Annotated in this window: 49 protein-coding genes and 4 tRNA genes (2 of these 53 running past the window's edge); 7 read left to right on the top strand and 46 right to left on the bottom strand. The window is 66.9% G+C overall.

Annotated features, from left to right (window positions below; all coding sequences use genetic code 11):
• From bamA to rpsB, 9 genes are all read right to left on the bottom strand, one after another.
• A protein-coding gene (gene bamA / locus AC30PD_RS13020; protein WP_489536075.1) for an outer membrane protein assembly factor BamA crosses the window boundary here: on the bottom strand, positions 1–2102 show its 5' portion. The gene continues 205 nt to the left of window position 1, outside the view; only the first 2102 of its 2307 coding nucleotides appear in the window; the start codon lies at positions 2100–2102; its stop codon lies beyond the left edge, outside the window.
• Positions 2103–2110: 8 nt separating this feature from the next.
• On the bottom strand, positions 2111–3481 hold the full coding sequence (rseP, locus tag AC30PD_RS13015) for an RIP metalloprotease RseP (protein WP_489536074.1): 1371 nt from the start codon (positions 3479–3481) through the stop codon (positions 2111–2113).
• A complete protein-coding gene (gene ispC / locus AC30PD_RS13010; RefSeq protein ID WP_489536073.1) occupies positions 3478–4683 on the bottom strand; it encodes a 1-deoxy-D-xylulose-5-phosphate reductoisomerase in 1206 nt (401 codons plus the stop codon). Before ispC ends, rseP begins: the two co-directional genes overlap by 4 nt.
• Positions 4680–5516 (bottom strand): phosphatidate cytidylyltransferase, encoded by an 837-nt coding sequence (locus AC30PD_RS13005; RefSeq protein ID WP_489536072.1) that lies wholly within the window; start codon positions 5514–5516, stop codon positions 4680–4682. Before AC30PD_RS13005 ends, ispC begins: the two co-directional genes overlap by 4 nt.
• A gap of 2 nt (positions 5517–5518) precedes the next feature.
• The gene (uppS, locus tag AC30PD_RS13000) at positions 5519–6289 is read right to left on the bottom strand and encodes a polyprenyl diphosphate synthase (protein WP_489536071.1); all 771 of its coding nucleotides are present in this window, start codon (positions 6287–6289) and stop codon (positions 5519–5521) included.
• 13 nt (positions 6290–6302) lie between these two features.
• On the bottom strand, positions 6303–6863 hold the full coding sequence (gene frr / locus AC30PD_RS12995) for a ribosome recycling factor (protein ID WP_489536070.1): 561 nt from the start codon (positions 6861–6863) through the stop codon (positions 6303–6305).
• 12 nt (positions 6864–6875) lie between these two features.
• The gene (pyrH, locus tag AC30PD_RS12990) at positions 6876–7586 is read right to left on the bottom strand and encodes a UMP kinase (protein ID WP_489536069.1); all 711 of its coding nucleotides are present in this window, start codon (positions 7584–7586) and stop codon (positions 6876–6878) included.
• A 97-nt stretch (positions 7587–7683) separates the two neighbouring features.
• Positions 7684–8601: a translation elongation factor Ts gene (gene tsf / locus AC30PD_RS12985; protein ID WP_489536068.1), complete on the bottom strand. Its 918-nt coding sequence runs from the start codon at positions 8599–8601 to the stop codon at positions 7684–7686.
• 133 nt (positions 8602–8734) lie between these two features.
• Positions 8735–9481 (bottom strand): 30S ribosomal protein S2, encoded by a 747-nt coding sequence (gene rpsB / locus AC30PD_RS12980; RefSeq protein WP_489536067.1) that lies wholly within the window; start codon positions 9479–9481, stop codon positions 8735–8737.
• Between the two features lie 144 nt (positions 9482–9625).
• On the opposite strand from rpsB, the gene AC30PD_RS12975 reads away from it, so the two are divergent.
• From AC30PD_RS12975 to AC30PD_RS12965, 3 genes are read left to right on the top strand one after another with little or no spacing between them, the layout of a single operon-like run.
• Positions 9626–10981, top strand: a complete 1356-nt coding sequence (locus AC30PD_RS12975; protein WP_489536066.1) for an amidase — start codon at positions 9626–9628, stop codon at positions 10979–10981.
• Positions 10982–10987: 6 nt separating this feature from the next.
• On the top strand, positions 10988–12328 hold the full coding sequence (locus AC30PD_RS12970) for an FAD-dependent oxidoreductase (RefSeq protein ID WP_489536065.1): 1341 nt from the start codon (positions 10988–10990) through the stop codon (positions 12326–12328).
• A gap of 2 nt (positions 12329–12330) precedes the next feature.
• The gene (locus AC30PD_RS12965) at positions 12331–13845 is read left to right on the top strand and encodes an NAD(P)H-hydrate dehydratase (protein WP_489536064.1); all 1515 of its coding nucleotides are present in this window, start codon (positions 12331–12333) and stop codon (positions 13843–13845) included.
• A gap of 10 nt (positions 13846–13855) precedes the next feature.
• Here AC30PD_RS12965 and AC30PD_RS12960 read toward each other — a convergent pair whose 3' ends face one another.
• Entirely contained in the window at positions 13856–14764 is a 909-nt protein-coding gene (locus AC30PD_RS12960) for an SDR family NAD(P)-dependent oxidoreductase (RefSeq protein ID WP_489536063.1), read from the bottom strand.
• A 35-nt stretch (positions 14765–14799) separates the two neighbouring features.
• Positions 14800–17070 (bottom strand): ribonuclease R, encoded by a 2271-nt coding sequence (gene rnr, locus AC30PD_RS12955; protein ID WP_489536339.1) that lies wholly within the window; start codon positions 17068–17070, stop codon positions 14800–14802.
• A gap of 22 nt (positions 17071–17092) precedes the next feature.
• On the opposite strand from rnr, the gene AC30PD_RS12950 reads away from it, so the two are divergent.
• Positions 17093–17177 (top strand) — tRNA-Leu (locus AC30PD_RS12950).
• Between the two features lie 124 nt (positions 17178–17301).
• Here the strand turns inward: AC30PD_RS12950 and AC30PD_RS12945 are convergent.
• From AC30PD_RS12945 to AC30PD_RS12850, 20 genes are all read right to left on the bottom strand, one after another.
• Positions 17302–17823 carry a phosphoribosyltransferase gene (locus tag AC30PD_RS12945; RefSeq protein ID WP_489536062.1) on the bottom strand — a complete coding sequence of 174 codons (522 nt, stop codon included), beginning with the start codon at positions 17821–17823 and terminating at the stop codon, positions 17302–17304.
• A gap of 49 nt (positions 17824–17872) precedes the next feature.
• Positions 17873–19216, bottom strand: a complete 1344-nt coding sequence (locus AC30PD_RS12940) for an adenylosuccinate synthase (RefSeq protein WP_489536061.1) — start codon at positions 19214–19216, stop codon at positions 17873–17875.
• Positions 19217–19268: 52 nt separating this feature from the next.
• Complete coding sequence (locus tag AC30PD_RS12935; RefSeq protein WP_489536060.1) at positions 19269–20432, bottom strand: ATP phosphoribosyltransferase regulatory subunit; 1164 nt, start codon at positions 20430–20432, stop codon at positions 19269–19271.
• A 76-nt stretch (positions 20433–20508) separates the two neighbouring features.
• Positions 20509–20712, bottom strand: coding sequence for a DUF2065 domain-containing protein (locus AC30PD_RS12930; protein ID WP_489536059.1), 204 nt, complete (start codon positions 20710–20712; stop codon positions 20509–20511).
• A gap of 3 nt (positions 20713–20715) precedes the next feature.
• Positions 20716–21618: a protease modulator HflC gene (gene hflC / locus AC30PD_RS12925; RefSeq protein ID WP_489536058.1), complete on the bottom strand. Its 903-nt coding sequence runs from the start codon at positions 21616–21618 to the stop codon at positions 20716–20718.
• A gap of 20 nt (positions 21619–21638) precedes the next feature.
• Positions 21639–22922 (bottom strand): FtsH protease activity modulator HflK, encoded by a 1284-nt coding sequence (hflK, locus tag AC30PD_RS12920; RefSeq protein WP_489536057.1) that lies wholly within the window; start codon positions 22920–22922, stop codon positions 21639–21641.
• A 2-nt stretch (positions 22923–22924) separates the two neighbouring features.
• Positions 22925–24208 (bottom strand): GTPase HflX, encoded by a 1284-nt coding sequence (hflX, locus tag AC30PD_RS12915; RefSeq protein WP_489536056.1) that lies wholly within the window; start codon positions 24206–24208, stop codon positions 22925–22927.
• Positions 24209–24243: 35 nt separating this feature from the next.
• Positions 24244–24486, bottom strand: coding sequence for an RNA chaperone Hfq (hfq, locus tag AC30PD_RS12910; RefSeq protein WP_489536055.1), 243 nt, complete (start codon positions 24484–24486; stop codon positions 24244–24246).
• Between the two features lie 98 nt (positions 24487–24584).
• Positions 24585–25919 carry a ribosome biogenesis GTPase Der gene (gene der / locus AC30PD_RS12905; protein ID WP_489536054.1) on the bottom strand — a complete coding sequence of 445 codons (1335 nt, stop codon included), beginning with the start codon at positions 25917–25919 and terminating at the stop codon, positions 24585–24587.
• 9 nt (positions 25920–25928) lie between these two features.
• On the bottom strand, positions 25929–27041 hold the full coding sequence (gene bamB / locus AC30PD_RS12900; RefSeq protein ID WP_489536053.1) for an outer membrane protein assembly factor BamB: 1113 nt from the start codon (positions 27039–27041) through the stop codon (positions 25929–25931).
• An 11-nt stretch (positions 27042–27052) separates the two neighbouring features.
• Positions 27053–27709: a YfgM family protein gene (locus tag AC30PD_RS12895; protein WP_489536052.1), complete on the bottom strand. Its 657-nt coding sequence runs from the start codon at positions 27707–27709 to the stop codon at positions 27053–27055.
• A gap of 38 nt (positions 27710–27747) precedes the next feature.
• Positions 27748–29064 (bottom strand): histidine--tRNA ligase, encoded by a 1317-nt coding sequence (gene hisS, locus AC30PD_RS12890; RefSeq protein ID WP_489536051.1) that lies wholly within the window; start codon positions 29062–29064, stop codon positions 27748–27750.
• 70 nt (positions 29065–29134) lie between these two features.
• Positions 29135–30445 carry a flavodoxin-dependent (E)-4-hydroxy-3-methylbut-2-enyl-diphosphate synthase gene (ispG, locus tag AC30PD_RS12885; protein WP_489536050.1) on the bottom strand — a complete coding sequence of 437 codons (1311 nt, stop codon included), beginning with the start codon at positions 30443–30445 and terminating at the stop codon, positions 29135–29137.
• Positions 30446–30459: 14 nt separating this feature from the next.
• The gene (locus AC30PD_RS12880; RefSeq protein WP_489536049.1) at positions 30460–31341 is read right to left on the bottom strand and encodes a RodZ domain-containing protein; all 882 of its coding nucleotides are present in this window, start codon (positions 31339–31341) and stop codon (positions 30460–30462) included.
• Positions 31334–32176 (bottom strand): type IV pilus biogenesis/stability protein PilW, encoded by an 843-nt coding sequence (gene pilW, locus AC30PD_RS12875; protein WP_489536048.1) that lies wholly within the window; start codon positions 32174–32176, stop codon positions 31334–31336. Before pilW ends, AC30PD_RS12880 begins: the two co-directional genes overlap by 8 nt.
• On the bottom strand, positions 32173–33375 hold the full coding sequence (rlmN, locus tag AC30PD_RS12870; protein ID WP_489536047.1) for a dual-specificity RNA methyltransferase RlmN: 1203 nt from the start codon (positions 33373–33375) through the stop codon (positions 32173–32175). Before rlmN ends, pilW begins: the two co-directional genes overlap by 4 nt.
• Before the next feature lie 11 nt (positions 33376–33386).
• Positions 33387–33812: a nucleoside-diphosphate kinase gene (gene ndk, locus AC30PD_RS12865; RefSeq protein ID WP_489536046.1), complete on the bottom strand. Its 426-nt coding sequence runs from the start codon at positions 33810–33812 to the stop codon at positions 33387–33389.
• Between the two features lie 92 nt (positions 33813–33904).
• Complete coding sequence (locus AC30PD_RS12860) at positions 33905–35884, bottom strand: pseudouridine synthase (RefSeq protein WP_489536045.1); 1980 nt, start codon at positions 35882–35884, stop codon at positions 33905–33907.
• Positions 35881–36630: an SMC-Scp complex subunit ScpB gene (gene scpB / locus AC30PD_RS12855; RefSeq protein WP_489536044.1), complete on the bottom strand. Its 750-nt coding sequence runs from the start codon at positions 36628–36630 to the stop codon at positions 35881–35883. Before scpB ends, AC30PD_RS12860 begins: the two co-directional genes overlap by 4 nt.
• Before the next feature lie 296 nt (positions 36631–36926).
• Entirely contained in the window at positions 36927–37928 is a 1002-nt protein-coding gene (locus tag AC30PD_RS12850) for an RluA family pseudouridine synthase (RefSeq protein ID WP_489536043.1), read from the bottom strand.
• Positions 37929–37999: 71 nt separating this feature from the next.
• Between AC30PD_RS12850 and AC30PD_RS12845 the strand changes: the two genes are divergently transcribed.
• Positions 38000–38797 carry an outer membrane protein assembly factor BamD gene (locus AC30PD_RS12845; RefSeq protein ID WP_489536338.1) on the top strand — a complete coding sequence of 266 codons (798 nt, stop codon included), beginning with the start codon at positions 38000–38002 and terminating at the stop codon, positions 38795–38797.
• Between the two features lie 15 nt (positions 38798–38812).
• Here the strand turns inward: AC30PD_RS12845 and yoaA are convergent, their stop codons facing one another.
• Entirely contained in the window at positions 38813–40789 is a 1977-nt protein-coding gene (yoaA, locus tag AC30PD_RS12840) for a DNA repair helicase YoaA (RefSeq protein ID WP_489536042.1), read from the bottom strand.
• Entirely contained in the window at positions 40786–40989 is a 204-nt protein-coding gene (locus AC30PD_RS12835; RefSeq protein ID WP_489536041.1) for a YdcH family protein, read from the bottom strand. The genes yoaA and AC30PD_RS12835 overlap by 4 nt, the downstream gene beginning before the upstream one ends.
• A 66-nt stretch (positions 40990–41055) precedes the next feature.
• Here AC30PD_RS12835 and AC30PD_RS12830 point away from each other — a divergent pair, with 66 nt between their 5' ends.
• Positions 41056–41823 (top strand): PP2C family protein-serine/threonine phosphatase, encoded by a 768-nt coding sequence (locus AC30PD_RS12830; RefSeq protein ID WP_489536040.1) that lies wholly within the window; start codon positions 41056–41058, stop codon positions 41821–41823.
• Positions 41824–41845: 22 nt separating this feature from the next.
• On the opposite strand, the gene AC30PD_RS12825 is transcribed toward AC30PD_RS12830, so the two are convergent.
• The 9 genes from AC30PD_RS12825 to AC30PD_RS12785 form a co-directional block, all read right to left on the bottom strand.
• Entirely contained in the window at positions 41846–42406 is a 561-nt protein-coding gene (locus AC30PD_RS12825; protein ID WP_489536039.1) for a hypothetical protein, read from the bottom strand.
• A 26-nt stretch (positions 42407–42432) separates the two neighbouring features.
• Positions 42433–43530: a cell division protein ZapE gene (gene zapE, locus AC30PD_RS12820; protein WP_489536038.1), complete on the bottom strand. Its 1098-nt coding sequence runs from the start codon at positions 43528–43530 to the stop codon at positions 42433–42435.
• 19 nt (positions 43531–43549) lie between these two features.
• Positions 43550–44977: a dihydrolipoyl dehydrogenase gene (lpdA, locus tag AC30PD_RS12815; RefSeq protein ID WP_489536037.1), complete on the bottom strand. Its 1428-nt coding sequence runs from the start codon at positions 44975–44977 to the stop codon at positions 43550–43552.
• Positions 44978–44987: 10 nt separating this feature from the next.
• Positions 44988–46259 carry a 2-oxoglutarate dehydrogenase complex dihydrolipoyllysine-residue succinyltransferase gene (odhB, locus tag AC30PD_RS12810; protein ID WP_489536036.1) on the bottom strand — a complete coding sequence of 424 codons (1272 nt, stop codon included), beginning with the start codon at positions 46257–46259 and terminating at the stop codon, positions 44988–44990.
• A gap of 42 nt (positions 46260–46301) precedes the next feature.
• Entirely contained in the window at positions 46302–49160 is a 2859-nt protein-coding gene (locus AC30PD_RS12805; protein WP_489536035.1) for a 2-oxoglutarate dehydrogenase E1 component, read from the bottom strand.
• Between the two features lie 214 nt (positions 49161–49374).
• A complete protein-coding gene (locus tag AC30PD_RS12800) occupies positions 49375–50328 on the bottom strand; it encodes an NAD(P)H-dependent flavin oxidoreductase (RefSeq protein WP_489536034.1) in 954 nt (317 codons plus the stop codon).
• A 55-nt stretch (positions 50329–50383) separates the two neighbouring features.
• A complete protein-coding gene (locus AC30PD_RS12795) occupies positions 50384–52177 on the bottom strand; it encodes an acyl-CoA dehydrogenase (protein ID WP_489536033.1) in 1794 nt (597 codons plus the stop codon).
• A gap of 77 nt (positions 52178–52254) precedes the next feature.
• Positions 52255–53190 (bottom strand): electron transfer flavoprotein subunit alpha/FixB family protein, encoded by a 936-nt coding sequence (locus AC30PD_RS12790; RefSeq protein WP_489536032.1) that lies wholly within the window; start codon positions 53188–53190, stop codon positions 52255–52257.
• A 1-nt stretch (position 53191) separates the two neighbouring features.
• Positions 53192–53941, bottom strand: a complete 750-nt coding sequence (locus AC30PD_RS12785) for an electron transfer flavoprotein subunit beta/FixA family protein (RefSeq protein WP_489536031.1) — start codon at positions 53939–53941, stop codon at positions 53192–53194.
• A gap of 185 nt (positions 53942–54126) precedes the next feature.
• Between AC30PD_RS12785 and murI the strand changes: the two genes are divergently transcribed.
• Positions 54127–54954, top strand: a complete 828-nt coding sequence (gene murI, locus AC30PD_RS12780) for a glutamate racemase (protein WP_489536030.1) — start codon at positions 54127–54129, stop codon at positions 54952–54954.
• 16 nt (positions 54955–54970) lie between these two features.
• Here murI and AC30PD_RS12775 read toward each other — a convergent pair.
• The 4 genes from AC30PD_RS12775 to lon form a co-directional block, all read right to left on the bottom strand.
• Positions 54971–55062 (bottom strand) — tRNA-Leu (locus tag AC30PD_RS12775).
• A 70-nt stretch (positions 55063–55132) separates the two neighbouring features.
• Positions 55133–55206 (bottom strand) — tRNA-Cys (locus AC30PD_RS12770).
• A gap of 74 nt (positions 55207–55280) precedes the next feature.
• Positions 55281–55356, bottom strand: a tRNA-Gly gene (locus AC30PD_RS12765).
• 75 nt (positions 55357–55431) lie between these two features.
• Positions 55432–57671, bottom strand: the 3' portion of a protein-coding gene (lon, locus tag AC30PD_RS12760; RefSeq protein WP_489536029.1) for an endopeptidase La. It continues 184 nt past the right edge of the window; 2240 of the gene's 2424 nt are visible here — the last part of the coding sequence; its start codon lies off the right edge, out of view; the stop codon is at positions 55432–55434.

The raw sequence follows: 57671 nt of genomic DNA, 5'->3' as shown, positions 1-57671 counted from the left end.
AGCGTACGGTCGTTGCCGGTTCCCGGCACCGGCAGGTACAGCTCGGCGTTGACGTTGACGCGCCGGTTGCCGCCGATGAAGGCGCCGGTCACGTCGACCGGCCCGAGCGAGTTCTGCTCGAAGCCGCGCACCGTGCCGCCACCCAGACCGCCGCCGTAGAAGTTCTTGAAGATCGGGTAGGGCCGACCACTCAGGCCCTTGCCCCAACCCAGCTCGGCGTTCACACCGAAGGTGTATTTCTTCGAGAGCGGAAAGTACTGCTGGAACTGCGTATTGGTGCGCAGGTAACGCGAATCGCCGGCCACGCCCCAGTCGAGATTGAAACGCAACAGGCGGCCGTCGTTGGGCACCAGCGCGCTGTCGCGGCTGTCGCGCGCCCAGCCGACGGTGATGGGCACGGAATTGCTGACGTTGCCGAACTGCTCGGTGTACAGAAAATAGTTGTTCGGCAGCGCCGTTCCCTTGATCTCGGTGCGCTCGAAGCCGATGCCGAAGAACACGGTGTCGTATTCGCTGAAGGGCACACCGAAGCGGATCGTCGCGCTTGGCGTGACGAGCTTGTATTCCTCGCCCTGGCTGTTGAGCGGTCGCTGGGTGCGGTAGGCGATGTCGATCGCGCGCGAGATACCGTCGATCGTGAAGTAAGGGTCGACGGTGCTCAGCACCAGCGTGCGGCTGTACTTGCTGGTGTTGAGCTCGATGCCGAGGTAGTTGCCCGAGCCGAACACGTTGTCCTGCTTGATCGAGGCATTCAGCGAGAGCTTTTCGGCCGACGAGAAACCGGCGCCGAGCAGCAGGTTGCCGGTCTGCTTTTCCTTCACGGCGATGGTCAGGTCGACCTGGTCTTGCGTGCCGGGCACCTCGTTGCTGTCGACCGTGACTTCGCTGAAGTAGCCCAGGCGGTCGACGCGGTCGCGCGAGAGCTTGATCTTGCGCCCGTCGTACCACGACGACTCGAACTGGCGGAACTCGCGCCGCACCACTTCGTCACGCGTGCGGGTGTTGCCCGAGACGTTGATGCGGCGCACGTACACACGCCGCTGCGGTTCGGCCACGATCGTGAGAACCACCTGGCCACGCGCACGGTCGATGTCGGGGCGGGCTTCGATCTTGGCGAAGGCATAACCGAAGGTGCCGAACCGATCGGTCATGGCCCGCGTGGTTTGCGTCACCGATTCAGCGCGGTAGGGTTCACCGGGTTTGATGGCCACGAGCGTCTTGAAGTCTTCTTCCTTGCCGAGAAACTCGCCTTCGAGCCGCACGGCCGTCACCGTGTACAGCTGGCCTTCCTTGATGTTGATCGTGGCCGTGATGTCCTGCTTGTCGGGCGAGATCGCGATCTGCGTCGACTCGATGTTGAACTCGAGGTAACCGCGGTCGAGGTAGTAGGCACGCAGGGTTTCGAGGTCGGCGTCGAGCTTGGCGCGCGAGTAGCGGTCGGCCTTGGTGTAGAAGTTGAGCCAGGCGCCGTCGTTCAGGTCGAACAGGTCTTTCAGCGTGCCCTCGGAAAACGCCTTGTTCCCGTTGATGCGGATCTCGCTGATCTTCGAGGCCGAGCCTTCGGTCACCGTGAAGCTCAGGTTCACGCGGTTGCGTTCCTGCGGCGAGACAGTGGTCACCACCTCGGCGCCATACAGGCTGCGCGTGAGGTACTGGCGCTTGAGTTCCTGCTCGGCGCGGTCGGCCAGGGCCTTGTCGAAAGGTTGGCCTTCACCGATGCCGAAGTCTTTCAGCGACTTGGTCAGTGCGTCCTTGTCGAACTCTTTCAGGCCGACGAATTCGATCGCGGCGATCACCGGGCGCTCTTCGACGATGACGACGATCACGGCGCCGTCGACATCGATGCGCACGTCTTTGTAGAGCCCGGTCGCGAACAGCGCACGCAACGCGGCCGCACCCTTGTCGTCGGTGTAGGTGTCGCCGATGCGGAACGGCAGCGACGCGAACACGGTACCGGCATCGCTGCGCTGCAGGCCTTCGACCCGGATGTCCTTGAGCACGAACGGCTCCACGGCCCAAGCCGAGCCGGCCTGGAGAGCGGCGGCCAACGCGATGCAAAGAACAGTGGGGCGAAGAGAAGTCGAGCGGGAGGGGAGTCGCATGCGGTCGGTCATTGCAGGCCCAGGAGGCGGGCCACGTCGTTGTAGAGAGCCAGGGACATCATCATGAGCATGATGGCCACTCCGCCACGCTGCAGCCGGTCGAGCCACACCTCGGAGACAGGCCGCCCGGTCAGACCCTCGAAAAGATAATACATCAGGTGCCCACCGTCGAGCACCGGCAGCGGCAGCAGGTTCAGCACACCGAGACTGACGCTGACGATGGCCAGAAAGCCGAGGTAGTAGGCCAGACCGAGGCGCACCGACTGGCCGGCGTAGTCGGCGATGGTCAACGGCCCGCTGAGGTTCTTCAGCGAGGCTTCGCCGATCAGCATCTTGCCGAGCATCTTCAGCGTCAGCGCCGACATCTGCCAGGTCTGCACGACCGCGCGGTACAGGCCGTCGAACACGCCGTATTGCACCGTCACCATCTCGGGCGGCTGGCCAGGGTAGACGCCGATGCGGCCGAAGCGCTCGCCGCCCTCTGCCACCACCGTCGGCGTGATGCTGAACTCCATCACCTGGCCGGCACGCTCGACGCGCCACAGCATCGGTTGCGGCAGGCCGGTATTCCCGCTGGCGCGGATCAGGTCGCGCACCCGCGTGGCGTCGCCGATGGTGTGGGCATCGATCGTGAGCACGCGGTCACCGACGCGCAGGCCGGCCTTGCCGGCGGGGCCGCCTTCGGTGACCTTGCCGATCACCGGCTCACTGAACACGCTGCCGACGCCGATGCGTTGCATCAGCTTGGCGTCGACCTCGCTCGACACGAGCGTGTCGAGCGCGAGCGTCGTGCGGCGCTGGCCACGGCCGTCGCGGTCGCTGACCATCAACTGCAGGCGCTCGCCGCGCATCACGGCCTGGGTCATCTCCCAGCGCAGGTCGGTCATCGAGCGCAGGTCGTGCCACTCGGCGCCGTCGGCCGACCAGGCCCGCACCCAGTCGCCCGCCTTCAGGCCGGCGCGCTCGGCCACGCTGGCCGCGGCAGGCGGGCCGAGCACGGCCTTCGGCTCGTCGATGCCGATCCAGTGCGCCGCGGCATAGAGCAGCACCGCCAGCAGCAGGTTGGCGACGGGCCCGGCGGCCACGATGGCGGTTCGTTGCCACAAGGGCTTGCGGTTGAAGCTGCGGCCGAGCTCGCTGGCGGCGACCGCGCCTTCGCGCTCGTCGAGCATCTTCACGTAACCGCCGAGCGGCAAGGCGCAGAGCACGAACTCGGTGCTTTCGGGCGTGGCCTGGCGGCGCAGGATCACGCGGCCGAAGCCGACCGAGAAGCGCAGCACCTTCACGCCACAGGCGACCGCCACGCGGTAGTGGCCGTACTCGTGGATCACGATCAGCACGCCGAGCGTGAGGATAAAGGCCAATACGGTGATGATCATGCCGACAGGCCCTGGACGAACTGCTGTGCTTCGGTGCGGGTTCGTGCGTCGAGTTCGATCAGTGCCTCGACCCCGTCGCAGGCGCCGGACTGCACGATGACACGCTCGATCATTCGGGCGTTGACGCTGTGAATCTGATCGAAGCGAATGGTTCCCGCCAGGAAGGCGGCGACCGCCACTTCATTCGCCGCGTTCAGGACCGTGGTGCTCCCTTGCGGGCCACGTAAAGTTTCCCAGGCCAGTGCCAAGCCGGGGTAACGCGCGTGATCGGGTGGCTCGAAGCTCAGCGCCGCGAGCCGGCCGAAGTCGAGCTGACCGGCACCCGACTCGATGCGCTCGGGGAAAGACAGGCCGTAGGCGATCGGCACGCGCATGTCGGGTGTGCCGAGCTGGGCGAGCACCGAGTTGTCGCGGCACACGACCATGGAGTGCACGATGCTCTGCGGGTGGATCACGACGCGGATCTGCTCCGGCGTCAGCTCGAACAACCAGCGCGCTTCGATCACTTCGAGCGCCTTGTTCATCATGGTGGCCGAGTCGACCGAGATCTTGCGGCCCATCACCCAGTTCGGGTGCGCGCAGGCCTGGTCGGGGGTCACGTCTTTCAGCGTCGCCGGGTCGCGGGTGCGGAACGGCCCGCCCGACGCGGTGAGCAGGATGTGGTCGATGCGCGAAGCCCAGGCGCTGCGGTCTTCGGGCAGGCACTGGAAGATCGCCGAGTGTTCGCTGTCGATCGGCAACAGCGTGGCGCCGCCGCGCTTCACCGCCTGCATGAAAAGCGCACCGCCCACCACCAGCGCTTCCTTGTTGGCGAGCAGCAGGCGCTTGCCGGCGGCGGCCGCGGCCAGGCAAGGCGCCAGACCTGCCGCGCCGACGATCGCCGCCATCACCGAATCGACTTCAGGGTGCGCCGCGAGCTCGCACAGCGCTTCAGGGCCGGCCAGCACGTCTGTGGCCACACCGTGGGCCTTCAGGCGCTCGCGCAGCGCGCGTGCCTGTGCGGCTTGGGGCAGCACCGCGAAGCGCGGCTTCCAGGTCACGCACTGCTGAAAAAGTTCGTCGACGCGGCTGTGGGCCGTGAGCGCAAACACCTCGAAACGTTCGGGGTGCCGGACGATCACGTCGAGCGTGCTGGTGCCGACCGAGCCGGTGGCGCCGAGGATGCAGACCCGCTGCCGTGCCGACGCGCTTGCGGCGTTCATGTCAGCGACACCCAGGCCAAAGCCAGCGGGAACGCCGGCAACAGGGCATCGACCCGGTCGAGCACGCCGCCGTGCCCGGGCAACAGGCCGCTGCTGTCCTTGGCGCCGGCGCTGCGTTTGACGAGTGATTCGAACAGGTCGCCGACCACGCTCATGGCGGCGAGGAACACGACCACGAGCGCCAGCCCTGCCAGGCTGAAACGTGCCGCGACCAGGGTGTAGAGACTGGCCGAATCCATCAGCCAGGCGCCATCGGCCAGCAACCAGAGCCCGGCCAGAACGAGGGCGCCCGCCATGCCGCTCCACACCCCTTCCCAGCTCTTGCCGGGGCTGATGGCGGGCGCGAGCTTGCGTTTGCCGAAGGCGCGCCCGCCGAAGTAGGCCGCGATGTCGGCCGCCCACACGAGGCAGAACACCGACAGGATGAAGTTGATGCCCAGGCTCTTGGCATGGGCCAGCGCGAGCCAGGCGGTCCACAGCAGCGCGAGCCCGCCGGCCCAGCGCAGCGCGCGCGGAACCAACGGCCAGGCCGCCGGCCCACCGCGCAGCACGAAGGCACCGCCCAGCACCCAGACGGCGGTGGCCGCCCACCACACCAGCGCCGGTGGAGCCGCCGCCCAGCCGGCCCACAGCGCCGCAGCGCACAGCACGGCAAGCAGCAGGCCCATCGGCACCGACGCCGCGCCGGCGCCGTTGAGACGGCCCCATTCCCAGCCCGCCGCGGCCATCAGCACCAGCGACAGCAGCGCGAACGGCCAGGCCGACGCGGCGAACAGCGCCGGCAACAAGAACGCCATCAGGACCAGCGCGGTGATGACACGCTGCTTGAGCATCGTCAGCTTCCGCCCAGCGCGGCGGCGTTCGCGTCGGCGCCGCGGGTGGTGGCGGCACCGCTGTCGACGGCGCCGAAGCGGCGGTCGCGGCGCGCGTATTCGGCCAGGGCCGCGTCGAGTTCGGCATCGCCGAACTCGGGCCACAGGCAATCGCTGAACACCAGCTCGGCGTAGGCCGCCTGCCAGAGCAGGAAGTTGCTGATGCGCACTTCGCCGCCCGTGCGGATGAACAGGTCGGGGTCGGGCGCATGGCTCAGCGCCATGTAGCGATTGAGCGCGGCCTCGTCGAGATCGCTCGGCGCCACACCGGCCGCCATCGCCTGCCGGCAGGCCTGCACGATGTCCCAGCGCCCGCCGTAGTTGAACGCCACCGAGAGCGTGATGCGGGTGTTGTGCGCCGTGCTCGACTCGGCCTGCTCCCAAGCCTGCCGCAGCTTGTCGGAGACCTGGCTGCGGTCACCGACGATCCGGATGCGCACGCCGTGGCTGGCGAGTTTGCCGAGGTACTTGGCAACGGCCACCAGCACCAGCCCCATCAGGCCCGAGACTTCTTCGGTCGGGCGTTTCCAGTTCTCGGACGAGAACGCGAACACCGTCAAGTATTCGATGCCGCGATCGGCGCAGGAAAGCACGGTGCGCACCAAGGCATCGACGCCTTGCTTGTGGCCGAAGAAGCGCGGCATGAAACGCTTCTTGGCCCAGCGGCCGTTGCCATCCATGACGATGGCGACGTGGCGCGGCACAGGGGCCGTGGAAGCAGAAAAATCGGTCACGCCTGGAGCCAGCTCAAACCGCCATGATCTCAGCTTCCTTGCCCGTGACCAAACGGTCGATCTCGGCAATGTAGCGGTCGGTCAGTTTCTGCAGCTCGTCGAGCGAACGGCGCTCTTCGTCTTCAGAGATTTCCTTGTCCTTGAGCAGGCGCTTGGCATGGTCGTTGGCGTCGCGGCGCAGGTTGCGCACCGCGACCTTGGCGTCTTCTCCGGCGTTGCGCACCACCTTGGTCAGCTCGCGGCGGCGCTCTTCGGTCAACGCCGGCATCGGTACACGGATCAGGTCGCCCTGCGAGGCCGGGTTCAGGCCGAGATCGGACTCGCGGATCGCCTTCTCGATCTTCGCGCCCATGCCCTTTTCCCAGGGCTGCACGCTGATCGTGCGGGCGTCGAGCAGCGTGACGTTGGCGACCTGGCTGATCGGCACCATCGAGCCGTAGTAGTCGAGTTGCACCTGATCGAGGATACCGGGGTGAGCCCGGCCGGTGCGGATCTTCTGCAACTCGTTCTTCAAGGCTTCGATGGAACGAACCATCTTCGCTTCGGCGTTCTTCTTGATATCGGCAATGCTCATGGCGGCTCTCTTTCAGACGTGAACCAGCGTGCCTTCGTCTTCACCGAGCACCACACGCTTGAGGGCACCGGGCTTGAAGATACTGAACACGCGGATGGGCAGTTTCTGGTCGCGGCACAGCGCGAAAGCGGTCGCGTCCAGAACCTGCAGGTTCTTCGCGATGGCTTCGTCGAACGAGACCTGCGAATAACGGGTCGCGCTCGGGTCTTTCTTCGGGTCGGCGGTGTACACGCCGTCGACCTTGGTCGCCTTCAGCACGATCTGCGCGCCGATCTCGGCACCGCGCAGCGCGGCGGCGGTGTCGGTCGTGAAGAACGGGTTGCCGGTGCCGGCGGCGAAGATCACGATCTTGCCTTCTTCGAGGTATTGAAGCGCCTTCGGCCGCACGTACGGTTCGACGACCTGTTCGATGCCGATGGCCGACATCACCCGCGCCGTCATGCCTTCCTGGCGCATCGTATCGGCCAGCGCCAGCGCGTTCATCACGGTCGCCAGCATGCCCATGTAGTCGGCCGTGGCGCGGTCCATCCCGACCGACCCACCGGCCACACCGCGAAAGATGTTGCCGCCGCCGATCACCACGGCCACTTCGCAACCGAGCTGGGTCACTTCCTGCACCTCGCGCACCATGCGCACGATGGTGGCACGGTTGATGCCATAGGCATCGTCGCCCATCAGGGCTTCGCCGGAAAGTTTCAGCAGGATGCGCTTGTAAGCGGCCATGGGTCGGACTCCAGGGTTGCAGTGCGTGTGGGCGCTCGTGGCGCGCGGCAGAGTCTAAATCGGAACCCGCGGAGTCCTGCGGGCCCGTCCCCCCTACCTAGTCCTTCTTGGCCGCTGCCACCTGAGCCGCGACTTCGGCCGCGAAGTCGTCGACCTTCTTCTCGATGCCTTCACCCACCACGTACAAGGTGAAGCCCTTGATCTGCGTGGCGCGCTCTTTCAGCATCTGCTCGACGGTCTGCTTGTCGTTCTTCACGAAAGCCTGGTTGAACAGGCTCACTTCCTTCAGGTATTTCTGCACCGAGCCTTCGACACGCTTGGTGACGATTTCGGCCGACTGGGGCGTCTTGCCCTCGGCCTTGGCCTTCTCGGCGTCTTCGGCCGCCTTTTCAGTCGCGATCTTGCGCTCGGTCTCGATCAGCTTGGCGGGCACGTCGGCCGACGACAGCGCGACCGGCTTCATGGCCGCCACGTGCATCGCCACGTCTTTCGCCGCGACGTCGTCGCCTTCGAACTCGACCATCACGCCGATGCGCGTGCCGTGCAGGTAGCTCGCGAGCTTGGCGCCTTCGTAGCGCTTGAAGCGGCGGATCGACATGTTTTCGCCGATGGTGCCGATCAGGCCCTTGCGCACGTCTTCGAGCGTCGGGCCGTAGCCGTCTTGCGTGTACGGCAGCGCCGACAGCGCAGCCACGTCGGCCGGGTTCTTCTCGGCCACGAGGCGGGCGCAGGCGTTGGCCATCGCCAGGAACATGTCGTTCTTCGACGTGAAGTCGGTTTCGCAGTTGACTTCGACGAGTGCACCGGCGCCACCCACCACCGCCGACACGATCACGCCTTCGGCGGTGATGCGCGACGCCGCCTTGCCGGCCTTGCTGCCGAGCTTGACGCGCAGCAGTTCTTCAGCGCGGTCCATGTCGCCTTCGGCCTCGGTCAGCGCCTTCTTGCACTCCATCATCGGGGCATCGGTCTTGGCGCGCAGTTCGCCGACCATGCTTGCAGTGATTGCAGCCATCTTCAGTTCTCCGTTGGGTTCGAAGCGCCTCACTTGCGGCGTTTCGAGTTCAGTGTGTCGTTGGAAAAAAAGGGGCTTCGCAGCCCCTTTCTTGTGCGCCCGGCGTCAGCGTTTCAGCCGCGGGGCGAAGCGTTCAAGCGGCTTCGTTGACTTCGACGAATTCGTCGCCCTCGGCGGCGGCGGCCTGCACCACTTCATTCGTGGCGTTGGCCTTGCCTTCGAGAACGGCGTCGGCCACGGCACGGGCGTACAGCGCCACGGCCTTGGACGAGTCGTCGTTGCCCGGGATCACGTAATCGATGCCTTCGGGCGAGTGGTTCGAGTCGACGACGCCGATGATCGGAATGCCGAGCTTGCGGGCTTCGAGGATGGCGATCTTGTGGTAACCCACGTCGATCACGAACATCGCGTCGGGCAAGGCGTTCATGTCCTGGATGCCGCCAATGTCCTTCTCGAGCTTGGCCAGGTCACGCTCGAACATCAGCGCTTCCTTCTTGATGCGGATCTCGGTGCCGGCCTCGACCTGCGCCTTCATGTCCTTCAGGCGCTTGAGCGAGCCCTTCACGGTCTTGAAGTTGGTCATCATGCCGCCGAGCCAGCGCTGGTCGACGAAAGGCATGCCGGCGCGGCGCGCTTCGGCTGCGATCACTTCGCGCGCCTGGCGCTTGGTGCCGATCATCAGGATCGTGCCGCGCTTCGCAGCGAGCTGGCGCACGAACTTCATCGCGTCGTTGAAGAGCGGTTGCGTCTTCTCGAGGTTGATGATGTGGATCTTGTTGCGATGGCCGTAGATGTACGGGGCCATCTTGGGGTTCCAGAAGCGGGTCTGGTGGCCGAAGTGCACACCGGCCTCCAGCATTTCACGCATGGTGATCGTCATTGAGACTCCAAAGGTTGGTTCTAGAATCCGGCCTGAATCGCCACCGTCGGTTCTTCGACGGCAGCGACACCTTCAAATAGCCGGTTCGCGAGTGGCTTGCCAAGTGCGACGCACCCAGTCAAGCCGCTCGATTATAGCACCCTCATGACTCAAGACCTGACCGGCACACGCACCCTGATCGAACGAGGCGCGCTCGACGCCGGCGCTGCGCTGGCGGCGTCGATCGCCGCCGCGAACGCCACCGCTTTGCAACACGCTTTCATCGGCCTGCCTGCTGCCACGGCCGCTGCCACCGCCTCGGCTGTGGACTCGCTACGCGCGGCAGGCGGCCCCGTGCCCTTGCTCGCCGGCCTGGCGGTGACGGTGAAGGACCTGTTCGACGTGCAGGGCGAAGTCACCACCGCCGGCTCGAAAGTGCTGGCCGGCAGACCGCCGGCGACGGCCGACTGCCCTGCGGTGGCTCGCTTGCGCCGTGCCGGCGCAGCACTGCTCGCCCGCACCAACCTGTCGGAGTTCGCCTTTTCCGGCGTCGGCATCAACCCGCACCACGGCACGCCGGCCAACCCGGCGACCGCCTTGCTTGATGCCGAGCCGCGCATACCCGGTGGTTCGACGTCGGGCGGTGGTGTGTCGGTGGCGGGCGGTGCCGCCTGGGCGGCGCTCGGCTCCGACACCGGCGGCTCGATCCGCATTCCCGCCGCGCTGCAAGGCCTGGTCGGGTTCAAGAACACCGCACGCCTGACGCCCACCGCGGGCGCCGTGCCGCTCTCGACCACGCTCGACACCGCCTGTGCGATCACGCTTTCGGTGCGCGACGCCGTGCTGCTGCACGAAGTGCTCGCCGACCGCACGGTCGCGCTCGCCGGGCGGCCGCTGGCGGCGCTGCGCCTGGCCGTTCCGACGCACACGATGCTCGACGCGCTCGACCCTGTCGTGGCGAACACCTTCCAGCGCAGCATCGGCGCGCTCCGCCGGGCCGGCGCCCGGATCGAAGAGATCACCCTGGCGCCGCTCGCCGACGTGCCCGGCATCAACGCCAGCGGCGGCTTCTCGGCCGCCGAAAGCTGGGCCTGGCACCGCCAGCTGCTCGCCGACCGCGAGCGCGAGTACGACCCGCGCGTGGCCCTGCGCATCCGGCGCGGTGAATCGATGAGCGCGGCCGACTACGTCGACCTGCTGAGTGCGCGTCGCGACTGGATCCAGCGCATGCAACTCGCGATGCGTGGTTTCGACGCGATGCTGAGCCCCACCGTGCCCTGCGTGGCGCCCCCGATCGCGCCCTTGCTGGCCGACGACCGCGCTTTTTTCGCCACCAACGCCTTGCTGTTGCGCAACCCTTCGATCGTGAACCTGCTCGACGGCTGCGCGCTCTCGCTGCCCTGCCATCGGGCCGGTGAATGGCCAGTCGGGCTAATGATCTGGAGCGGCGCCTTGCAGGACGACGTGGTGCTCGACGTGTCGCTCGCCATCGAATCCGCGCTCGCTTCGGCGCGCGCCTGAAGCCCCATGCGCATCGCAGTCATCGGCGCCGGCATCATCGGCGTGACCACCGCCTACGAACTCGGTCGCGACGGCCACGAAGTCACCGTCTTCGAGCGCTGCGGCACGGTCGCCGCCGAGACCAGCTTCGCCAACGCTGGGGTGATCGCGCCGGGCTACGTCACGCCCTGGGCCGCGCCCGGCATGCCGACCAAGGTGCTCGGCCACCTGTTCAGCCAGCACAGCCCGGTGCGGCTACACCCAACCCTGAACCCGGCCACCATCGGCTGGCTGTGGAAGTGGTGGCGCGCCTGCCGCACACGCACCTACCAGGCCAACCGCCTGCGCATGCAGCGCTTGGCCGGCTACAGCCGCGAGCGGCTGCACGCGCTCACGAGCGACATGAAGCTCGACTACGAGCGCGGCGAGGGCTACCTGGTGCTGCTGCGCACGGCCAAGGACCTGAAGATGGCGCAGGCCGGCCTCGCATCGCTCAAGGAGCTCAACACGCGCTTCGAGACACTCGACGCAGCGCAGTGCCGGCGTGTCGAACCTGGCCTCAACCCCGACATGCCGCTGCACGCCGGCATCCACCTGCCCGACGACGAAGTCGGCAACTGCCGCCAGTTCGCCTACCTGCTGCGCGCCGAAGCACAACGGGTCGGCGTGTCGTTCCGCTTCAACACGCAGGTGGGCCGGATCATCGCCGGTCCCGAGCCGAAGGTGGTCCACACCAACGTTTCGCCCGAGCCCTCGCGCTTCGTCGTTCAGGGTGAAGACACCCGCCCCGGCGGCGACACGCAACCCCTTGCCGCCGAGGCCGACTCGGAGCCTTTCGACGCGGTCGTGGTCTGCAACGCGCTGGGCGCACCGGCCTTGATGCGCCCGCTCGGCCTGCACCTGCCGCTGCAGGCGGTGCATGGTTATTCGGTCACGGCGCCGCTGCGCCACGCCGAAACCCACCCCGAGCAGGGGCCGCGCTCGGCCCTGATGGACGAACGTTTCAAGGTTGCGATCAGCCGCCTCGGCGCGCGAGTGCGCGTGGCCGGCAGCGCCGAGATCGGCGGCTCGGCGCGCCAGCACAACAAGGCCGCGCTGGCCACCCTGTACAAGGTCCTGCACGACTGGTTCCCCGGGGTCGCCCGGCTCAGCCACGAACAGCGCTGGAAAGGCGCCCGACCGATGCTTCCCGACGGCCCGCCGGTGCTCGGGGCCAGCGGCATCGACGGCGTCTGGCTCAACCTCGGCCACGGCTCCAGCGGCTGGGCACTGTCGTGTGGCTCGGCGCGTTTGCTGGCCGACGCCGTCGCCGGCCGCCCACCCGCCATCGACGCCGAAGGCCTGGGGCTCGCGCGGCTGAAGGGCTGAGCATGCAGCGGGTTCTTCCCTCGACGGCCGAGTGGCCGCTGTTCGACGCGGCAGGTACCCAGCACATCGAACTTCGCGAGCGGGTCGGCCTGCCGCCGCATGCCCTGATGGCACGCGCTGGCGAAGCCGTGGCGCGGCTGGCACTCGCCCTGGCGCCGCACGCGCAACGGGTCTGGGTGGCGGCGGGCCCCGGCAACAACGGCGGCGACGATCTCGAAGCGGCCGTCTGTTTGTGCCGCGCTGGCAGGCAGGTCGAGGTCGCCTTGTACGCCGACGCCGCGGCGCTGCCCGACGATGCCCGCGAGGCGTTTGCGCGCGCGCAGGCGGCCGGTGCGCACATCGTCGTGCCAGCCGGCGAGTCCACCTTCGTGGCCACGCTCGGCAAGCACGACATTGCCATCGACGCCCTGCTCGGCATCGGCGCCAGCCGCCCACCGCAAGGGGCCATCGCCGACTCGGTCCGCCAGCTCAACGCCCTCGCCTGCCCGGTGCTGGCGGTCGATGTGCCATCAGGCCTTCACGCCGGCACGGGTCAGCCGCTCGGCGACAGCTGCGTGGTGGCTGCGCACACCCTGAGCTTGCTGACGCTCAAACCCGGCCTGTTCACCGGCGCCGGCCGTGACCATGCCGGCACCGTGTGGTTCGACGGGCTCGGTGTGGACACCGGGGCCGACAGCCCCGCCGCCTGGCTGTCGGCCAGCGAGCCAGGCGTCTTGCCGGCCAACACGCGTCGCCATGCACAACACAAAGGCAGCTTCGGCGACGTGGCCGTGGTCGGCGGCGCGCCCGGCATGGCGGGCGCAGCCCTGCTCGCGGCACGTGCAGCGCTGGCGGCCGGCGCCGGCAGGGTCTTCGTCGACATGCTCGGTGACGAAGCACCGGGCCTGAACCTGGACACGCAGCGCCCGGAGTTGATGTTCCGCCACGGTTGGGCGCTGGGCGCGGCGGGCACGCTCGCCCAAACGACCGTCGTCTGCGGTTGTGGCGGCGGCGACGCGGTGCGCACACCGCTGCCCCGCCTGCTGAGCCTGGCCCCGCGGCTGGTGCTCGACGCCGACGCGCTCAACGCCATCGCTGCCGACCCGTCTCTGCAGAGGCTGCTGATCGCACGCGCCCGCCGCCACGCCGGCACGGTGCTCACGCCGCACCCCCTCGAAGCCGCACGCCTGCTCGCCGGCACCACGGCCCAAGTGCAGGCCGACCGGCTGTCGGCCGCACGCACGCTGGCCGACCGCTTTCAGTGCACCGTGGTGCTCAAGGGTTCGGGCAGCATCGTCGCTGCGCCGGCGCGCGTCTCGCGCATCAACTCGAGCGGCAATGCTTCGTTGGCGACGGCCGGCACCGGCGATGTGCTGGCCGGCTGGCTGGGTGGGCGCTGGGCGCACGACGCCGCGGGCGACCCGTTCGAGGTGGCGGTTCGGGCCGCGGCAGAGCACGGCGCCGCAGCGCACCCGCACGCACTCGGGCCGATGCGCGCCGGCGACCTGATCGAAACGCTCTACCGCCGCAGCGGCTGAACTAGCGCGCTCAGCCGAGCGCGCGCATCGCCTTGCCGACTTCGACGGTCCCTTGTGCGTTGCCGCTCGCGGGCACGGTTTCACCGTCGCGGTCCGACAGCGCTTCGAACTGCAGCGCCACCTGCTCGGGTGCGTCGGCCGGCATGCCGACGAACACACCCTGGGTCAGCGTGATGTGGGCGCGCTCGAACGCGCCCGCGCCCGCGCACAGTATCGCGCGCGTCGGTGCGTCTTCGGCCACGAGCGCCAGCAGGCCCGGCGTCACCGTTTCGGGCTGCAGCAGCTTGAGCACGGCTTCGGGCATGAGGTTTTCGGTCATGCGCGTGGCGGCCGTGGGCGCGAGGCAGTTGACGTGGATGTTGTTCTTGGCGCCCTCGATCGACAGCGTCTGCATCAGGCCCACCAGCGCCATCTTGGCCGCGCCGTAGTTCGATTGGCCGAAGTTGCCATACAGGCCGCTCGACGACGTCGTCATCACGATGCGCCCGTAGTTCTGCGCGCGCATGATGTCCCACACCGCCTTGCTGCAGTTCACCGCGCCCATGAGGTGCACTTCGACCACGAGGCGGAAGTCGTCGAGCGCCATCTTCGAGAAACTCTTGTCACGCAGGATGCCGGCGTTGTTGACGAGGATGTCGACGCGGCCCCATTCCTTCATCGCCTCGTCGACCATGGCCTGCACCGCGGCCGCGTCGGTCACCGACGCGCCACTGGCGATGGCCTGGCCACCCGCGCGGCGAATCTCTTCGACGACCGCGAGCGCAGCACTCGGCGTGCCGCCATTGCCGTCGAGCGTGCCGCCCAGGTCGTTGACCACCACTTTCGCGCCACGCGCGGCGAGTGCCAGCGCGTGTTGCCGACCCAGGCCGCCACCGGCACCCGTCACCACCGCCACGCGGCCGTCGAATCGCATCGTCATGTTCCGTTGTTTCCTTGAAAAGTTGAGTGGTTCTGTCAGCGCCGCTTCGGCGCCTTGCCCGAGGATGAACGCGCCGCCGTCTTGGCCGACTTGATCGGGTGTTTGCCCTTGGCCGCGGCCGCGCGCGACTTGCTCTTCGTGACGGCCTTGGTCGCGCGGTCGGTTTGTTTCACCGCCGCCAGGTCGTTGCCGGCGGCGGCAGCTTTCTCGCCGAGCTTGTCGCGGCGCGCGCGGATCAGGTTGGCTTCTTCGCCGTTTTCGCGCACCAGGCGGAAGTCGATCTTGCGACCGTCGAGATCGACTCGGCTGACCTGCACACGAACCCGCGAACCCACCGCGTAGCGGATGCCGCTGCGCTCGCCGCGCAGTTCCTGGCGCACTTCGTCGAAGCGGTAGTACTCGCCGCCGAGTTCAGTGATGTGCACCAGCCCTTCCACATACAGGCCGTCGAGCTGCACGAACAGGCCGAAGCTCGTCGCCGCGCTGACCGTGCCGCCGTATTCTTCGCCGAGGTGCTCGCGCATGTAGCGGCACTTGAGCCAGGCTTCGACATCGCGCGAGGCTTCGTCGGCACGGCGTTCGTTCACGCTGCAATGAACGCCGGCGACTTCCCACTTCTCTTCTTCGGCGGTCGGCGCACGCGCCGGCTTCGTCGTCTTGCGGTTGCTCGGCGCCGGATTGCTCGCGCCGGTGACGAGGTGATAGCGCTTGCCGCCGAGCAAGGCCTTGATCACGCGGTGCACCAGCAAATCGGGGTACCGCCGGATCGGGCTCGTGAAGTGCGTGTAAGCCTCGTAGGCCAGACCGAAGTGGCCGCTGTTGATGCCGGTGTAGATGGCCTGCTGCATCGAGCGCAGCAGCATCGTGTGGATCTGCGGCGCGTCGGCACGGTCTTTCGTCGCTGCCGCGATCGCCTGAAACTCACCCGGCTTCGGGTCGTCGCTGATCGACAGGCCGAGACCGAGCGCCTTCAGGTAGTTCTGCAGCAGCGTGCGCTTCTCGGGCGTCGGCCCTTCGTGCACGCGGTACAGCGACGGGTGCTTGGCACGCGCGATGAAGTCGGCCGACGACACGTTGGCCGCGAGCATGCATTCTTCGATCAGCTTGTGCGCTTCGGTGCGCGTGCGCGGCACGATCTTCTCGATGCGGCCGTTCTCGTCGCAGACGATCTGCGTTTCGGTCGTCTCGAAGTCGATGGCTCCGCGCTTGGTGCGCTCTTTCAGCAAGGCGCGGTACACCTCGTTGAGGTTGAGCAGGTCAGGCACGAGTTGCTTGCGCTTCGCCGCTTCGGGCCCGCGCGTGTTGCCGAGAATGGCCGCCACCTCGTTGTAGGTGAAACGTGCGTGCGAGCAGATGATGGCGGGGAAGAACTGGTAGGCGTGGATCTCGCCGCTGGCGGTGACGAGCATGTCGCACACCATGGCCAGCCGGTCTTCGTTCGGGTTCAGCGAGCACAGGCCGTTCGAGAGTTTCTCGGGCAGCATCGGGATCACGCGGCGCGGAAAGTAGACCGACGTCGCGCGCTCGTAGGCGTCGTCGTCGATCGGCTCACCGGGTTTCACGTAGTGGCTCACGTCGGCGATGGCCACGACCAGGCGCCAGCCGTTGTTGGCCTTCACGCGTCCGATCTTCGCCGGCTCGCAGTACACCGCGTCGTCGAAGTCGCGCGCGTCTTCGCCGTCGATGGTGACGAGCGGCACGTCGGTCAGATCGATGCGGTTCTTGCGGTCGACGGGCCGGATCTTGTCGGGCAGGCCCGCCGCCTGCGCCAGCGTTTCGGGCGAGAAGCGGTGCGGCACTTCGTACTTGCGCACCGCGATCTCGATCTCCATGCCGGGGTCGTCGATCTCGCCCAGCACCTCGGTCACGCGGCCGACCGGCTGCGAATACATCGACGGCGGTTCGGTCAGTTCGATCGCGACCACTTGGCCCGCCGCCGCGTTCGACGTGGCGTTCTTCGGGATCAGGATGTCCTGCCCGTAGCGCTTGTCTTCGGGCGCGACGAGCCAGACGCCGCTCTCGTGCAGCAGGCGACCGATGATCGGCGCCTTCTTGCGTTCGAGGATTTCGAGCACGCGCCCCTCGGGCCGGCCCTTGCGGTCGTAGCGGACCACGCGCGCCTTGACGCGGTCGTGGTGCAGCACGGCACGCATCTCTTGTTGTGAAAGATAAAGATCGGCCTGACGGTCGTCGCGTACGACGAAGCCGTGGCCATCACGGTGCCCTTGCACCGTGCCTTCCACTTCGGCCATCAGCTCGGCGCCGACGGGGGTCGTGGGATTCTTGAAGGATGTTGTTTTGATGATATAGTCCAAGACTTCCTGAAATGCCCAGGTGGCGGAATTGGTAGACGCACTAGTTTCAGGTACTAGCGGGTAACTCCGTGGGGGTTCGAGTCCCTTCCTGGGCACCAAGAGCACGAGCTCGCTTCTTGAAAGAGACAGCGGGCTTTTTGCTTTCTGGCTTCAGTGTTGTTGTGTTGCTGACGGTGAGTTCGAGGGCCTGCTCGCGCAGGCCTTCGTCGTTTCTGCAGTCGCTCAAATGACGAACTTCTTGGCCAGCCCCTCGGGCCGCATGTCGTCGTACTCTTCGAACGGCTGATGGATCCAGGGGCTCGTGGGCAGCATCTCGACAAAGTAGTCGGGCGTGTAGCTCGACACGCCTTTTGTCCAGATCACGGCCGAGCGCAGCTCGCTGATCGACGGCATGCCCCGCAGCCGGTCGACCACGGCACGCAGCGTCACGCCCGAATCCGCCAGGTCGTCGACCAGCAAGACCTTGCCGGCCAGTTCGCCCTTCGGCAGCGTGATGTACTTGGCCATGTCGAGCCGGCCCTGGATCGTGCCTGCTTCGGCGCGGTACGAGCTCGTCGCCATGATCGCGAGCGGTTTGTCGAACACCCGCGAGAGCACGTCGCCCGGCCGCATGCCGCCACGCGCGAGGCACAGGATCTGGTCGAACTCCCAGCCCGTCCCGGCGATCTTCAACGCCAGGCGTTCGATGAGCATGTGGTACTCGTCCCAGCTCACGTACAGGTGTTTGCCATCGTCGGTCAGCATGCGTTTTCCTTGGGGCTCGGGTTGAAGAGAGTTCGAGGTGTCGGATCGTTCAGGCCTGGTACGGATGCCGCAGCAGGATCGTGTGCACACGGTCGGGGCCGGTCGAGACCATGTCGATCGGCGCGCCGATGAAGGCCTGGATGCGCTCGAGATAGCGGCGCGCGTTCAGCGGCAGCTTGTCCCATTCAGTGACACCGAACGTGCTTTCAGTCCAGCCCGGGAAGGTTTCGTAGATGGGCTGGCAGGCATAGATGTCGTCGGCATCGAGCGGCAGGATGTCGACGCGTTGGCCGTGCAGTTCATAGCCGACGCAGACCTTGATCTCGGGCAGGCCATCGAGCACGTCGAGTTTGGTCATGCACACGCCGGAGATGCCGTTGATGATCATCGAGCGCTTGAGCAGCGCCGCGTCGAGCCAACCGCAGCGGCGCGGCCGGCCCGTCACGGTGCCACGCTCCTGGCCGACTGTCGACAGGTGGTGGCCGACCGTGCCCGGCACGTCCATGTCGAGTTCGGTGGGGAACGGCCCACCGCCGACACGGGTCGTGTAGGCCTTGGTGATGCCGAGGATGTAGTGCAGCAAGTCGGGCCCCACGCCCGCGCCAGCAGCGGCGTTGCCGGCCACGCAGTTGCTCGAGGTCACGAACGGGTAGGTGCCGTGGTCGATGTCGAGCAAGGTGCCCTGCGCGCCTTCGAACAGGATGTTGGCACCCTGCCGGTTCGCGTTGTGCAGCGTGTAGCCCACGTCGGCCATCATCGGCTTGAGCTGCTCGGCCACCTTCATCGCCAGATCGAAGATCGGCTGGTACTCGAGCGGCTTCGACTTCAGGTAACCGGCGAGCGCAAAGTTGTGCAGGTCGATCAGCTCGCGCAGCTTCTTCGCAAACCGCTCGGGGTGCTTCAGGTCCTGCACGCGCAGCGCGCGGCGTGCCACCTTGTCTTCATACGCCGGGCCGATGCCCTTGCCGGTGGTGCCGATCTTGCCGGCGCCGCTGCTCTCGCGCAGGGCCTCACGGGCCTTGTCGACCTCGACGTGGAAGGGCAGGATCAGCGGGCACGACTCGCTGATGAACAGGCGCGAGCGCACTTCGAGGCCGATCGCTTCGAGCCGCTCGATCTCGGCCAGCAGGTGCGTGGGGTCGACCACCACGCCGTTGCCGATGTAGCACTTCACGCCGTCGCGCATGATGCCCGAGGGGATCAGCTGCAACGCCGTCTTCACGCCCTTGATGACGAGGGTGTGGCCGGCGTTGTGGCCGCCCTGGAAGCGCACCACGGCCTGCGCGTGGTCGGTCAGCCAGTCGACGACCTTGCCCTTGCCTTCGTCGCCCCACTGGGTGCCGACGACGACGACGTTGTGACCCGCCAGGGGTTTGTCGGTGCTCGTGCTCATCTGTTGCATTGAGAAAAGATCCAGGTCTGAAAATTCATCGGCTCGCAGCGCTTCAGAGCGCCTGAACCATCCATTGGCCAGCGACCGCCACCAGTTCGCGGTCGCAGTCGAATTCCTGGCCTTCATGTTCGTGGCCGGGCAAGACACACACCACCGTTTCGCCCTGCTCGCGCAGGCGCCGCACGGCCGACCGCAGGCCGGCTTCTTCGGCCCAGGGCGCACGGATCGCCGAGTGCAGCGATTGGCTCGGCGCCAGTGCGGCCAGCGTCTTCAGGTCGAGACTGAAACCCACCGCGGGCCGGTTGCGGCCGAACACCGCGCCGACCTCGTCGTAGCGCCCGCCGCGCGCCACCGCGTCGGACGAGCCTGCCACGTAGGCTGCGAAACGCGCGCCGCTGTAATAGCCGTTGCCCACGATGTCGGCCAGGTCGAACCCGACCCGCACTTCAGGATGGGCCTGGCGCGCATGGTTGGCCAGGCGCTGCAGGTCGTCGAGTGCGGCGCTGACGAGCGGCGTGGCGGGCAGCTCGCTGCGTGCCGCCTGGATGACTTCGTCGTCACCGTAAAGCGAGACCAGCCGGCGCAGGGCGCGCTGCACATCGGCCGGGAACGCATGGCTCAACTCGGCCAGCGAGGTGGTGTCCTTCGCCGCAAGCGCCGCGCACACCTCGCGAAAGGCACCGGCAGTGAGTGCCACACCGGCCAGCACGCCACGCACGATGCGCGCGTCACCGAGATCGAGCATCACACCGCCGAGACCGGCGCGGCGCAGGCAGTCGAGCGCGAGGTCTTGCACTTCGAGATCGGCCTCCAGGCCCACATGCCCGTAGATTTCGGCGCCGAACTGCAGCGGCTCGCGGGTCGAGTTCATGCCGGCAGGCAGCGCATGCAATACCGGTCCGCAATAACAGAGCCGCGTCACGCCTTCGCGGTTGAGCAGGTGCGCGTCGATGCGTGCGACCTGCGGCGTGCTGTCGGCCCGCACCCCGAGCGTGCGACCGCTGAGCTGGTCGACGAGCTTGAAGGTGTTGAGGTCAAGTTCGCGGCCGGTGCCCGACAACAGCGACTCGAGGTGTTCGAGCAACGGCGGCATCACCAGTTCGCAGCCGTAGCTGCGTGCCACGTCGAGCAGGCCACGCCGCAGTTCTTCGATGTGCCGCGCCTGCGCGGGCAGCACGTCGGCAACGTGCTCGGGCAGCAGCCAGGCAGATGACATGTGAAAAGCGCCGGGGATTAAAACCGGCATTGTACCGGTGGGGTGCGTGCACCCGCGGCCGCTTCGAGCAGAGCTGTCAGGCGAGGAAGAAGCACAACATCGCGATCCCCGCGAGCATGCTCGACAGGCCGACGAACCGGATTTGCCCGTCGCTCATTTTCGTGGCGCGCTCGAACACGCCGCGCCACATCGGCGGGCTCAGGAACGGCAGCAGGCCTTCGATCACCAGCATCAGCGCAAAGGCGCCGAGCAGCAGTTCGACAAAGCCAGGCTGCGCCAAGAGTTACTTCTTGGAGGCAGGTGCCGGCGCAGCCTGAGCACCCGACGATCCGCGCATCGCCTTGAAGAAGTCGCTGCCGGGGTCGACGACCATCACGTCGGACTTGCTGCGAAAGCTCGCGCGATACGCCTCAAGGCTGCGGTAGAACTGGGCGAACTGCGCATCACGGCCGAACGACTCGGCGAAGATCGCCGAAGCCTTGGCATCGCCCTCGCCCTTGACCTTCTGCGCGTCGCGGTAGGCCTCGGCGACGATCACTTCGCGCTGCCGGTCGGCATCGGCTCGTACCTTTTCGCCTTCGGCACCGCCGGTCGCACGCAACTGGTTGGCCACCTGCTTGCGCTCGGAAGCCATGCGGCTGTAGATCGACTCGGTGATGTTGGCGACGAAGTCGACGCGCTTGATGCGCACGTCGAGGATCTCGATACCGAAGGACTTGGCCTCGTCGGCCAGGCGCGCACGCACGTCCTGCATGACCTTGTCGCGGCCGCTGGAGAGCACTTCACCAACCGTGCGCTTGGTCACCTCTTCGTTGAACGCGGCGTGCACGATCGGGCTCAGCCGCGCTTCGAGGTTGCGCTGGTCGACGCCGTTGTTGCGGATGAACTGGCGCGGGTCGGTCACCCGCCATTTCACCAGCCAGTCGATCACCAGGCTTTTCTTCTCAGCCGTGAAGATCGGGCGCGTCTCGGGGCTGTCCATGGTCTGGATGCGGCGGTCGAGAAACACCACGTTCTGGAACGGCGGCGGAAGCTTCCACTTCAGGCCCGGTTCCTGGATCACTTCCTTGATTTCGCCCAGTGCGTAGACCACGGCCACCTGGCGCTGGTCGACCACGAACAGCGTCGAGGCCAGCAACATCAGCACCACCAGCGCACCGGCGACGATCACAACCAATCGGTTCATGTTCTTGTTCTCCTGCTGGCTCAGCGGCCGTCACGGTCACGGGCACGCTGCCCGTCACGCGAGCGCACATCGACCGCACCGGCGGCGGGGGCGGTCTCGGGTGCCACCGGCACGGCCGGGGTAGCACTGGGCACGCCGGCGCCGGCCTGCTGCATCAGTTTGTCGAGCGGCAGGTACAGCAGGTTCGAGTTGCCGCGGCTGTCGACCATCACCTTGGTGACGTTCGAGTACACCTGCTGCATCGTGTCGATGTACATGCGGTCGCGCGTCACGGTCGGTGCTTTCTGGTACTCGGCCAGCACGCTGTTGAAGCGCTGCCCGTCACCTTCGGCCTGCGAGACCACGCGCGACTTGTAGCCTTCGGCTTCTTCGCGCAGGCGCGCGGCCGTGCCTTGTGCCTTCGGGATCACGTCGCTCGCGTAGGCCAGGCCTTCCTTCTTCAGGCGATCGCCGTCCTGGCCGGCCTTGAGGGTGTCTTCGAATGCGGCCTGCACCTGCTCGGGCGGCTGCACGCTCTGCACGTTGACGTTGACGACCACGATGCCCGCCTTCAGGCGGTCGAGCTGCCCCTGCACCGACTTCACCAGTTCGGCGGCAATCGCGTCACGCTGCTCGTAGAGCACCGAGTCGATCTTGCTCTTGCCGACGATCTCGCGCACCGCCGACTCTGAAGCCAGCGTGACCGCCTCTTCCGGGTCGCGGTTCTCGAACAGGAAAGCGCGCGCGTCTTTCAGCCGGTACTGCACCGTGAAGCGGATGTCGACGATGTTCTCGTCTTGCGTGAGCATCGAAGAGTCACGCAGGCCAGTGGCGGCGATCACCGCGTTGCGGCCGACTTCCTTCGAGCGCAGTTGCGTCACGTTGACCGTCTCGTGCGCCTGGAAGGGGTACGGCATGCGCCACTGGAAGCCGGCGTCGGCCGTGTGGCTGTACTTGCCGAACGAGGTGACGACGGCCTGCTGGCCTTCCTGGACGATGAAGAAACCGCTGCCGAGCCAGATCAGCGCGACCACACCGGCGATCAGGCCGGCGCCGATCCCGGCGCTCTTCATGTCGGGCTGGAAGTTCGGGCCGCCGCCGCCCTGGTTGTTGTCGCCCGGGCCGTTGCCCTGGGGCGCGCCGCCCTTGCCGCCGAACAGGCCGCTCAGCTTCTTGTTGAAGTCGCGCCAGAGCTCGTCGAGATCGGGCGGCCCATCGTTCTTGCCGCTGCTCAGGATCAGGCCCGACGCCAGGGCGCGCGCGGCTTGGGCCAGGGCGCGCAGGCGCGACACGCTGGCCTCGGGTGCAGTGGTGGTGTGGCTCATGGTCATGCGTGTGAAAAGTGGGTGTCGGTTCGCGCTGTCTCGGCCTGCAGATCTTCTGCCACATCGTCTTCGGCAGAATCTTCTGCCGACGCGCTGTCATTTTGGGCCGGTTCCGGCGCGTTCAAGCGGTGCGCCGGCATGGCCGCCACGGCCTCGGCCAGAATGGCGCGCAGCTCGGGCATGCCCTCGCCGCTCTGCGCACTGATGAAGACACGCGGCACCCGAACGCCGGCTGCGAGCTCGATGGTGTCGCGCAAGGCGCGCGGTCGCTGGGTGTCTTCCAATTGATCGAGCTTGTTGAACACCAGCACCTGGGGGATGTCGCCGGCGCCGATTTCTGCCAGCACCCGCTGCACTTCGCTCATCTGCTCGGCCAGCACCGGGCTCGCGGCGTCGACCACGTGCAGCAGCAGGTCGGCGTCGTTGGCTTCCTGCAGCGTGGCCTCGAAAGCCTCGATCAGCTTGTGCGGCAGGTCGCGGATGAACCCGACCGTGTCGCTCAGCGACACCGAGCGCGCCGAGCCCCCCGCTTCAGCCAGATAGAGCTGCCTTGTGGTCGTGTCGAGCGTGGCGAAGAGCTGATCGGCCGCATAAGCACGCGCGTTCACGAGCACGTTGAACAGCGTCGACTTGCCGGCGTTGGTGTAGCCCACGAGCGAGATGCGGAAGGTCTGGTTGCGTTCGCGCGAGCGCCGCTGCGTGCTGCGCTGCTTCTTGACCCGCTCGAGCTGCTTCTTCACGGCCTTGATGCGCTCGCCGATCATGCGCCGGTCGAGTTCGATCTGGGCTTCACCCGGGCCACCGCGCATGCCGATGCCGCCGCTTTGGCGTTCGAGGTGGCTCCAGCGCCGCACCAGCCGGGTCGACAGGTATTGCAGCCGCGCCAGTTCGACCTGCAGCTTGCCTTCATGGCTTTGCGCGCGCTCGCCGAAAATCTCGAGGATCAGCATCGTGCGGTCGGCCACGGCCACACCCAGGTGCAGTTCGAGGTTGCGTTGCTGCGCTGGCGAAAGCGCTTGGTCGAACAGCACCGCATCGGCCCGGTGCGCCTGCACCAGCGCCTTGATCTCGTCGGCCTTGCCCGAACCCACGAACAGCGCCGCATCGGGCGCCTTGCGCCGGGCAATGACCCGCTCGACCGCCACGTCACCGGCCGACTCGGCCAGCAGCGCCAATTCGTCGAGCGAAGCGTCGAAGGACTTGCCACGGCCGAAGTCGACCCCCACGAGGATCGCCCGGGCCGGGCCCGTCGACCCGCCGGGGCCGGTTGAATCCGTGGAACTCAAGGTGGGCAGATGTCGGGGCGGCGCCGCTGGCTTGTTCAAGCCTGGTCGGCGGGTTCGGCAGCGCTGAAGTTCACCGCGCGACCGGGCACGACCGTGGAGATCGCGTGTTTGTAGACCATCTGCGTCACGGTATTGCGGAGCAACACCACGTACTGGTCGAAGGACTCGATGTGGCCTTGCAGCTTGATGCCGTTGACGAGGTAGATCGAAACCGGAACGTGCTCCTTGCGCAGCAGGTTCAGGAAGGGGTCTTGTAGGAGTTGCCCTTTGTTGCTCACGATATTCTCCGTGATGAAAGTTCAGAAGCGTTCACGTTAACACAGCCCCCGGGCGCATCTGCTCAAAAGCAGTGCAATCCCCCTGTGGATCGCGGCCTTTAGTCTTTGCTGTCGAAGGGGTTGCGCGACGAGCGCAACTCGATCCGCATCGGTGTGCCGGTGAGCTTGAAATGCTCGCGGAAACGCCCTTCGAGAAAGCGCTTGTAGGTGTCGGTGATGTGATCGAGCGAGTTGCCATGGATCACGATCAGCGGCGGGTTCATGCCGCCCTGGTGCGCGTAGCGCAGCTTCGGGCGGAAAGCCCCGGCGCGTTTGGGCGCCTGGTGTTCGACCGCCTCTTGCAGCAGGCGCGTGAGCACCGGCGTCGACATCTTGCGCGTGGCCGAAGCATGGGCATCGCCGATGGCTTTCCAGACCGGGCCCAGGCCCTGGCGCTTGATCGCCGAGATGTGCAACACCGGCGCGAACTTGAGGAACGCCAGGCGCTGCTCGATCGAGCGCTGCAGCGTTTCGCGCTGGTAGCTGTCGACCGCGTCCCATTTGTTCACGGCCACCGCCACGGCGCGGCCCGACTCGAGGATGTAACCCGCGATGTGCGCGTCCTGGTCGGTGACGCCCTGGGTCGCATCGAGCAGCAGCAACACGACGTTGGCATCCGAGATCGCCTGCAGGGTCTTCACGACCGAGAATTTCTCGACCGCCTCGAACACCTTGCCGCGCCGGCGCAGCCCGGCCGTGTCGATCAGCTCGAACTTCTGGCCATTGCGCTCGAACGGCACCATGATGGCGTCGCGTGTGGTGCCGGGCTGGTCGAACGCGACCAGCCGCTCTTCGCCGAGCCAGGTGTTGATCAGCGTCGACTTGCCCACGTTCGGCCGCCCGGCCACGGCCAGCCGGATCGGGCCGGTCTGCTCCACGGCTTCATCGCCGGCTTCGTCGAACTCGAAGTCGGCCAGTGCCGCTTCGGTCAGGCTGCGAATGCCCTGCCCGTGCGCCGCCGAGATCGGGTGCGGGTCGCCGAGGCCGAGCTCGAAGAATTCGGCCAGCAGCGGCGATTCCGACATGCCCTCGGCCTTGTTGACCGCGAGCACGACCTTCTTGCCCGCCGTGCGCAGGTAGCGCGCGATGTCGTGGTCTTGCCCCGAGACCCCGGCGCGCACGTCGACGACGAAGATCACCGCATCGGCCTCGGCCACCGCCTGGCGCGTCTGCTTGGCCATTTCCTTGACGATGCCCGTCGTGCTGTCGGGCTCGAAGCCACCGGTGTCGACGACGATGAATTCGTGTTCGCCGCTGCGCCCGTCACCGTAGTGGCGGTCGCGTGTGAGGCCGGAAAAGTCGGCCACGATCGCGTCGCGGCTCTTCGTCATGCGGTTGAACAGCGTCGACTTGCCCACGTTCGGGCGGCCGACCACAGCGATGACGGGTTTCATCGGGCGCTTCTATTCGGGGCGAAAAGCGAACAGACCGCCCTTGCGCGTGACCACGAGCATGGTCGTGCCCGAGATCACGGGCGCAGCGACGATCGCACCGCCGTCGGTCGACAGGCGCAGCTGCGCTTCGCCGTTCTCGCGCGAGAGCCAGTGCACGGTGCCGTCTTCGTCACCGAACACGACGGTCTTGCCCACGCTCAAGGGGCTGCTCAGGCCGCGGTACTGAAGCTTGTCCGACGTCCACGCGACGTCGCCGGTGGCCGACTTCCACGCCGTGATGCGGTCGGACGCGTCGGCGCCGAACACGAACTGCGCGTCGGCGGCCACGGCGTCGGTGCCACCGATGTTGCGGCTCCAGACGACGGTGCCCTTTTCAGCGTCGACACAGCCCACCGCGGCCTGGAAGGAGCGCGCGCAGATCATGTCGCCAACCCGGCCGGCCGGGCCGACCAGGTCGGCCAGGCGTTCGATTTCGTTCGCGCCGCGTGGCGAGCCCACCGGCACCTCCCAGCGCAGCGTTCCCTGCAACGGGTCGACGCCGGCCATGCGCGGGCCCTGGCCCACGACCAGCGTGTCCTTGAACGCGGCGAGCACACCGTTCTGCGTGAGCGTGAGCGGGTCACCGGCGCGTTGCAGCGCCCAGAGCTTGCGCCCGTCGATCGCGTCGAAAGCCTGCACGCCGCGGTCGGCGCCAAGCACGAAGACCCGTTCGCCCGCCACCAGCGGCGCCGAGTTCACGCGCACGCCCACGCTCTTGCGCCACTTGAGCTGGCCCTGATCGAATACCACAAGCTCGCCTTCGCTCGTGACGACGGCCGCGAAACGGCCATCGCTGCCGACGCCGGCGCTGAGCTTGCTGCCGGCGCTGCCACGCCAGAGCTCGCGCCCGGTCTGCGCGTCGAGCGCCAAGACCGTGCCGTCGCCGTCGGCGACGACGAAGCTGTCGCGCAGCGACACCACGCCGAGCGGGAACTTGATCGCATCGAGGTTCTTCGTCCAGACCTGGCGGCCCGCGATCTTCGGCGTGAGCGGCTCCAGCGGCTGCGGCTTGGGCTTGCTGCTGGCACACGCGCCCAGCAACAACACGGCACCGAGCAGGGCCAACGAGGCGCGCAGCTTCATGGGCACCGCTCTCACTTCTTCGCCTCGACCGGCGCAGCGCCCAGCACCGTGAGCTTGGCTTCGATCAGGCGCCGGTAGCCGACCTTGGCGTCCAGCGCGGCCCAGGCCTTGGCGAAAGCGGCCTTCGCTTCATCGGTCTTGCCTTGCGCCAGCAGCACGTCACCGCGGCGGTCGGCTGCGAGCGCTTCGAATTCCTTGGCGGTCACGCCGTCGAGCTGCTTCAGCGCCTCGTCGTACTTCTTCAGGTCGAGCAGCAGGCCGGCGGCGCGCAAGCGTGCGACCGACTGGTACTCGGCCTCGACGGCGTTGGCACCCACCCAGCCGAGCGTGGCCAGTGCCGGCTCGAGCTGGCCCTTGTCGAACTGCGCCTTGGCCGCGAGCAGCCCGGCTTGCTGTGTGAACGCGGTGCGCGGGTAGCGCTCTTTCATGTCGGCGAAGATGCGCCCGGCGGTGTCGGCGTCGCCGGTCTGCGCAGCCTTGTCGAGCTCGTCGAACATCGCGCTCGACTTGAGCGACTGCTCGCGCTGCCACCAGTGCCAGCCGTTCCAGGCCGCGTAGCCGGCCAGCACGGCGATCAGCAACCAGGTGATGAGGTTGCCGTACTGCTTCCAGAAGGACTTCAGCTGGTCGAGCTGTTCCTGTTCTTCGAGGTCGAGATGGGTGGCCATGAAAGATCGGTTCTCTTGGGTTTCGCGCGAAGGCGGGATTATGCGGTGCGCAGTTCTGCGGCCCAGCGTGGGGCCTCGGCAAGCGGCAGGCAACGTTGCGGGGCCGTGGCGTCGCGCAGCGCCTTCAAAGTCACTTCGCCACGCGCCAGTTCGTCGTCACCGAAGATCAGCGCGTAGCGGGCGCCGCTGGCGTCGGCACGCTTGAACTGCGTTTTCATGCTGCCCCAGCTCTCGGCACCGGCACCGTGCATCAGCACCGACACGCCGGCTTCGCGCAGTTGCTCGCAAGCCGCCAAGGCAGTGGGCAGCGCCGCCACCGAGGGCACCACGGCGTAGGCGTCGGGCGCCGCCGGCGGCACCCGTACGCCGGCTTCTTCGAGCAGCAACAGCATGCGCTCGATGCCCATGCCCCAGCCCACAGCCGGTGTGGGCTTGCCACCGAGTTGCTCGAACAGGCCGTCGTAACGGCCGCCGCCGCACACCGTGCCTTGCGAGCCGAGCTTGTCGGTGATCCATTCGAACACCGTCAGGTTGTAGTAGTCCATGCCCCGCACCAGACGCGGGTTGATGCGGTAGGCAAGACCCACCGCGTCGAGCGCGGCACGCACGGCGTTCAGGTGCGCGAGCGAATCGGCGCCCAGAAAGTCCATCAGCTTCGGTGCCGCTTCGACGATGGCCTGCATCGCGGGGTTCTTGCTGTCGAGAATGCGCAACGGGTTGCTGTGCAGGCGGCGCTTCGCGTCGTCGTCGAGCAGTTCGGCGTGCCCTTCGAAATGCTGGATCAGCGCCGCGCGGTGGGCGTTGCGTTCGGCGGGCTGGCCCAGGCTGTTGAGCTCGAGGCGCACGTCGCTGTCCCGGATGCCGAGGTCTCGCAGCAGCGCGCGGCACATCAGGATCTGCTCGGCGTCGACGTCCGGCCCGGCGTAGCCGAGCGCTTCCACGTCGATCTGGTGGAACTGCCGGTAGCGCCCCTTCTGCGGCCGCTCGTGGCGGAACAGCGCCACGTGCGACCACACCCGCAGCGGGCCGTTGTAGAGCGTGTTGTGCTCGACCATCGCGCGCACGATGCCGGCGGTGGCTTCGGGGCGAAGCGTGAGCTTGTCGCCGTTCATCGCGTCTTCGAAGGAGTACATCTCCTTCTCGACGATGTCGGTCACTTCGCCCAGGCCGCGCACGAACAACGCAGTGGGCTCGACGATCGGCGTGCGCACGTTGGCATAGCCGTAGCGCGCCATCAGCGCACGCACTTTCGATTCGAACCATTCCCAGCGCGCCGAGTCGGGCGGCAGGAGGTCGTTCATGCCCTTCACCGCCTGCAGCGGCTCGGGTCGTTTGATCTTGGTCTTGTCGGTCATGGTCTGTCGGGATCGAAGGGGAGCTTCGCCACCACACGCAGTGGCGGCGCCGGAACCTCGCGCAGGTGGCTCACACCTGCGCGGTCGGATGCTCCGCGGTCGCCGCGCCGTAGCGTTTGTCGATGTAACGCTCGACGAGCGCGTGGAATTCGGCGGCGATGTTGTCGCCCCGCAAGGTGAGCGCCTTTTCGCCGTCGATGAACACCGGTGCGGCCGGCGCTTCGCCGTTGCCGGGCAGGCTGATCCCGATGTCGGCGTGTTTGCTTTCGCCCGGGCCGTTGACGATGCAGCCCATCACCGCGACCTTCATCTTCTCGACGCCGGGGTAACGCGCTTTCCAGACGGGCATCTGCGCGCGCAGGAAGTCGTCGATCTGCTTGGCCAGTTCCTGGAAGGTGGTGCTGGTGGTGCGGCCGCAACCGGGGCAGGCGGTCACGCTCGGGTTGAAGGCACGCAGGCCGAGGCTTTGCAGGATCTCGAGTGCGACCACCACTTCCTGGGTGCGCGCTTCGCCGGGCTGCGGCGTGAGTGACACCCGGATCGTGTCGCCGATGCCTTCTTGCAGCAGAACCGCCAGCGCGGCGGTCGAGGCCACCGTGCCCTTGGTGCCCATGCCGGCTTCGGTCAGGCCCAGGTGCAGCGCGTAGTCGCAGCGTTTGGCCAGCGCGCGGTAGACGCTGATCAGGTCTTGCACGCCCGACATCTTGCACGACAGGATGATGCGCTCGGCACTCAGGCCGACTTCTTCGGCGCGCCGCGCCGAGGTGATGGCCGAGGTGATGATGGCGCGGTACATGATCTGCTGCGGCTCGTGCGGCTCGGCGAGTTTCGCGTTCGAGTCCATCATCTCGGCGAGCAGTTCCTGGTCGAGGCTGCCCCAGTTCACGCCGATGCGCACCGCCTTGTCGTACTTCGCGGCCGCTTCGATCATCTGCGCGAACTGGCGGTCGTGCTTGTCGCCCTTGCCCACATTGCCGGGGTTGATGCGGTATTTGCTCAGCGCCTCGGCGCAGGCCGGGTAGTCGGTCAGCAGCCGGTGGCCGTTGTAGTGAAAGTCTCCGATCAGCGGCACGTCGATGCCCATGCGGTCGAGCTGCTCGCGGATGTAAGGCACGGCGGCCGCGGCTTCGGGCGTGTTGACGGTGATGCGCACCATCTCCGAGCCGGCGATCGCCAGCTCTTTCACCTGGATCGCGGTGCCGATCGCGTCGACCGTGTCGGTGTTGGTCATCGCCTGCACGCGCACCGGCGCACCGCCGCCCACCAGCACTTCACGCGCACCCCAGCGCACCGGTACCCCGTGCGAATGACGCTGCGCCGGCCTGGCCGGATCGATGAAGTCTTCGAGCAGGCTTCTGGCTTCGTCGCGGATGTCGCTCATGGCGTTGGCAAGCCTTACTTGAGATCGAGCCGGGCCACGTTGTCCCGGGTGAAAGGCCCGAGCTCCAGCGGCTGGCCACGGAACACCACCTTCGTGGCGCCCGCGTTGCCGATTCTGACCTTCAGCGGCATGACCCCGTCGAGGCCCACGTCTTCGCCAGCTTCGACCAGTCGCGAAATGAGAGAGCGGCCGCGCGCATCGGTCACTTCGACCCACGAACGTTCGTCGGCATGCACCTGAAGCACGCCCGCCGGCACGGCTTCGGGCGGGTTGGCCGGCATGTCGCCCGCGACCGCCGATGCAGCCGCCTCGGGCGCGACCGGTGCCGGCAGCGTTTCGACCACGGCCGAAGCCGCTGCGGCAACAGGCGCGGTGATCACGGCCGCCGATGCAGCTTCAGACACGATCGCGGGAGCTTTCGCACCGACTTCGGCCGACAAGCGCTCGCGCGCCGCCGGCACCCAGGAAGCGGGCATGAAGTAGACGGCCAGCGCGGCCAGCACCAGCAGGCCCGCCACCCAGACCAGCGGGCTCGCAAAGCTCACCCACTCGCCCGGTTCCAGCCGACCCGGGCGTTCGCGGAAAGGCGTGTTCAGCCCTTCGGATATCTCTTCGAGGCGGTGGCCACGCGGTGGCGGCATCAGCGCCAGCACCGGGCCGGCATCGACCTTCAGCGTGCGGCACACGGTCTGCGCCAGCGCGCGTGTGAACGTGGCGTCGGGCAACTGGTCGTACTGGTCGGACTCGAGCAGCTCGAGCTTGCGCTGCGACACCTTGATGGCGGCGGCGAGCGCGGCGATGTGCAGGCCCTGCGCCTGGCGCGCCTGGCGCAACAGCCCACCGGCCGTGGTGGCCGCAGGTGCTGCGCCCGAACCGGCCGCGGTCGGTTCACTCATCGTAGGCGCCTCGGGCGAGCAGGCCGGTTTCGCGCGCGTCGGGGAAGCGCCCGCGCAGCTGGTCGGCGAAATCCTGGGCCGCACGCGTGTTGCCCGAGCGGTGTTCGATGCGCGCGGCCAGCCACAGCGTCTGCGCGTTCGCGACTTCGGGCACGGCATTGACGCGCCGCACGTAGAAGCGCGCACGTTCGTAGTCGCCGCGGCGGTAGAGCACTTCTGAGAGATTGACGGCCGTCGACGGGTTGCCCGGGTCGAGCTGGTACGACTTGAGCAAGGTCGCTTCGGCTTGAGGCAACTGCCCGGCCTGCGCCTGGCACACACCCTGGGTCAGCAGCGTGCGCGGCGCGTCGAGATAACGTGGCACCGCCAGCGCCTGCTCGAACATCGCGTTGGCTTCGGGGTAACGCTTCTTCTGGCACAGGTAGTAGCCGAAGTTCTGCATCACGTCGGCGTCGCGCGGGTTCAACTGCAGCGCACGGCGAAAGCTCTCTTCTGCCAGCACGTCGTCACCGAGGTTGGCGTAAATCAGGCCACGCAGGTTGTAGGCGTCGCTCTGGTTCGGGTTGGCGATGATCGCGAGCTTGACCTGGTCGAGTGCGGTCGTCATCTGGCCGCGGCCGAAATAGGCGGCGGCCAGCTCCATGCGCACTTTCGCGCGCTTGCTCCCGTCGGACTCGTCGGACGCGGTGATGCGGTCTCTGGTGCCGTCGGCGCCCGCCTCGGGCAGCGGAGTGCGCGTGGTCACACAGGCCGACAGCAGCGAGGCAAGCAGCAGCACGGCACCGGTTTTCACGAGCGCGGCAGCGCGTCGGGCGTCCAGGCTTGAAGCGATCATCGACGGGCCTCCTGCGCGCCGGCACGGCCGGCCTGTATCGTGTTGGCGACCACCGAACCGCTGCGGTGCACCTGCACCGGCGCCCGGGTCATGCGGGTGTGCGCCTGCGTGCGGTCCTGCACCTCGCCGGCGAGCTGGCCGCAGGCGGCGTCGATGTCGTCTCCCCGGGTCTTGCGCACGGTGGCGACCAGGCCACCGTCTTGCAGCACCCGCGCGAACGCCATGACCCGCTCGCTCGGCGAACGTTTCAGGCCCGACTCGGGGAACGGGTTGAACGGGATCAGGTTGAACTTGCTCGAGACCCGCCGCTCGTCGTTGTGCGACGCACCGGCGCCGACGAGGCGCAGCAGTTCTTGCGCCTGTTCGTCGCTGTCGTTCACGCCGTCGAGCATGCAGTACTCGAAAGTGATGAAGTCACGCGGCGCGGCGTCGAGGTAGCGCCGGCAGGTGGCCAGCAGTTCTTCGAGCGGGTACTTGCGGTTGAGTGGCACCAAGTCGTCGCGCAGCGCGTCGTTCGGCGCGTGCAGCGACACCGCGAGCGCCACCGGGCAATCGGTGCGCAGCCGGTCGATCATGGGCACCACACCTGAAGTGGAGACCGTCACGCGGCGGCGCGAGAGGCCGTAGCCGTGGTCGTCGAGCATCACGCGCAAGGCAGGCACCAGCGCGTTGTAGTTCTGCAGCGGCTCGCCCATGCCCATCATCACCACATTGGTGATGGCGCGCGTGCCTTCGGGCAGGTTGAGGCGTTTGCGCAGGTGGTGCTCGGCGAACCACAGCTGGGCCACGATTTCGCCGGTGCTCAGGTTGCGGCTGAAGCCCTGGTGCCCGGTCGAGCAGAAGCGGCAACCGACCGCACAACCGGCCTGCGACGAGATGCAGAGCGTGCCGCGGTCGTCTTCGGGGATGAACACGGTTTCGACCGCGTTGCCGGCGCCCACGTCGAACAGCCACTTGATCGTGCCGTCGCTCGAGGCCTGCTCGCTCAGCACCGGCATCGCGGTGAGGCAGGCACGGCCGGCCAGCTTGTCGCGCAGCGAACGCGCCAGGTCGCTCATCTGCGAGAAGTCGGTCGCGCCGGACTTGTGGATCCAGCGGAACAACTGCGTCGCGCGAAAGCGCTTCTCGCCGAGTTGCTCGCAGTACGCCGCGAGCGCTTCGCGGTCGAATTCGAGCAGGTTGATCGGCGCCTCGCTCACGGCACGTGCACTCAGCGGCTGTAGACGTTCATGCCGGGGAAGAAGAAGGCGATCTCGACCGCGGCCGTTTCCGGTGCGTCGGAACCGTGCACGGCGTTGGCGTCGATGCTGTCGGCAAAGTCGGCGCGGATCGTGCCCTTGTCGGCCTTCTTCGGGTCGGTGGCGCCCATCAGATCGCGGTTCTTCAGGATGGCGTTTTCGCCTTCGAGCGCCTGGATCATCACCGGGCCGGAGATCATGAAGCTGACCAGATCGTTGAAGAACGGGCGTGCCTTGTGCACCGCGTAGAAAGCCTCGGCTTCGCCGCGCGACAGGTGCGCCATGCGGGCGGCCACGACCTTCAGGCCGGCGCCTTCAAAGCGGGCATAGATCTGACCGATCACGTTCTTCGCGACGGCATCGGGCTTGATGATCGACAGGGTTCGTTCGAGCGCCATGTTCTTCTCCTGAATCTAGGTTTTGCAAAGCCTCAGATTGTAACGTGCGGGTGTCACGCGGCCATGACGGCCGCACTGCGCGCAAGGGCTGGTCAACGCCCGCGGCGGCCGCCGCCACCACCACCGAAGCCGCCGGAATTGCCACCGCTGCCCCCGTATCCGCCACCACCACCGCCGCCGCCACCACCCCGGTTGCCACCACGCCCGCCGCCACCGCCACCGCCACCGCCCCGGTTCCCCTTGCGGTGGAAGGCGTCGGCACCGAAGAAGCCCAGCGAGGTCTGCAGCGGGTCGGGTTGCTTCGGGCCGCTCTGGCCCTTCTTGTTGCTGGGCGGCGGGGCGCTGCCGCCGCCACCGAAGCCGCCGCCGCCACGTCCGAACCCGCGGCCGCCCACCGGGCTGCGCGGGTTGGTGGCAAAGCGCTTGTCGAATGTCTGCTCGAGGGGGTTCGGGATCGACGCCGGGTCGATGTCGAAGTCTGAGTCCTCGTCACGGTCGAAGTCACGCGCGCGTTCGCCACCGTGCGCCTGCATCGACGGCGCGGGCGGCTGCCCTTCCGGGTGGCGGCCACGCGGCGCGTTGCGCGGGCCTCCGTCACGCGGGTTGTCGCGCCGGTTGTTGTTGTTCTGGCGCCCGCCCTGGCGGTCGTTGCGCTGCGCTTGCTGGCCACCGGCAGCACGTTCGTCGCCACGGTCACCCGCTTCACGCGGGCCCTGCCCGGCACCGCCGCTGGCGAGGCGACGGATCGCGCGCACGTCGCCGTCTTCGAGATCGACCCAGACACCGCGCTTCAGGCCCAGCGGCAGCACCACCGTGCCGTAGCGGATGCGGATCAGGCGGCTGACGGTCAGGCCGACCGTGTCGAAGAGCTTGCGCACTTCACGGTTGCGGCCTTCGGTGATGACGACGCGGTACCAGTGGTTGGCGCCGTCGCCGCCGCCTTCTTCGATGGAACGGAAGCTGGCCTTCTGGCCTTCGACGTCCACCCCTTCGAGCAGGCGGGCCTTGTCGTCGGCGCTGAGGGTACCCAGCACGCGCACCGCGTATTCGCGTTCGACGCCGAAGCGCGGGTGCATCAGCTGGTTCGCGAGTTCACCCGAATTGGTGAACAGCAGCAGGCCTTCGGTGTTGATGTCGAGCCGGCCCACCGACTGCCATTTGCCCTGCTGCAGGCGCGGCAGCCGGCGGAACACGGTCGGGCGATTCTGCGGGTCGTCGTTGGTGACGATCTCTCCCACCGGCTTGTGGTACGCGATGATGCGCGGCGGCAAGGGCATGATGCGCAGGCGCACCTGCTTGCCCTTGACCTTGACGCGGTCGCCGAACGAGACCCGCTGGCCCACATGCGCGACCTCGTCGTTGACGGTGACTTCTCCGGCCTCGATCAGTGCTTCCATGTCGCGGCGCGAGCCGATGCCCGACTGCGCCAGCACCTTGTGCAGCTTCGGCGCTTCGGGCTCGGGCTGCAGCACTCGCTTCGGCGCGCCCGGTTCTTCTTCGGCTTCATCCGCGATCGCTTCGGCCGGGGCCTCGCCGGCCACGTCGAATTCACCCGACAGCACCTGGGCGAACAGCGCACCCGCCTGCACCGGCTCGGCCGCCGGCTCACCCTCGCCTTGTGCATCGCGCGCCTCGCCGCGGTTGCGGTCGCGCCGGCCGCGGCGGCGGCCACGCGGGCCGTCTTCACGGGCGCCGGAGGGAGCTTCACCATCGGCAGTTTGTGCGCCATCCCCCGGTGCGGCTTCGGGCGCGGCAGCATCGAGGCCGACTTGCGTCGGGGCCGGCACAGGAACGCCATGCTCGTGATCGTCAGCCTGTCGGGCCATCGGCGGCGTGTCACCGGCCACGGGGACTTCAGCGGCCGCATCAGTGACCTTGGGCGCCGCCCGGCGCCGCTTGGGCTTGGGCGCTTCCGCGGGGGCCTCGGCGACCTCGTCCGAGGCCGGCGCTGCCACCGCTTCGTCGGTCACCTTCACCGCGCGGCGGCGTCGCACCGGCTTGGCGGCTGCCTCGCCTGCCTCTGCGGGCGCCTCTGACTCGGGCACGGCCGAAGACTCTGGGTTGACGTTCATTCTTGCGGTTCCTCGGGGGCGGCGGTGGCCGCTGGGTCTTCTGGCGGGGTCGTGGTGCCGACGGATTCGTCGGCCGGGTCTTCGGCGTGTTCAGGCGGCGCGAGTTCCTCGGCGTCGAAGCTCCGAGGCGCAGTCTCAGACATGTCTTCGGCACTCTCTTCGATCTGCAGCTGGCGCGGGTCGAGCAACGACGGCTGCTCGGCCAGCGCACTCGCCAGCGCCGGGCCATCGGCGCCACCACCGGCCAGCAGCGGCAGCTGCTCGAGGCTGGCGAGGCCGAGGTCGTCGAGAAACTGCTTCGTCGTGGCCAGCAAGGCCGGGCGGCCGGGTGACTCGCGGTAGCCGATGGCTTCGACCCAGCCACGGTCTTCGAGCTGCTTGACGATCTGGCTCGCGACGGTGACGCCGCGAATGTCTTCGATGTCACCGCGCGTCACCGGCTGGCGGTAGGCAATGATCGCGAGCGTTTCCATCACGGCGCGCGAATACTTGGGCGGCTTTTCGGGGTTCAGGCGGTCGAGGTATTCACGCATCTCGGGCCGGCTCTGCAGGCGCCAACCAGTCGCCAGCGCCACCAGCTCGACACCGCGGCCGTCCCATTCGCGGGTGAGTTCGTCGAGCAGGGACCGCAGGGTGTCGGGGCCGAGTTCGTCGGCGAACAGCACGCGCATGTCACGCAGCGGCAGCGGCTGGCTCGCACAGATGAGCGCGGTCTCGAGGACGCGCTTCGCATCCAGACTATTCATGGTCTTTGATCACATTTTCGGCCGGGCGGTGCGGCACAAACATTCAGCTGTTTTCTCGGGGCAGCAAGTTGTCTTCAGCCTCGGCACGGGCCCGCTCTTGTGGCTCGGGCATGGCGTTTCTCGGCTGGCGGCTGGGTGCCGCTTCTCGCGGCTTCCCATGGTGACGCACCAAGGAGTGCGACTCGCTTCAACTGGACTACCGGGTGCCCGCGTGCAGTGCTCGCTGCAGGGCGGGGCTGTTGTTCCAGGAAGGTTCTGCGGCATTGTACCCAACCCGATGCCCGTTGCGGGGCGCCTCAGTGCGAGCCGCCGGCCACCTGTTGCCAGGCTTGCGCCAGGTCGGCCGGCAAAGGCGCATCGAACAGCATTTCGGGGTCGCCGGGCCGCGCCGGGTGCACGAAGCCGAGCTGCACCGCGTGCAGTGCCTGGCGCTGCAGGCCCAAGGCCGGTTTGCCACCGTACACCGCGTCGGCCACCAGCGCATGCCCGCGCGACGCGAGGTGCACGCGGATCTGGTGTGTGCGCCCGGTATGCAGCGTGCAGCGCAGCGCGCTGACCCCCTCGCCACGCGCCAGCACCTGCACGTCGGTTCGGGCCGGCTTGCCGGAAGCGAGCACCGCCATGCGGACGCGCGACTTCGGGTCGCGCCCGATCGGCGCGTCGACGCTGAACGACGCCGCCTCGACCTCGCCGTGCACGATCGCCAGGTAGCGACGGTGCACGTCGCGCGCTGCGATGGCGCGGACCAGTGCGGTCACGGCGGGCAAGGTCTTGCCCACGACCATCAGGCCCGAGGTGTCCTTGTCGAGCCGGTGCACGATGCCGGCACGTGGCAGGCTGGCAGCGCCTCGGTGGTGGGCCAGCAGCGCGTTCAGCAAGGTGCCCGACCAGTTGCCCGCGGCCGGGTGCACGACCATGCCGGCGGCCTTGTTCACGACCATCAGGTGCTCGTCCTCGAACACCACGTCGAGGGCGATCTGCTCGGGCCGGAAAGCGCGGCTTTCGGCCGTAGGCACGAGTTCGACCGACACGATCTGCCCCGCCAGCACCTTGCGCGACGCGGAACTGGCGACCACGCCATCGACCCGCACGTGCCCCTGCTCGATCAGCCCCTGCAGGTGGGTGCGCGAAAACTCGCTCGCCATCGGCACCAAGGCCTTGTCGAGGCGCTGACCATGCAGGGCTTGCGGCACCGCGGCTTCACGGCGCTCGGGCTCCTCGAGCCAGGGCGTGTCGGCGCCTTCGGATTCGTCTGGCGCGGCGCCGGGGCTCTCGGGGCTCGACAGGGGCTCAACCATATAATCGCGCTTCGTTTTCAGACAGGACAGCGCTGCCTTGCGCTGGTTCCAGCCCCATGAATGAGTTGAGTGTGCTGCGTCGGCCCGTGCTGGCCGTGATGGCCTTGATGCTGGCCTTGCTCGCGGGCTGCGGCACGACGCCGAAAGACGTCGAATCCACATGGAGCGCCGAGAAATTGTATGCCGAGGCCAAGGAAGAGGCGGCCATCGGCAACTACGAACGCGCCGGCAAACTCTACGAGCGCCTCGAGGGCCGCGCCTCGGGCACCGCGCTGGCGCAGCAGGCGCAGATCGAACGCGCCTACATGCACTACAAGAACTCCGACAAGGCCCAGGCGCTGTCGGTGCTCGAACGTTTCATCAAGCTGCACCCCACCAGCCCGGTGCTCGACTACGCGCTCTACCTGCAAGGCCTCGTCAACTTCAACGACAACCTCGGCCTGTTCGGCAACCTGGCGCGGCAGGAACTCTCGGAACGCGATCAGCAGGCTGCGCGCGACTCGTATCAGTCGTTCAAGAACCTCACCGACCAGTTTCCGCAGTCGATCTACGCCGACGATTCACGCGTCCGCATGAACTACATCGTCAACTCGCTGGCGGCGTATGAAGTGCACGTGGCGCGTTATTACTTCCGGCGTGGCGCGTACGTGGCGGCGATCAATCGTGCACAGCAGGTGGTGCTGGAGTATCAGCAGTCCCCGGCCGCCGAAGAAGCCCTCTTCATCATGGCCCAGAGCTACGACAGGCTCGGCCTGAACGAGCTGCGCGACGACGCCGACCGGGTGCTGCGCAAGAGCTTCCCCGGCACCACCCTGCACAGTGACGGGATCGGCGGCGCCAAAAAAGGCGCCTGGTGGCAGTTCTGGTGAACCCTGGGCCAGCCCTCAGAACGGCAGGGCTTCCGAGGACAGCGTCGACAACCACTCGAGCGCCTGCGCCTCAGTCGTGAGCAAGGCCATCGGCGGCAAAGCCTGGCGCAGCCGCTTGCCGTAGTTCATGCCCGCCATGCGGGGGTCGCACACCACCAGCAGGCCGCGGTCGGTTTCGCTGCGGATCAGCCGGCCGGCACCCTGCTTGAGCGACACCGCGGCCTCGGCCACGAAGTAGTCTGCGAACGGGTTGCGCCCTTCGTCTTCCAGCCGTTTGACCCGCGCTTCGACGAGCGGATCGTTCGGCGGCGGAAACGGCAGCTTGTCGATCAGCACACACTGCAGCGCGTCGCCCGGCACGTCGATGCCTTCCCAGAAGGTTTGCGAGCCGACCAGCACCGAGCGCGGCTGCGCAAGAAACTGCTGCATCAGCTGGCGCTTCGGGATCTGCCCTTGCATCAGCACCTGGATCGAATCGCCTTGCGACTCGAACTCGGCACGCAAGGCTTCGCCGATCGTCTGCAAGGCTCGCAAAGTGGTGGTCAGCACGAAGCTGCGCCCCCCGAGCGCCCGGGCGCAGCGCGCCGCGAGCAGCGCCACCGCCGCCGGGTGGCCTGGCTCGTTCGGTTTTGGAAACGCCCTCGGCACGTAGAGACGAGCGTTGGCTTCGTAGTCGAACGGGCTGCCCAGACGCAAGGTGCGCGCGTCACCCAGGCCGGCCGATTCGGTGAACCATGAAAGCGCCTCGTCGTCGCCGAGCGTGGCCGAGGTGAACACCCAGGCTTTCGGCGCCGCCGCCATCTGCTCGCGCAACGCATCGCGGATGTCGAGGGGCGACTCGACCAGCCGCGCCTGGTGCGGCGACACATCGATCCAGCGCACGTTGCCGCTTTCGGCGGTGGCACCGAACTGCGCCGCCAGAGCGGCGAGCTGCCCGGCGCGCTCGGCCAGCTTGCCGAAGTCGGGCGACATCTCGGCCACCAGCTTCAGGCCCTCTTGTGCGGCCTCGCAAGCGCTGCCCAGGGCGGCCAGCGCAACGGCGAACTCGTCGCGCTCGCCACGCTCGCTCCAGCGCAGCTTGAGCGTGCCGCGCAGTTCACGCAGCGGCCCGGCCGCGGCGATGCGCAGGTCACGCGCCGTGCGGTCACAAGCCCCGCTGAGTTCTTGCCAGGGCGCCAGCCCGCGCGCCTGCTGCAAGCCGGCGCCGAGCATGTCGCGCGCGAAGTCGATCACTTGTGCCGTGCCGAGCGTGGTGCCGAGAAACTGCACACCGGCCTCGGTGAGCTGGTGGGCTTCGTCGAACAAGGCCACGTCGACACTCGGCAGCAGCTCGGCCACGCCGGTGTCGCGCAACGCCATGTCGGCGAAGAACAGGTGGTGGTTGACCACGACCACGTCGGCCACCATCGCCTCGCGCCGCGCCTTGACCACGTGGCACTGGCGGAACTCGGGGCACTCAGCGCCCAGGCAGTTCTCGCGCGACGAAGTCACGAGCGGGATCACGCTGCTGCGCTCGTCCAGCCCTTCGAGTTCGGCCAGGTCGCCGCTCACGGTCGAATGCGACCACTGCTCGACCTTGGCGAGCGTGCGCACCGCCCACCGATCGGGCAACTCGGCCGACTGGCGTGCGATGTTCATTCGATGCAGGCAGAGGTAACTGCCGCGGCCCTTCAGCAAGGCCACGGTGATCGGCAGTTGCAGGGCTTCGCGCAGGCGCGGTATGTCGCGCAGGAAAAGCTGGTCCTGCAAGCTCTTGGTGGCGGTGCTGACCAGCGCACGCGCGCCGCTGAGCAAGGTGGGCACGAGGTAGGCGAAGGTCTTGCCCACGCCGGTGCCGGCTTCGACGACGAGCGCGCTGCGCTCTTCGATCGCCTGCGCCACACCGAGCGCCATGCGCAGTTGCACGTCGCGCTCGACGTGGCCCGGGTCGGCGCTCGCCAGCGCACCACCGCGAGCGAACGCCGCCGTCACCGCCTCGGCCAGGCCACTCACGCGGGCTCTGGCGGGTCGAGCTCCGCTTCGAGCCGCGCGATCTGGTCACGCAGCAACAGGCGCCGCTTCTTCAGGCGCCGCACCGTGAGTTCGTCGTCGGGAACCGTCACTGCGGCCTGGTCGATCAGGCTGTCGAGGTCACCGTGTTCGATGCGCAACTCGATCAGCCGGCGCGGCAGTGAATGCAGGTTGATATCCATCGACACGCGACTTATGAGCGGTTTTCAATGCCTTGCGGGAATGCAGACAGATTATAGTTTTCGACCATGAGTACAGCCAGCCTCGGTTACCGTCTTTCAGCCACCACCGGCCTGCACCGCGGCGACCGCGCTTACCAGCAAGACCAGGTCGAGATCATCGCGCACGACCGCACCCCTGGCTGCCTGCTCGCCGTGCTGGCCGACGGCATGGGCGGCAAGAGCGGGGGCCGCAAGGCCGCCGACCAGGTGCTGCTGACCGCTCATCAACTGTTCGAGCGTTATGCGCCGAGCCGCGACGATGCCGCCGAGACGCTGAAACAACTGGTGCTCGAATCGCACCTCATGATCAAGCTGACCGCGATCACCGCTGAAGAAGAGCCCCACAGCACCGTGGCCGCGTTTCTCATCAGCCCTTCTCGCGAATGTGACATCGTGCATGCTGGCGACTCGCGCGTGTACCACTTTCGCGGCGCCGACATGGTGAGCCGCAGCATCGATCATTCCTACGTGCAGCGCCTCGTCGACGAAGGTTCGATCACCGAAGACGAAGCCAATGTGCACCCGCAGTCCAACCTGCTGACCGGGTGCCTGGGCACTCACCAGGACCCACCGCTGGCGCACAACCGCATCGACCGGCTCGAAGTGGGCGACTGCGTGCTCGCCTGCAGCGACGGCCTGTGGCACTACTTCACGCCGCGTGAAATCGGCGCGATCGTGCACGCTCTGCCGCCCCGCGAAGCGAGCGAAATGCTCGTCACCAAGGCGCGCCAGCGTGCACGCGGCGCAGGTGACAACCTCTCGCTCGCGCTGGTTCGCATCGAACCGCTCGACTGAGCAGCCAGGCTCGACCCCTGGCTCAGGGAGCCGACGCGCCCGCCGGCACCGGCAGAGGTGCTGCACTCTTGCCGCGGGCGGCCCGCTCAGCGTTGCGGCGCTCCACCGCGGCACGACGTGCGCCCGCAGCCTGAGAGGCCGCCTCGTACTTCTGCTCGCTGAGCGCCTCGGCGCGCTGCCGTTCTTCGGGCGACATTTTGGGGACAGGTGCGGCATGCGCCCGCACGCGGGGCGTTGCGGTCGTCGCCGCGCGCGGCTCGGAAGCCGCAGCTTCGCGCGGCGTCGCCTCGACCGCGGCCGGGCGGTTGCGGATCGTCTCCAGGCGCTGCGCGGCACGCTCGCGGCGCTGCATCTCGTCGAGCACGGCCTCCTGGCGGCGCAGGCGCAACTGCACTTCGCGCAAGTCGCGGCGCGCGGTTTCGACACACGACGTGACCACAAAACTGTTCTGACATTCACGCTCGCGCGACACGAAAGCCGACTGCGCCGCCGCACGCTCACTGGCGATGCGCGCGCGCTCCTGGCTCTCGGTGCCGATGCCTGCACTCCAGGCCCACGACGCGCCCGCTGCCAGCAGCAACACGCACGTTTGACGCAGTGGCGCCCGGGTCATGTGAGCGAGGTGTCCACATCGCGCCGCGCCAGCGCCAGGAATTCGGCCGACTGCATTTCGCGCAGGCGAGACACGGTGCGCGGGAATTCGTGCGCGAGCTGCCCTTCGGTGTAAAGCAGTTCCGGCTCGCACTCGGCAGAAAGAATCAGCTTGACCCGCCGGTCGTACAACACGTCGACGAGCCAGGTGAAACGACGCGCTTCAGAAGCCATGCGCGGCGACATCGCCGGCACGCCCGAGAGCAGCAAGGTGTGGAACTGCGTCGCCAGCTCCAGGTAGTCGTTCTGCGAACGCGGGCCGCCGCACAGTTGCTTGAAGTCGAACCACACCACACCACCGGCGCGCCGGCGCGAGCGCAACTCGCGGTGCTCGATGTACAGCACCGGGCTCTCGTCCTTGGCCTCGGCGAGGCGCTCGAAAGCGTCGGTCATGGCAGCGTCTGCCGCGGCACCGAGCGGCGTGTGATAAAGCCCGACCTGCTCGAGCGTGAGCTGGCGGTAGTCAGTGCCGTTGTCGACGTTGACGACTTCGAGCTTTGACTTGAGCAGCTCGATGGCCGGCAGGATGCGGTCCCGGTGCAACCCGTTCGGGTACAGGTCGTCGGGCTTGAAGTTCGACGTGGTGATGATGCTCACGCGGTTCTCGAACAGTGCTTCGAGCAGGCGGTGCAGGATCATCGCGTCGGTCACGTCGGACACGTGGAACTCGTCGAAGCAGATCAGGCGGTAACGCCGCGCCATGCGCTTGCCGAGTTCCTGCAGCGGGTTCACGGTGCCGTGCAGTTCGGCGAGTTCGCGATGCACCTCGCGCATGAACTCGTGAAAGTGCAGCCGGGTCTTGCGCTGCAGGGGCACGGCGTTGAAGAAGCAGTCCATCAGGAAGCTCTTGCCCCGCCCCACCCCGCCGTACATGTACACACCACGCGGAATCGGCGGGCGCGCGATCAGCTTGGTCAGCGCGTTGCTGCGGCGGGCCTTGTAGTCGGCCCACTCGTTCTCGCAGCGTTCGAGCGAGTCGATCGCACGCAGCTGCGCAGCGTCGGGCGCGTACCCGCGCTCGGCCAGCGTGCGTTCGTAGAGTTCGCGGACCGCCACGATGCAGCCGGCCGCGCTGTCAGAAGTTCAGGCTGCGCTTGTCGACCGCGAGCGCGGCTTCCTTGGTCGATTCGCTCAACGAAGGATGAGCGTGGCAGATGCGCGCGATGTCTTCGGCCGAGGCCTTGAACTCCATCGCCACCACCGACTCGGCGATCAGCTCCGAGGCCATCGGCCCGACGATGTGCACGCCGAGAATCTCGTCGGTCTTCGCGTCGGCCAGGAACTTGACCATGCCGGTCGTGTCGCCGAGCGCACGCGCGCGGCCGTTGGCCATGAACGGGAAACTGCCGGCCTTGTAGGCGCGCCCCGACGCCTTGAGCTGCTGCTCGGTCTGGCCGACCCAGGCGATCTCGGGCGAGGTGTAGATCACCCAGGGCACCGTGTTGAAGTTGACATGGCCGTGCTGGCCGGCGATGCGCTCGGCCACCGCCACGCCCTCTTCTTCGGCCTTGTGCGCGAGCATCGGGCCACGCACCACGTCGCCGATCGCCCACACGTTCGGCAGGTTGGTCTTGCAGTCGTCGTCGACGGCCACGAAACCACGCTCGTCGAGCTTGAGGCCGACCGCTTCAGCGTTGAGGCCGATCGTGTTCGGCACGCGGCCGATCGAGACGATCAACTTCTCGCACTCGAGCTTCTGCTCCTTGCCCGACGCGTCGGCATACGCGACCGTCACACCCTTCTTGGTCGACGTGACGGCGCTGATCTTCACGCCGAGGTTGATCTTCAAGCCCTGCTTCGTGAAGGCCTTGTGAGCTTCCTTGGCGATCTGCTCGTCGACCGCGCCCAGAAACACCGGCAAGGCCTCGAGCACCGTGACTTCAGAACCGAGGCGGCGCCAGACCGAACCTATCTCGAGGCCGATCACGCCGGAGCCGATCACGCCCAAGGTCTTGGGCACCGCCGGAATGCGCAACGCGCCGTCGTTCGACAGGATGTTTTCTTCGTCGAAAGCCGCGCCCGGCAAGGCGCGCGGGTTGGAACCGGTGGCGACGATCACGTGCTTGGCGATCAGTGTCTCGGGCTTGTCACCGGCCACGCTGATCTCGACCGCACCGTCGGCGGCTTTCACGAATGAACCGCGGCCATGAAAGAACGTCACCTTGTTCTTTTTGAACAGGTACAGGATGCCGTCGTTGTTCTGCTTCACGACGGTGTTCTTGCGGCCGAGCATCTTGCTCACGTCCATCGTCAGGTTCGTGAGACCGATGCCGTGCTCGGCAAAGTGGTGGCCTGCCTGCTCGAAGTTCTCGCTCGACTGCAGCAGGGCCTTCGATGGGATGCACCCCACGTTCGTGCACGTGCCGCCCGGGGCCGGGCCGCCCTTCTCGTTCTTCCACTCGTCGATGCAGGCGGTGTTGAAACCGAGCTGCGCTGCGCGGATGGCGGCGATATACCCGCCCGGGCCGCCGCCGATGACGACCACGTCGAATTGTTTGCTCATGCTCGTGGCCTCAGATGTCGAACAGGAGGCGAGCCGGATCTTCCAGCGCTTCCTTCATCGCGACGAGGCCAAGAACCGCTTCGCGGCCGTCGATGATGCGGTGGTCGTAGCTCATCGCCAGGTAGTTCATCGGGCGCACCACGATCTGGCCGTTCTCGACCACCGCGCGGTCTTTCGTCGCATGAACGCCGAGGATCGCCGACTGCGGCGGGTTGATGATCGGCGTGGACAGCATCGAACCGAAGGTGCCGCCATTGCTGATCGAGAAGGTGCCACCGGTCAGGTCGTCGAGCGAGAGCTTGCCTTCGGCCGCCTTCTTGCCGTATTCGGAGATCTTCTTCTCGATGTCGGCGAAGCTCATCTGGTCGGCGTTGCGCAGGATGGGCACGACCAGGCCGCGCGGCGAACCGACGGCGATGCCGATGTCGAAGTAGCCGTGGTACACGATGTCGTTGCCGTCGACCGAGGCATTGATGATCGGGTACTTCTTCAGTGCGGCCACCGCCGCCTTCACGAAGAAGCTCATGAAGCCGATCTTGACGCCGTGTTCCTTCTCGAACTTCTCCTGGAAGCGCTTGCGCATTTCCATCACCGGCGCCATGTTCACTTCGTTGAAGGTGGTCAGGATCGCGTTGGTCGATTGCGATTGCACCAGGCGCTCGGCGATGCGCGCGCGCAAACGGCTCATCGGCACACGCTGCTCGGGTCGGTCGCCCAGCGACGGAACAGGCGATGCAGCGACCGTGGGCAACGCGGCCTTCGGTGCCGCGGCCACGACCGGCGCCGTCATCGCCACCGGCTTCGTGCCCGCCTCGATCGACGCGAGCACGTCGCCCTTGGTGACGCGGCCATCCTTGCCGGTGCCGGCGACCGTCCCCGCAGGGATGCGGTTGTCGGCCATCAGCTTGGCGGCGGCGGGCATTGCCGGCGCGTTCGAGGCTGCATCCTTGGCGGGCGGCGGCGTGACGCCGGGGGTGGCTCCGGGCGCAGGTTCGCCGGCCGGCACGGGCTTGACTTCGAGCGGGCTGGTCGCCTCGACGCCTTCGGTGTCGATCTTCGCGATCACTTCTTCGGCAACGCACTGCTCGCCGTCGTTCTTGACGAGTTGCGCGAGCACGCCAGCGGCGGGTGCCGGCACTTCGAGCACGACCTTGTCGGTTTCGATCTCGACGAGGATCTCGTCCATCTCGACACGTTCACCGGGGCGCTTCTTCCACTGCAGCAAGGTCGCCTCGGCGACGGACTCTGACAACTGCGGGACTTTGACTTCTACGATGGCCATTTGATTTCTTCTCTGAATTTTGGAGGTGCGAAGCGGCGCGGCTTACTTCGTGAGCACAAAGCCCTTGAGTTTGCCGAAGGCCTGCTCGAGCAGCGCCTTCTGCTGCTCCTGGTGCAGGTGCGCATAGCCCACCGCAGGCGAAGCAGAAGCCGGGCGGCCGGCATAGCCGAGCTTCTGCCCGTCGGCCATGTTCTCGTGGATGTAGTGCTGCACGAAGAACCAGGCGCCCTGGTTCTGCGGCTCGTCCTGGCACCACACGACCTCGGTCGCGTTCGGGTACTTCTTCATCTCGGCCGCGAACGCCTTGTGCGGGAACGGGTAGAGCTGCTCGACGCGGATGATCGCCACGTCGCCGTTCTTGCGCTCGGTGCGCGCCTTCACGAGGTCGTAGTAGACCTTGCCCGAGCAGGCGATCACCCGCTTGACCTTCTCGGCATTGACCTCGGCGCTGACCTCGCCGATCACGGTCCGGAATTCGCCCTTGGTGAAGTCGGACAGCGGCGAGGTCGCATCCTTCGCGCGCAGCAGCGACTTGGGTGTCATGATGATGAGCGGCTTGCGGAACATGCGCACCATCTGCCGGCGCAACACGTGGAAGATCTGGCTCGCCGACGTGGGCTGCACGACCTGCATGTTGTTGTCGGCGGCAAGTTGCATGAAGCGCTCGAGACGCGCCGAACTGTGCTCGGGCCCCTGCCCTTCATAACCGTGCGGCAACATCAAGGTGATGCCATTGGCGCGGCCCCACTTCACCTCGCCCGACGCGATGAACTGGTCGATCACGACCTGCGCGCCGTTGACGAAGTCGCCGAACTGCGCTTCCCAGATCACCAGCGTGTTCGGCTCGGCCGACGCGTAGCCGTACTCGAAGCCGAGCACTGCTTCTTCGGAGAGCAGCGAGTCAATCACCACGAACGGCGCCTGGCCGTCGGCCACGTGCTGCAGCGGCGTGTAGGTGCCTTCGTCCCACTTTTCGCGGTTCTGGTCGTGCAGCACCGAGTGACGGTGCGTGAACGTGCCGCGGCCGCAGTCTTCACCCGACAGGCGCACCGCATACCCGCTGGCCACGAGCGAAGCGAACGCGAGGTGCTCGCCCATGCCCCAGTCGACATTGACTTCGCCGCGGCCCATGGCCGCACGGTCGGCGATCACCTTCTCGACCAGCGTGTGCGCCTTGAAGGTGCTCGGGATGGTGGTGATGCGCTCGGCCAGGCGCTTGATCTCGGTCAGCGGCAGCGCCGTGTCGGCCGCATCGGTCCACTTCTTGCCGAGGAACGGGGCCCAGTCGACCGCGTACTTGCTCTTGTAGTTGGTGAGCACCGGGTCGTAGGTGCTCTTGCCGGCGTCCATCGCGGCGCGCAGCGCCTTGACCATCGCGTCGGGGCCGTCGGCCGGCAGCACGCCCTGCGCCACCAGCTTTTCGCCGTAGAGCTTGCGCGTGCCGGGGTGCTGGGCGATCTTCTTGTACATCAGCGGCTGGGTCAGCGCCGGTGTGTCCTGCTCGTTGTGGCCGAGCTTGCGGAAGCAGACGATGTCGACGACCACATCCTTGTTGAATTCCTGGCGGTAGTCGAGCGCGAGTTGCGTGCACAGCACCACCGCTTCCGGATCGTCGCCGTTCACGTGCAACACCGGTGCCTCGATCATCTTGACGACGTCGGTGCAGTACAGCGTGGAGCGCGAATCGCGCGGGTCGCTGGTGGTGAAGCCGATCTGGTTGTTGATGACGACGTGCACCGTGCCACCGGTGTAGTAGCCGCGCGTCTGCGCCAGCGCCAGCGTCTCCATCACCACGCCCTGGCCGGCGAAGGCCGCGTCGCCGTGCACGATGATCGGCAGCACGGTGTCGCCTTCCTTGTCGCCGCGGCGATCGAGGCGGGCCTTGACCGAACCTTCGACGACCGGGTTCACGATCTCGAGGTGCGAGGGGTTGAACGCGAGGCTCAGGTGCACCGGGCCGCCATCGGTCGTGATGTCGCTCGAAAAACCCTGGTGGTACTTCACGTCGCCCGAGGGCAGGTTCTCGGGCGCGGTGTGGTCGAACTCGGCGAACAGGTCCTTGGGCATCTTGCCCAGGGTGTTGACGAGCACGTTCAGCCGGCCGCGGTGGGCCATGCCGATCACGATCTCCTGGACGCCCTTGGTGCCTGCACGCTGCACCAGTTCGTCCATCGACGCGATGAAGCTCTCGCCGCCTTCGAGCGAGAAGCGCTTCTGGCCGACGTACTTGGTGTGCAGGTAGCGCTCCAGGCCTTCGGCCGCGGTCAGGCGGTCGAGGATGTGTTTCTTCTCGTCAGCCGAGAAGCTGGGCTTGGAGCGGATCGACTCGAGACGTTCCTGCCACCAGCGCTTCTCGACCGGCTCGGTGATGTGCATGTACTCGGCGCCGATCGAGCCGCAGTAGGTTTCGCGCAGCGCCTGCACGATTTCGCGCAGCGTCATGCTCTCGGCGGTCGAGAAGTAGGTGTTCGTCGCGCTGAAGGCGATGTCCATGTCGGACTCGCTCAGATCGTAGAACGCTGGCTCGAGCTCGGGGATCTTGGGGCGCTCCTGGCGCTTGAGCGGGTCGAGGTCGGCCCAGCGCGAGCCGAGAAAACGATAAGCCGCGATCAGCGACTGCACGTGAACCTGCTTGCGAGCAATGGCCAGGTCGGTGGTGGAGGCCTTGCTGCCGAAGGTGCCAGCCTTGGCCCGCTGCGCGAAGGATTCGACGACGGGCGCATGGGCCACGTCCTTGGCGTTCGAGCCGTCGACCGCAGGCACGTGCTGCAGCGCGTCGAAGTATTTGCGCCAGTTCTCGGGCACCGAGCCCGGGTTGTCGAGGTAGGCCTCGTACATCTCTTCGACGTAGGGCGCATTGCCCCCGAACAGGTACGAATTCGCCCTGGATTCCTGCATCATCTCGCTCACCTTTCACACCGGTTTCCGGTGCTGTAGTGGGTTGAAAAACCTTCCGCGACGCGGCTACGCCACTGGCGGACAAGCGACCCGCCTCGCAGTTGCCGGCGAGGGGACGGGAAGGACCTAAATGTTCAAGTCAGGAACGCGACTTTACCACCGCAGGGTGCAGCCCCGGTCGAAGGAACAGACGGTCGAAGGCAGTGTTGTAGCGCGATCAACGCGCCGCCACGCGCTCAAGCGCGGCGTGGTATTCGCGCGCCAGGCGCGCGATCATCTCGCCCGCCGGTTGCACGCTCTTGATCGCGCCGATGCCCTGGCCACAGCCCCAGATGTCTTTCCAGGCCTTCTTCGCATCACCGCCGAAGTTCATCTTGCTCGGGTCGCTTTCGGGCAGGTTGTCGGGGTCGAGCCCGGCCGCCGTGATCGAGGCCTTCAGGTAGTTGCCGTGAACCCCGGTGAAGAGGTTGCTGTAGACGATGTCGTCGGAACTGCCCGAGACGATGGCCTGCTTGTAGCCTTCGACCGCGCGCGCTTCGTCGGTCGCGATGAAGGCCGAGCCGATGTAGGCGAAGTCGGCGCCCATCGCGCGCGCTGCCAGCACCGCACCGCCGCTGGCGATCGAGCCGCTCAGCGCCACCGGGCCGTCGAACCACTCGCGGATCTCCTGGATCAGCGCGAACGGGCTCTTCACGCCGGCGTGGCCGCCAGCGCCGGCGGCCACGGCGATCAGGCCGTCGGCACCCTTCTCGATCGCCTTCTTCGCGAAGAAGTTGTTGATGATGTCGTGCATCACCACGCCGCCCCAAGCGTGCACGGCGTCGTTCACGTCGGTGCGGGCACCGAGCGATGTGATGACGATCGGCACCTTGTACTTGGCGCACAGCTGCATGTCGTGGTCGAGCCGGTCGTTGCTCTTGTGCACGATCTGGTTGATGGCGAACGGCGCAGCGGGTTTGCCGGGGTTCGCCTGGTTGTAGGCCGCCAGCGTTTCGGTGATCTCGGCCAGCCACTCGTCGAGTTGCGCGGCGGGGCGGGCGTTGAGCGCGGGCATGGAGCCGACCACGCCAGCCTTGCACTGCTCGATCACGAGCTTGGGGTTGCTGATGATGAACAGCGGTGCGCCGATGATGGGCAGCGGCAGGGACGCAAGAACTCCGGGCAAGGGCATGGTTCTGTCTTTCACCCGCGTCGCGGGTTGGTGGGTGGATGAATCGCGGCGCGCTTCAGAAAGAATCGAGCGCCAGCGCGTTGACACTCTCGGCACCGTCGACGATCGAGTCGCGCTGCCCCGGCACCTTGTTGAGCAGGTGCTCGGCGTAGAAGTGCGCGGTGGCGACTTTGGCTTTCAGGAATGCCGCGTCGCCTTCTCCCTTCGCGAGCTGATCTTCGGCGATCACGAGAGCGCGCGCCATCTGCCAGCCGGCAACCACGTTGCCGGCCAGCATGAGGTAGGGCACCGACCCGGCGAAGACGGCATTCGGGCTGGCCTTGGTGTTGCCAGCCACAAAATCGACGACCTGCTCGAAGGCTTCGCGCCCGGCGCGCAGGCGCTTCAGCATCGAGCGCGCCGCAGCACTGTCGTGCTTCGCCAGTTCGCTCTCGGTGCCCTTCATCTGCGCGGCGATCGCCTTGGGTGTGCGCCCACCATCACGCGCGGTCTTGCGCCCGACCAGGTCGTTGGCCTGGATCGCGGTCGTGCCTTCGTAGATCGGCAGGATGCGTGAGTCGCGCAGATGCTGCGCCGCACCGGTCTCTTCGATGAAGCCCATGCCGCCGTGCACCTGCACGCCCAGGCTCGCGACCTCGACGCTCATCTCGGTGCTGTAGCCCTTCACGAGCGGCACCATGTACTCGTAAAAGGCCTGGTTCTGTTTGCGCACCTCGGCATCGGGGTGGTGGTGCGAGGCGTCGAAGGCCGCGGCCGCCGTGATCGCCATCGCGCGGCAGCCTTCGGTGTACGCACGCATCGTCATCAGCATGCGCTTCACATCGGGGTGGTGAATGATCGGGCCACTGCCCGGCAGCGAGCCATCGACCGGTCGTGACTGCACACGCTCTTTCGCGAAAGCCGCCGCTTTCTGATAGGCCCGCTCGGCCACCGCGATGCCCTGCATGCCGACCGCGTAGCGTGCCGCGTTCATCATGATGAACATGTACTCGAGGCCGCGGTTCTCTTCACCAATCAGCTGGCCGATGGCGCCGCCGTGGTCGCCGAACTGCAACACGGCCGTGGGACTGGCCTTGATGCCGAGCTTGTGTTCAATGCTGACGCAGTGCGCGTCGTTGCGCTCGCCGAGCGAGCCATCGGGCTTGACCATGAACTTGGGCACGATGAACAGGCTGATGCCCTTCACGCCTTCGGGTGCGCCGACCACGCGCGCCAGCACCAGGTGCACGATGTTCGGCGCCATGTCGTGCTCGCCGTAGGTGATGAAGATCTTGGTGCCGAAGATCTTGAAGCTGCCGTCGGGCTGCGGCTCGGCGCGTGTGCGCACCTGGGCCAGGTCGGAGCCAGCTTGTGGCTCGGTCAGGTTCATCGTGCCGGTCCATTCGCCGGAAATCATCTTCGGCAGGTAGAGCGACTGCTGCTCGGGCGAGCCTGCGGTGAGCAAGGCTTCGATGGCACCGTCGGTCAGCAGCGGGCACAACGCGAAGCTCAGGTTCGCGCTGTTCAGCATCTCGATGCAGGCCGCGCCGATGGTCTTGGGCAGGTTCTGGCCACCGAAATCGGCCGGGTGCTGCAGGCCCTGCCAGCCGCCTTCACCGAACTGGCGGAATGCCTGCTTGAAGCCGGGCGTCGTGGTGACCACGCCGTCTTTCCACGACGACGGGTTCTTGTCGCCTTCCCAGTTCAACGGCGCAACCACGCCTTCGTTGAACTTGGCGCACTCTTCGAGCACCGCTTGCGCAGTTTCGATGCCGGCTTCTTCGAAGCCGGGCAGTTTGGCCACGTCTTCAAGGCCGGCGAGTTCTTTCATGCAGAACAGCATGTCGTTGACGGGGGCGCGGTAACTCATCGTGTGTCTCCAGATGCAATGAGGGCGCGTCAACTCGCGTTGCGCGCCCTGTGGGTCATGCCTTGTCGGTGCGCGTGTCAGCCGAGCGCAGCCACCAGTTCGGGCACGGCGGTGAACAGGTCGGCCTCGAGCCCATAGTCGGCCACGCTGAAGATCGGCGCTTCCGGGTCTTTGTTGATCGCGACGATCACCTTGCTGTCTTTCATACCCGCCAAGTGCTGGATCGCGCCGCTGATGCCAGCCGCGATGTAGAGCTGCGGCGCGACGATCTTGCCGGTCTGGCCCACTTGCCAGTCGTTCGGCGCGTAGCCGGCGTCGACAGCGGCGCGGCTCGCACCGAGTGCGGCACCGAGTTTGTCGGCCAGCGGCGTGAGCACTTCGTTGAACTTGTCGCTGCTGCCGAGCGCGCGGCCGCCCGAGACGATGATCTTCGCGGCGGTGAGTTCGGGGCGGTCGTTCTTGGCGATCTCGCTGCCGACGAAGCTGCTCTTGCCGGAGTCGGCCGCCGCGGCGACGCTCTCGACGGCCGCGGAGCCACCCGTCGCGGCCGCCGGATCGAAGCCGGTGGTGCGCACGGTGATCACCTTGATCGCGTCGAGGCTCTGCACCGTGGCGATCGCGTTGCCGGCGTAGATCGGGCGCTCGAAGGTGTCGGGGCTGTCGATCTTCGTGATGTCGGAGATCTGGCCCACGTCGAGCTTGGCGGCCACGCGCGGGGCCACGTTCTTGCCGGCCGCCGTGGCCGGGAACAGGATGTGGCTGTAGTTCTTGGCGAGCGCGATCACCTGGGCCGCGATGTTCTCGGCCAGACCGTGGTCGAGTTGCGCAGCATCGGCGTGCAGCACCTTGCTCACACCGGCGATCTGGCTCGCCGCGGTGGCTGCCGCTGTGGCGTTGGCGCCGGCGATCAGCACGTGCACGTCGCCACCGCATTGCAGCGCAGCGGTCACGGTATTCAGGGTCGCACCCTTGACGGTGTTGTTGTCGTGTTCAGCAATCACAAGCGTTGCCATCTCAGATCACCTTTGCGTCGTTCTTGAGTTTCGAGACCAGCGTGGCCACGTCGGGCACCTTGATGCCGGCGCTGCGCTTGGGCGGTTCGCTGACTTTCAGGGTCTTCAGGTGCGCCTTCACGTCGACGCCGAGGTCGGAAGGCTTGACGATGTCCATGGGCTTCTTCTTGGCCTTCATGATGTTGGGCAGCGTCACGTAGCGCGGCTCGTTCAGGCGCAGGTCGGTGGTGACGATGGCCGGCAAGCTGAGCTTCAGGGTTTCGGAGCCGCCATCGACTTCTCGTGTGACGCTGACCGAATCGGCCGTCAATTCGACCTTGGACGCGAACGTGGCCTGCGGCAGGTCGGCGAGCGCGGCAAGCATCTGGCCGGTCTGGTTGCAATCGTCGTCGATGGCTTGTTTGCCGAGGATCACCAAGCCGGGTTGTTCCTTGTCGACCAGGGCCTTGAGCAGTTTGGCCACGGCCAGTGGTTGCAACTCTTCCGTCGTCTCGACGAGCACGGCGCGGTCGGCACCGATCGCCATTGCGGTGCGCAGCGTTTCCTGGCACTGCGTGACGCCGCACGACACGGCGATCACTTCGGTCGCGACACCCTTCTCCTTCAGCCGCACCGCCTCTTCGATGGCGATTTCGTCGAAGGGGTTCATGCTCATCTTGACGTTCGCGATGTCGACGCCGGTGCCGTCGGACTTGACCCGAACCTTGACGTTGTAGTCGACGACCCGTTTGACGGGAACAAGGATCTTCATGCGACGGTCTCCTCGGAGATAGGGCTTTGGGGTTGGCCTGATTCTAGTTCGCGCACCTCGTGCCGAACCTCAGCTCGGCCGGGCAGACAACGCCAAATAGAACGATCGTGCTATTTTAGCCCAGAGTCGGCCGGCCACGGTCAAACGCGCGACGGCGCCGCTGCTAGACTGCGCCCGCCTCGCCCATGCCGACTGACATCGCTGCTCCTTCACACGCCAGCCATTCGCGCATCGGCGTCTTCGATTCCGGCGTGGGCGGGCTGTCGGTGCTGCGCGAACTGCGCGCGCAGTGGCCCGGCGCCCACCTGCACTATGTGGCCGACTCGGGCCATGCGCCTTACGGCGAGCGCAGCGACGCGCACGTGCTGGCTCGGTCACTGGCCGTGGCATCGCACTTGATCGACAGCGGCGCAAGCATCATCGTCATCGCCTGCAACACCGCCACGGCCATCGCAGCGCAAGCGTTGCGCGAGGCCTGGCCGAACATGCCCATCGTCGGGGTCGAACCCGGCATCAAGCCGGCGCTCGCGGCCACACGCAGCGGGCGCGTCGGCGTCATGGCTACGCGTGGCACGCTGAACAGCGAGAAGTTCGAACGCCTCGTCGCGTCGCTCGCGCCCCGGGTACCTCTGCACCTGCGCGCCTGTGACGGCCTGGCGGCGGCGATCGAGCAAGGCTCTGCGGATGCGCGCGAAGTGCGCTTGCAGGTGGAACGGCACACTCGGCCGCTGCGCGAAGCAGAGGTCGACACGGTGGTGCTCGGCTGCACGCACTACTCGTTCGTGCGGCCCCAGATACAAGAGGCACTGGGCGCGACCGTGCAGATCATCGATACCGCCGCAGCCGTGGCGCGCCAGGTTGCGCGCATCGGCGAGTCACACGGGTCGGTCGCGAGCACGGGCCAGCAAGCCGCTCCGCTGTTGTTGCAAACCACCGGCGATGCCGATCAATTGAAACGCATCGCCAGCGCGTGGCTCGGCGAGGCGACCGAGGCTTCGCGCATCACGCCTTGATCTTCAAGCGAGAGCGTGGTGCCCGGGGCGGGGCTTGAACCCGCATGCCCTCTTTCGAGAGGCGGCGGATTTTAAGTCCGCTGTGTATACCAGTTTCACCACCCGGGCGGCACGCGATTATCGGCGCCGCTTCGATCCAGAAAGACGAAGGCCCCGCATTGACGCGAGGCCTTGAGACTGGAGGCGCGACCGAGAGTCGAACTCGGCTGATCGGATTTGCAATCCGGTGCATAACCGCTTTGCTATCGCGCCACGATGCCGGGCTTTCCCGGCACAGCAATTCTAGACAGGAAAAAGGGAAGCACTCGGCTTCCCTTTTTCAGATCTGGAGCGGGAGAAGAGTCTCGAACTCTCGACCTCAACCTTGGCAAGGTTGCGCTCTACCAACTGAGCTACTCCCGCATGTTCTGCGTTTTCAGCAGAGCTCGCATTATATGCCGATAAGCGGCCTCTTGGCAACAAGCCGCCTTTTGTACGTCAGTGAGTCAACAACTCCGACCCGGCGGGGGGAACCGCCGGCTTGGCGGCATCGTCAGCGGCCTTCGCGGGCTCGTCTTCCGGGAGCGCATCGGGCACCCGTTCGAGCGCAACCTCCAGCACCCGATCAATCCACCGCACCGGCACGATTTCCAGCTGGTTCTTGACGTTCTCGGGAATGTCCTGCAGGTCCTTGACGTTGTCCTCAGGGATCAACACCGTGGTGATTCCGCCGCGGCGGGCCGCCAGCAACTTTTCCTTCAGGCCGCCGATGGCTGTCACTTCGCCGCGGAGCGTGATCTCACCCGTCATCGCCACGTTGGCTTTCACCGGAATCCCGGTCAAGGCCGAGACGAATGCCGTGGTCATCGCCGCACCCGCGCTCGGGCCGTCCTTGGGCGTAGCGCCGTCGGGCACGTGGATGTGCACGTCGCGCTTCTCGAACATCTCGTCCTTGATGCCCAGACGCCGCGCACGACTGCGCACCACCGACCGGGCAGCTTCGACCGACTCCTTCATCACGTCGCCGAGCTGACCGGTGCGGATGATGTTGCCCTTGCCGGGCATCACCGCCGCTTCGATGGTCAGCAGGTCACCGCCGACTTCGGTCCAGGCGAGGCCGACCACCTGCCCGACCTGGTTCTTCTTCTCGGCCTGGCCGTAGTCGAACTTGCGCACGCCCAGGTAGTCGTTCAGGTTCTCTTCGGTCACGACCACCTTGCTCGTGACCTGCTTGAGCTGGATCGCCTTGACCACCTTGCGGCAGACCTTGCTGATCTCGCGCTCGAGCGAACGCACACCAGCTTCACGGGTGTAGTAGCGCACGATGCCACGCACGGCCGACTCGGTGACTTCCATCTCCTCGTCTTTCACGCCGTTGTTCTTGGCTTGCTTCGGCAGCAGGTACTTGAGCGCGATGTTGACCTTCTCGTCTTCGGTGTAACCCGACAAGCGGATCACTTCCATCCGGTCGAGCAGGGCCGGCGGAATGTTCATCGAGTTCGAGGTGGCGATGAACATCGTGTCGCTCAGATCGAAGTCGACCTCGACGTAATGGTCGCTGAAGGTGTGGTTCTGCTCCGGGTCGAGCACTTCGAGCAGCGCGCTCGACGGGTCGCCGCGGAAGTCCATGCCCAGCTTGTCGATCTCGTCGAGCAAAAACAGCGGGTTCTTGGTGCCGATCTTGGTCAGGCTTTGCAGCACCTTGCCGGGCATCGAGCCGATGTAGGTGCGGCGGTGGCCACGGATCTCGGCTTCGTCACGCACGCCGCCCAAGGCCATGCGCACGAACTTGCGGCCGGTGGCACGCGCCACGCTCTGGCCGAGCGAGGTCTTGCCCACGCCCGGCGGGCCGACCAGGCACAGGATCGGCGACTTGACCTTGTCGACGCGCTGCTGCACCGCGAGGTATTCGAGGATGCGATCCTTCACCTTGTCGAGGCCGTAGTGGTCTTCGTTGAGCACTTCCTCGGCAAACGCCAGGTCGTGCTTGATCTTGGTCTTCTTCGCCCACGGCAGGTTGACCAGCGTGTCGATGTAGTTGCGCACCACGGTCGCTTCGGCCGACATCGGTGACATCAGCTTCAGCTTCTTGAACTCGGCATCGACCTTCTTGCGCGCGTCTTTCGGCATCTTCGCAGCGATGATCTTCTTCTCGAGCTCTTCCATGTCGGCGCCTTCTTCGCCGTCGCCCAGTTCTTTCTGGATCGCCTTGACCTGCTCGTTCAGGTAGTACTCGCGCTGGCTTTTCTCCATCTGCCGCTTGACGCGGCCACGGATGCGCTTTTCAACCTGCAGGATGTCGACTTCGTGCTCGAGTTGTTCGAGCAGCTTCTCGAGCCGCTTGTCGACCGCGTACAGGTCGAGCACCGACTGCTTGTTTTCGAGCTTGAGCGGCAGGTGCGCGGCGATCGTGTCGGCCAGGCGGCCGGCATCGTCGATGCCTGCGATGGACGTGAGGATCTCGGGCGGGATCTTCTTGTTCAGCTTGACGTACTGGTCGAACTGCTGCGTCACGGCGCGGCGCAGCGCTTCGATCTCGGGCTTGGTCTCGGCCTCGGGCGGTACCGGCGTCACGTCCGCCACGAAGTACTCGCCGTTGTCGCTGATGCTGTGCGTGTTGGCGCGCTGGATGCCTTCGACCAGCACCTTCACGGTGCCGTCAGGCAATTTCAGCATCTGCAGGATGCTGGAGACACAGCCCACGTCGAACATGTCGTCGGGCTTGGGCTCGTCCTTGC

It is taken from the genome of Rhizobacter sp. (assembly GCF_032229685.1).
Lineage (GTDB): Bacteria > Pseudomonadota > Gammaproteobacteria > Burkholderiales > Burkholderiaceae_C > LMDS01.
Note: the sequence above shows the minus strand (reverse complement) of the source record. Positions and strands in the feature narration are given on the sequence as shown.

What these genes read in the sequence shown, in the direction of transcription:
- hflK (WP_489536057.1), bottom strand. Translation starts at nt 22,922, where the DNA reads ATGAGCCACACCACCACTGCACCCGAGGCCAGCGTGTCGCGCCTGCGC.
- AC30PD_RS12965 (WP_489536064.1), top strand. Translation starts at nt 12,331, where the DNA reads ATGCAGCGGGTTCTTCCCTCGACGGCCGAGTGGCCGCTGTTCGACGCG.
- ispG (WP_489536050.1), bottom strand. Translation starts at nt 30,445, where the DNA reads ATGAGCGACATCCGCGACGAAGCCAGAAGCCTGCTCGAAGACTTCATC.
- AC30PD_RS12850 (WP_489536043.1), bottom strand. Translation starts at nt 37,928, where the DNA reads ATGGTTGAGCCCCTGTCGAGCCCCGAGAGCCCCGGCGCCGCGCCAGAC.
- tsf (WP_489536068.1), bottom strand. Translation starts at nt 8,601, where the DNA reads ATGGCTGCAATCACTGCAAGCATGGTCGGCGAACTGCGCGCCAAGACC.
- ispC (WP_489536073.1), bottom strand. Translation starts at nt 4,683, where the DNA reads ATGAACGCCGCAAGCGCGTCGGCACGGCAGCGGGTCTGCATCCTCGGC.
- AC30PD_RS12880 (WP_489536049.1), bottom strand. Translation starts at nt 31,341, where the DNA reads ATGAGTGAACCGACCGCGGCCGGTTCGGGCGCAGCACCTGCGGCCACC.
- AC30PD_RS13005 (WP_489536072.1), bottom strand. Translation starts at nt 5,516, where the DNA reads ATGCTCAAGCAGCGTGTCATCACCGCGCTGGTCCTGATGGCGTTCTTG.
- der (WP_489536054.1), bottom strand. Translation starts at nt 25,919, where the DNA reads ATGAAACCCGTCATCGCTGTGGTCGGCCGCCCGAACGTGGGCAAGTCG.
- odhB (WP_489536036.1), bottom strand. Translation starts at nt 46,259, where the DNA reads ATGGCCATCGTAGAAGTCAAAGTCCCGCAGTTGTCAGAGTCCGTCGCC.
- scpB (WP_489536044.1), bottom strand. Translation starts at nt 36,630, where the DNA reads ATGAATAGTCTGGATGCGAAGCGCGTCCTCGAGACCGCGCTCATCTGT.
- pilW (WP_489536048.1), bottom strand. Translation starts at nt 32,176, where the DNA reads ATGATCGCTTCAAGCCTGGACGCCCGACGCGCTGCCGCGCTCGTGAAA.
- rseP (WP_489536074.1), bottom strand. Translation starts at nt 3,481, where the DNA reads ATGATCATCACCGTATTGGCCTTTATCCTCACGCTCGGCGTGCTGATC.
- ndk (WP_489536046.1), bottom strand. Translation starts at nt 33,812, where the DNA reads ATGGCGCTCGAACGAACCCTGTCGATCATCAAGCCCGATGCCGTCGCG.
- hisS (WP_489536051.1), bottom strand. Translation starts at nt 29,064, where the DNA reads ATGACCGACAAGACCAAGATCAAACGACCCGAGCCGCTGCAGGCGGTG.
- AC30PD_RS12805 (WP_489536035.1), bottom strand. Translation starts at nt 49,160, where the DNA reads ATGATGCAGGAATCCAGGGCGAATTCGTACCTGTTCGGGGGCAATGCG.
- AC30PD_RS12975 (WP_489536066.1), top strand. Translation starts at nt 9,626, where the DNA reads ATGACTCAAGACCTGACCGGCACACGCACCCTGATCGAACGAGGCGCG.
- bamB (WP_489536053.1), bottom strand. Translation starts at nt 27,041, where the DNA reads ATGAAGCTGCGCGCCTCGTTGGCCCTGCTCGGTGCCGTGTTGTTGCTG.
- hflC (WP_489536058.1), bottom strand. Translation starts at nt 21,618, where the DNA reads ATGAACCGATTGGTTGTGATCGTCGCCGGTGCGCTGGTGGTGCTGATG.
- frr (WP_489536070.1), bottom strand. Translation starts at nt 6,863, where the DNA reads ATGAGCATTGCCGATATCAAGAAGAACGCCGAAGCGAAGATGGTTCGT.
- AC30PD_RS12790 (WP_489536032.1), bottom strand. Translation starts at nt 53,190, where the DNA reads ATGGCAACGCTTGTGATTGCTGAACACGACAACAACACCGTCAAGGGT.
- AC30PD_RS12795 (WP_489536033.1), bottom strand. Translation starts at nt 52,177, where the DNA reads ATGAGTTACCGCGCCCCCGTCAACGACATGCTGTTCTGCATGAAAGAA.
- pyrH (WP_489536069.1), bottom strand. Translation starts at nt 7,586, where the DNA reads ATGGCCGCTTACAAGCGCATCCTGCTGAAACTTTCCGGCGAAGCCCTG.
- AC30PD_RS12835 (WP_489536041.1), bottom strand. Translation starts at nt 40,989, where the DNA reads ATGGATATCAACCTGCATTCACTGCCGCGCCGGCTGATCGAGTTGCGC.
- AC30PD_RS12970 (WP_489536065.1), top strand. Translation starts at nt 10,988, where the DNA reads ATGCGCATCGCAGTCATCGGCGCCGGCATCATCGGCGTGACCACCGCC.
- AC30PD_RS12945 (WP_489536062.1), bottom strand. Translation starts at nt 17,823, where the DNA reads ATGCTGACCGACGATGGCAAACACCTGTACGTGAGCTGGGACGAGTAC.
- AC30PD_RS12935 (WP_489536060.1), bottom strand. Translation starts at nt 20,432, where the DNA reads ATGTCATCTGCCTGGCTGCTGCCCGAGCACGTTGCCGACGTGCTGCCC.
- AC30PD_RS12830 (WP_489536040.1), top strand. Translation starts at nt 41,056, where the DNA reads ATGAGTACAGCCAGCCTCGGTTACCGTCTTTCAGCCACCACCGGCCTG.
- AC30PD_RS12940 (WP_489536061.1), bottom strand. Translation starts at nt 19,216, where the DNA reads ATGAGCACGAGCACCGACAAACCCCTGGCGGGTCACAACGTCGTCGTC.
- rpsB (WP_489536067.1), bottom strand. Translation starts at nt 9,481, where the DNA reads ATGACGATCACCATGCGTGAAATGCTGGAGGCCGGTGTGCACTTCGGC.
- murI (WP_489536030.1), top strand. Translation starts at nt 54,127, where the DNA reads ATGCCGACTGACATCGCTGCTCCTTCACACGCCAGCCATTCGCGCATC.
- AC30PD_RS12895 (WP_489536052.1), bottom strand. Translation starts at nt 27,709, where the DNA reads ATGGCCACCCATCTCGACCTCGAAGAACAGGAACAGCTCGACCAGCTG.
- AC30PD_RS12785 (WP_489536031.1), bottom strand. Translation starts at nt 53,941, where the DNA reads ATGAAGATCCTTGTTCCCGTCAAACGGGTCGTCGACTACAACGTCAAG.
- AC30PD_RS12960 (WP_489536063.1), bottom strand. Translation starts at nt 14,764, where the DNA reads ATGACGATGCGATTCGACGGCCGCGTGGCGGTGGTGACGGGTGCCGGT.
- lpdA (WP_489536037.1), bottom strand. Translation starts at nt 44,977, where the DNA reads ATGAGCAAACAATTCGACGTGGTCGTCATCGGCGGCGGCCCGGGCGGG.
- AC30PD_RS12860 (WP_489536045.1), bottom strand. Translation starts at nt 35,884, where the DNA reads ATGAACGTCAACCCAGAGTCTTCGGCCGTGCCCGAGTCAGAGGCGCCC.
- AC30PD_RS12800 (WP_489536034.1), bottom strand. Translation starts at nt 50,328, where the DNA reads ATGCCCTTGCCCGGAGTTCTTGCGTCCCTGCCGCTGCCCATCATCGGC.